The organism is Curtobacterium sp. VKM Ac-2861 (assembly GCF_013204965.1).
Lineage (GTDB): Bacteria > Actinomycetota > Actinomycetes > Actinomycetales > Microbacteriaceae > Curtobacterium.
The window spans coordinates 514,475-572,145 of record NZ_JABMLA010000003.1 but is presented as its reverse complement, the minus strand read 5'-3'; the positions used below and the strand labels follow the sequence as shown (position 1 = coordinate 572,145).

Here is a 57,671-nt window from a genome sequence, read left to right as displayed (position 1 = left end):
CGAACTCGTCGAGGTCGCCGCGCTCCCCGGCCCGGTACGCGCGACCGCCGAGCACCCACTGGTACGCCAGGACCGCAGCGAGGGCGATCGTCCCGATGCCGATCTTGACCGGCCACGGCCAGTCCTGGCGGGTGACGATGCCCTCGACCAGGCCGGACAGCAGCAACGTCAGGGTCAGGCCGACCGCGATCGTGATGAGGGCACGGCCGTCCTCGGCGAGGGCCTGCGCGCGGGTCCGGTGCGGCCCCGGAGCGACCCACGACCAGAAGATCATCAGGCCCGCCCCGCCGGCGAGGAAGACCGAGTACAGCTCGAGCTGGCCGTGCGGGGCGATGTAGAGGAAGAAGTCGGCGAGACGGCCCTGCGAGTGCATGATCGCCGCGGAGACCCCGAGCCCGACGGCGTTCTGCATGATCGAGAACGGCACGAAGACGCCCGTGATGCCGAACGCGACCATGGTGGCCGCGATGTAGGCGTTGTTCGTCCAGACCTGCGCCGTGAACGCGCCGAGACCGTGGTCGGAGTAGTAGTCGACGAAGTCCTGCGTGGCGTACTGGCGGAGCGCCTCCGGCGTGCCGAAGGTCGCCGTCGCCCCCGGTGTCGTCGTGATCCAGACGGCCACGATCGCGCCGATCGCGACGGTGGCCAGCGCCACCCAGATCGTCACCCAGCGGATCCGGTACAGCGCCGCGGGCAGCTGCCGGGTGAAGAACAGGGCGACCGCGGTGAGCGGGTCGACCGGGGTGCCGGTGAAGCGCAGGCGGGCGCGGTACAGGGTGAGGGACAGCCGGTCGCCGGTCGCGGTGCGGGGTGCGGCGCCGCGGATGCGGGCGAGGTCCGTCGCGGCGGCCTGGTAGCCGGAGACGAGCTGGTCGACGTCGGCACCGGTGGTGTGCCGGGCGCGCGCGAGGCGGTCGAGCTCCTGCCACCGGTCGCGGTGCACCTCGGCGTAGGCGTCCAGGTCCACGTGTTCCCCCTCGTGTCGGCCGACTTCCGACAGAATGATCCCATGTCGAAGCCCCGCACGCCGCGCGACCTCGCCGACGCCCGGTTCTCGCTCGCCCTGGACGAGACCGCCGACGAGCTCGTGGTCGGCGAGGCGGTCGCGCTCGACGTGCAGCCGGCCGGACTCGTCCTGCGGTTGGCGTCAGCGCTCCTCGACGGGGTGTGCCTGCTCGTCCTGTACCTGCTGCTCATGTTCGGGGTGTCCCGGCTGTGGCCGAGCGGCCTCGACGAGGCGTGGGGCGCCGCGCTGAGCATCGCCCTGTTCGTCGCCGTGCTCGTGCTGGTGCCGGCCGCCGTCGAGACGGTGACCCGGGGCCGCAGCGTCGGCCGGTACGCCGTCGGCACGCGGGTCGTCCGGGTCGACGGCGGTGCGATCGGGTTCCGGCACGCGTTCACCCGCGCGCTCGTCGGGCTGTTCGAGCTGTGGATGACGTTCGGGTCGGTGGCGCTGCTCGTGGCGTTGTTCGGCAGTCGTCCGCGGCGCCTCGGGGACCTGCTCGCCGGCACCGTCGTGCAGCACGAGCGGCTGCCGAAGCAGCGCGACCCCCAGGTGGTGCTGCCACCCGAGCTGACGGCCTGGGCCACGGTCGCGGACGTCTCGGCGCTGCCGCAGCGACTCGAGAACCGGCTCGGCGCGTTCTTCCGCGGGGCCGCCGTGATGCGCCCCGAACTCCGGGAGTCCGCCGCCCGCGCGCTGGCCGCGGACGTCGCACCCTTCGCCCACCCGGTGCCGCCGGTGCCCGCCGAGGTGTTCCTCGCCGGGGTCGTCGTGCTGCGCCGTGGGCGGGACGTGCAGGCGCTGCGCTCCCGCGTCGGGTTGCTCACCGAGGCGGGCGCGTCGGCGTCGGCGCGGCCCCCGGGCTTCCCGCGCTAGCGCGCTGCGCCCCGCCTCAGTACCGGTAGTGCTCGGGCTTGAAGGGACCCTCGACCGGCACGCCGATGTACGCCGCCTGCTCCGGGCGCAGCGTCGTCAACTCCACCCCGAGGGCGCCGAGGTGCAGTCGCGCGACCTTCTCGTCCAGGTGCTTCGGCAGCACGTAGACCCCGGTCGGGTACTCGTCACGACGGGTGTGCAGCTCGATCTGCGCCAGGACCTGGTTCGTGAACGAGTTGCTCATCACGAACGACGGGTGCCCGGTGGCGTTGCCGAGGTTCATCAGCCGCCCCTCGGAAAGCACCAGGATCGAGCGGCCGGTCGGCAGGCGCCACTCGTGCACCTGCGGCTTGATCTCGACCTTCTCCACACCCGGCAGGGACTCGAGCCCGGCCATGTCGATCTCGTTGTCGAAGTGGCCGACGTTGGCGACGATCGCCAGGTGCTTCAGCCCGAGCATCTCGTCGACGCCCACGACGCCGAGGTTGCCCGTGCACGTGATGACCATGTCGACGGTCTCGATGACATCGGCCAGACGGGCCACCTGGTAGCCGTCCATCGCGGCCTGCAGCGCGCAGATCGGGTCGACCTCGCTGACGATGACGCGGGCGCCCTGGCCGCGCAGTGCCTCCGCCGCACCCTTGCCGACGTCGCCGTAGCCGACCACGAACGCGACCTTGCCGCCCATCAGGACGTCGGTCGCACGGTTCAGGCCGTCGGGCAGGGAGTGGCGGATGCCGTACTTGTTGTCGAACTTCGACTTCGTCACGGAGTCGTTCACGTTGATCGCGGGGAACCGCAGCTGTCCGTTGCGCGACAGCTCGTACAGGCGGTGCACGCCCGTGGTGGTCTCCTCGGTGACGCCCTCGATCTCCGCGGCGATGCGGGTCCAGCGGTCGGAGGACGTCTCGAGCGACGCCGCGACGGTGTCGAGCACGATCTTCCACTCGGCACTCGCATCGGCACCGGCGACCGGCGCAGCACCAGCGGCTTCGGCGTCGGCTCCGGTGTGCACGAGCATGGTGGCGTCACCGCCGTCGTCCAGGATCAGGTTCGGACCGGCCCAGTCGGCTCCGACGGCAGCGGATTCGGCGGTCCAGTCGAAGATGCGGCTGGTGCACCACCAGTACTCCTCGAGCGTCTCGCCCTTCCACGCGAACACGGGGACGCCGGCTGGTGCGTCCGGCGTGCCGGTCGGCCCGACCGCGATCGCCGCGGCGGCTTCGTCCTGCGTGGAGAAGATGTTGCAGCTCGCCCACCGCACCTGCGCACCCAAGGCGACGAGCGTCTCGATCAGGACGGCCGTCTGCACCGTCATGTGCAGCGACCCGGCGATGCGCGCGCCGGCCAGCGGCTGCGACGCACCGAACTCCTCGCGCAGGGCCATCAGGCCCGGCATCTCGTTCTCGGCGAGGCGGATCTGGTGACGGCCCGCCTCGGCGAGCGAGAGGTCGGCGACGCGGTACGGTGCTGCGGTCTGGGCTTCGGTGGGCATGCCCATCAGTCTTCCATGCCGGGAGGCGCGGGTCCCCAGCCGACGTCGGTCACGTTCCACGGGCCTCCCGTCCAACACCGCTGGTGCGTCGCGGACGCGAGCCGTCAGTCGGTCTCGCGCTGCAGCGGCTCGCGCCGCACCACCTGCCAGCCGCGCGGGACGCGCAGGCCGGCCGCGTGCCGGGCGCAGAGGTCGTAGCCGTGCGGTTCGACCCGCGTGGAGAGCGGCCCGACGACGACCATGGAGTCCCCGTAGTCGTAGGTCAGGGTCGCCGAAGCGCTCGCGGCGCACGCGACCTTGCTGCAGATCCTCACGTCCATGTCGTCAGGGAGCCTAGCGGAGCGCGCACGAGCGACCGGAGCGACCGGGAGTGACGACGGCACGCGTACGATGTGGGGATGCGTCGCAAGCCCCGCCTCGTCACTCCGGTCGACCGCGGTCGAGGCCGCTCCCGGCACGGACGCGGCGGGCGGTCGAGCGTGACCGGTCCCGAGCTCGCACCGATCACCACCCGCGCCGAGGCCTTCGACCGCATCGTCGGCGACAGTGCCCACTACCTGATCGGGCTCTGGCCCGACGAGCTGTCGGGCGTGGTGTTCCAGGTGGCCGACATGCCGACCGACGCCACCCTGCCCGACGCGATGCCCCGCTGGCGCATCGACCGCGACGCCCGCAGGGTCACCGTGTTCCGGATCCCCGTCGAGCGGGTGAACCGCAGCCCCGAGAAGGACGACGCGGACCGGCGGATCATCATCGAGACGGCCGTGTTCCGCGCCGTCGGCGAGCTGATCGGCAAGGACCCGTGGGACCTGGCGCCGGACCGCTACCGCCACTGGTGACGACGCGGCACCCGGGGGCGCCACACCGACGTCACGGTCAGGGGTAGACGCGGACCGGCGTGGACACCTGGGTGGACGGTCGGACCGGGAAGCCGGCGATGCCGTCGTCCCCGCGGTAGGTCACGCCCACCACGACCCCTTCGGCGCCGGAGATCGAGAGCTGCTTCGCGGTCTGCACGGGCATCGTGGCGGTGGCACCCGACAGCACCGTGATGGTGCGCTTCTCGTCGCCGGAGCGGATCGTGATCGCACGGTCCTCACGCGTCGGGTTCACGAAGTTCATGCGGACGCCCTCCCCCGGTGCCACCGCAGTGATGATCTGGTCACCCAGCGGCTCGGCCGAGGCGAACCAGCCGAGGTCACTGTTGCCGTCGGCCGTCGGTGAGGTCGTGCGGGCACCGGCGACGACGGGTTGCGTCGACGTGACGGTGAACGAGTAGCGGCCGTCCGGGAAGTCGTCGAGCGCGACGTCGGTCACGACCCCGGGCTCGGCGGTGGCGTTCACGGTCGTGCCGCCGCCGTCCGCCGTGCTGATGCCGAGCGTGACGCGTGCCGACTCGGTACCGGGGACGAACAGCCGGACGACGGGCGCTGCGTCCGCCGTGTCGTCACCGCGCTGTGCCTCCTGCGCGCCGGCGAGCACGACGCCGGGGATGACCTGCGACCGCGAGGGAGCGGCGCCGCCGGAGACGATGTCGTAGCCACCGGGGGTCAGCGTGCGGACGACGGTCTCCTGCATGTGGGCGACGATCTGCCCGCCCGAGGACGACACGTGCACGACGGTGGATCCCTGGTCGGACACGAAGCCGGACAGCGGGACGACCTTCTGGGTGTTCGGGGCGACGACGATGCCGGTCGTGCCGGGGGCGCTGACCGTGCCGGTGCCGTCGTAGATCGCCAGGTCGACGGTCGCGTTCACGTCGGTCGGGTTCGACAGGGTGACGAGGCTGGTGCGCCCGGTCTCGGTCGAGCCGCCGACGAGCCAGGTCGACTGCGAGGGGTCGTCGCACGACGCCGCGCCGGCACCGACCAGGTCGCCGCTGGAGACGCTCTGGTAGCTGCTGCCCGCGACCTGCGGTGTCGTGTCGCCCGCGGGGGCGGTCAGCAGGCGGGGGTCGCTGCCGCCGGTGGACGACGGGTCGAGCGAGGTCCGCTCGACGGTCGAACCGGTCGTCGCCGTGGCCACGGTCGCCGACCCGACGGTGCTCGCCTGGGTGGCGTCGTTGCCGGAGTCGTCGGACAGCCGCAGGGCACTTCCGGCGCAGACGCGCTCGGCGTCGGCGGGCACCGGGGTGACGGTCCGGCCGGCCGGGCGACCCGGTTCGGCCGCGGTGCCGTAGGCGTGCGCGGCCGTGACGGCGCCGGCAGCGACGACGACGGCGACCGCGGTCGCGGTGCCGCGGACGACCCAGCGTCGGACGGAGCGGGTGGTGGTGCTCATTCGTCGCGCTCCTCGTCGAAGGTGGTCGCGGGTTCCTCGGCCTCGATGACGTTCGAGGTGGCGCGGCGACGGCGCGGGGCCGTCGGCACGGCGAGCAGGGCGGCCGCCCCGAACACCACGCCGAGCACGACCAGGTACAGGACGTGCGTGGCACGGGCGGCGGCGGACCCGGTGGTGGTCCGGTCGACGTCGCCCTCGTAGTGGAACAGCTGGCCGTTCGTGGTCTCACCGATGCTCGTGAAGAGCGCGTTCTGCCCGATCGCGCCCGCGGCACGGTCGTGCACGGTCTGCGCCTCGGGGTCGTCACCGGCGTCGTCGAGCAGGACGAAGCTGATGCCGAGTTCCTGCAGTGCCGGCCGGGGGTCGTAGCCGCTGCGGCTCGCCAGGTTGCCGGCGAGTGTCGTGAGCCGGGCGCCGGACTCGCTCAACCGCAGGGCGGTGGCGTCGAGGGTCGACTGGTCGTCGAGGGTGGCACCCTGGCCGCGTTCGAGCGCGACCGCGAGCGACCCGTCGTCCTGCGGCACCACGACGAGCGTGCCGACGTCGGGGTTCGCCTGCGCCTCGGCGTTCACGTACGCGCTGAGCACCCGGCCGGTGGTCGGCTGGATGGCGGCGTTGCCGAGGTAGAACGCGGCGAAGGCGGGGGCCACCGCGACACCGGCGAGCACCGTCGCGACGAGTCCCGTGACCGGGGCGGCCTTGGGCAGCACGTCGATCCCGATGCAGGCAGCGACCACGATCGCGAGCCAGTACACCGACAGCCCGCTGCCCGGCCACACGATGGTGGTGGTCGACCCGACGCCGGTGACGGTCACGTGGGTGGCGGCGAACGCGGTGCCGAACCCGAGCAGTGCGACGACGAGCGCCGAGCCGGCGACGGCCCAGCGGTGTCCGAGCATCGCGCCGATCGCCGCGGCGGCGATCGGGACGGCCAGGACGGCCATCACGATCGGCAGCCACGTGCCGACGGCTGCGAGTCCGGACGTGGCGGGCAGCCACCCGCTCCAGTCCGGCAGCGGCTGACCGATGGCCAGCTGCAGCGCGGACGGTGCGCGCGTGGCGGACGGGACGCCGGGGTCCGCGAAGACGGCGAGGACGTTGCCGCGCGCGACCTGGGCGAGGACGAGCGGCAGGAAGAGCACGGCGGTCGGCACCGGGATGAAGGCCCGACGGTGTGCACGGCGCCACCCGACGACGAGCGCGACGAGCCACCCGATCAGCAGGACCGGCAGCAACGACGGCGCCGAGGCCGCCACGACCGCGAACAGCAGCGAGGCACCAGAGGCCCAGGCCCACGAGCGGTGCGCCTCGAGCACGGCGACGAACAGCCACGGCAGCACCAGGTGCGCGATGACGGCGCCGAGGTGGCCCGTCGTGACCGCGCCGACGAGCGAGGGCGCGATGGCGTACAGCGCGGCACCGATCACCGGCACCCACTTGCGCGTGGTGACCTTGCGGACCGCGAACCAGGCGCCGAGGGCGGAGACCGGGAACGCGACGAGCATCACGAGCACGACGGACGTCGAGGGCGACCAGAACACGATCGACCCGAGGACCGCCAGCACGGCGGCGAACGGGTCGGACGGACCGGTGAACCCGGTGCCGAGCGAGTGCCAGCCGTACCCGACGTTCTGCCAGAGCTGCCCGACGCTCGTGCTGAGGGGCAGCAGGCCACCGCCGGTCAGCGCCGGTGAGCCGAGCAGGGGGTAGAGCGTGACGACGCTCAGGACGGCCGCGGCCAGCACGACCCAGATCCCGCCGTCGCCGAGGAACGACGCCCGCGCGATCGGGGCGTCCTCGACCCGGGCGAGTTCGACGTCGCGCGAGGTGGTGCGGTGCTCGTGCACCCGACGCCAGCTGACCCGGAGCGGTTCGACGGCGGCCCAACCGAGCTTCTTCGTGCGGGCGAGGTTCCTGCGCGCCCGACCGGTGCCTCCGGCGAAGGCCACCGCGAACGCCGCGGCGAGCTCGGGGACGACGGCCGCGGGGTGCTTGGCGACGAGGTGGCCGATCGCCCGGCCGAGTGCGAAGGGGACGAGGGTGAGCCAGTGCAGCCAGAGCAGTCCGCCCGGCGCGTAGGTCATCCGGCGGTGCAGCTGCGCCTGCCGGTGCATGCGGACACGGCGGGCCTCGGAGACGCGCTTGCGGCCGAACTCCTCGACCGGACCCGCGGTGGTGACCTTCGCCTCGGGGACCACGGCGACGCGGTGCCCGGCCAGGCGCACCCGGACGCAGAAGTCGAGGGCGGCGTCGACGTCGGGCAGCGCCGGGTCGAAGCCGGCGAGCTCGGTCCACACCGAGCGGCGCACGAGCATGCCACCGGCAGCGACGCCGAGCACGTCGGTGTGCCGGTCGTGCTGGCCCTGGTCGAGCTCGTCCTGCACGAGACCGATCGAGCGGCCGAAGCGCGTCATGCTCTCGCCGAACGCGCGGATGAGCGAGGGGTCGTCGTCGGCGACGAGCTTCGGGCCGGCCACGACCACGGACGGCGCGATCTCGACGGCGGAGAGCAGGTCGGCGAGCGCGGTCGGCGACGGCGCGTTGTCGTGCCCGAGCAGCCACAGCCACTCGTCGACGGGCTCGTCGACGACGGCGGGCGGGGCCTCGCGCTCTCCGCGGGCGACGGCCTCGCCGAAGGGGCGTCCGGCCGGCAGGCGCAGGAGTTCAGCGGAGCCGCCGAAGGACAGGCCCGCGGTGGAACCGTCGGTCGATCCGACGTCGACGACCACCAGGTTCTCGGGGTGGCGGGTCTGGGCCGCGAGTGCGTCCAGGGTCCGGTCGAGGTGGGCCGCTCCGTTGGCGGCGACGAGGATCGCGGTGACTCTGGGCTGCATGACGGGCGTCACTCTACGGTCTGGAGGCACGGCGTCCGCTGCGGACGGCGGCGCGCCGTGAACCTGCGCGGCCGAGCGGTCACGGCGCGCCAGCGCCGTGCGAGGTCGCGCCGAGGAGCCTGCGACGAGGATTCGGGACCGCACGGTGTGCGCCGGGCGCGCACCGTGCCTCCTGGACGGCTACGCGCGTTTGCGCAACTTGCGACGCTCGCGCTCGGACAGGCCGCCCCAGATACCGAAGCGTTCGTCGTTCTCCAGCGCGTACTCGAGGCACTGCGCCCGGACCTCGCACGACGTGCAGATCTTCTTCGCTTCGCGCGTGGAGCCGCCCTTCTCGGGGAAGAACGCCTCCGGGTCGGTCTGTGCGCACAACGAGTCGACCTGCCACGCGAGCGGGTTCTCCTCGTCGTCCGTCTCCGGCCGTCGAACACCCGGGACGCCGAGCGCCACGGGGTCGACGTGCCAGTCCTCCGGAACTCCGGCGTGGAAGTCGGAACCGTTCACCCTGATCACCCCTGACGTCTCGATAACGGGACCACAACGATTGAAGTCGTTGCCTGTAATTACAGCGGTGTCATTCGCCTGAGTCAAGTCGCGGATCATAGAAGGCACTGACCGCTTCGGCGTGTCATGTCCCCCGTCTGGGCGTGTCGCGCCCGGTCTGTCGGGGTTTCGGGGGACAACTGACACGTCCTCAGCCGCTACGAGGCGCTGCGGCGGGCCTCCCACGCACTCGTGACCATCTCGTCCAGGGTGTGGCGCATCGCCCAGTCGAGGTCGCGCGTGGCGGCCTCGCCGGTGGCCACGATGCGCGCCGGGTCGCCGGGGCGGCGGGGCGCGATCTCCGGGTCGAAGGCGATCCCGGTGCCCTTCGCCATGGCGTCCATGATCTGCCGGACGCTCACACCGTCGCCGCTGCCGAGGTTGTACGCCTGTTCGAGCGACTCCCCCGCCTCGAGCTTCTGCGCCGCGACGGCGTGCGAGTGCGCGAGGTCGGCGACGTGGATGTAGTCACGGACGCAGGTGCCGTCCTCGGTGGCGTAGTCGTCGCCGTTGATGCGCGGCGTGCGGCCGGCCAGCAGGGCGTCGAACACGAGCGGGAACAGGTTGTGCGGGCTGGCGTCGTACAGGTCGGGTTCGCCGGAGCCGACGACGTTGAAGTAGCGGAGCGAGGTCGTCGTGAAGCCCGCGGCGACCTCCATGTCCCGCAGCAGCCACTCGCCGATGAGCTTCGACTCGCCGTACGGGGACTCTGGTGCCTTCGGGGTCGACTCCACGACGACGTCGACGTCCGGGGTGCCGTACACCGCGGCGCTCGACGAGAAGACGGCCTTCGTGACGCCGTTCTCGGCCATCGCTCGGAGCAGCGTCGCCATGCCGGTGACGTTCTGCTCGTAGGTGTGCAGCGGACGCTCGACCGAGACGCCGGCGTACTTGAAGCCCGCGACGTGCACCACGCCGGTGACGTCGTGCTCGCGCAGGGTGCGGGCGACCAGCTCGCCGTCCAGGATCGTTCCCTCGACGAACGGCACGTCGTCCGGCACGAAGGCTCGGAAGCCGCTCGAGAGGTCGTCGAACGCGACCGTGTCGATGCCGGCCGAGCGCAGTGCTCGGACGACGTGGGACCCGATGTACCCGGCACCGCCGGTGACCAGCCAACTCATGGTCGCCACGCTAGCGGACGGACGGTGCACCCCGGTCGCGGTGTGCGGGACCGCGCCAGCCGGTGCGGCTCCGCGCTACCGGCCGGTCGCGATGAAGACCGTGGACGTCACGCCGTTCGACGAGTCGGCCTCGACCGTGACGTCGCCCTCGTCCGGTGTGATGAAGCAGGACTCGCCCTTGCGGAGCAACGTGGCGGACGTCGCGCCGACGAGCGTCACGACGCCCTCGGTGCAGATCGCGATCGACGGGCCGGCCAGCGGAGCCACCCCGCCGGTGCTCAGGCCGACCGGTCGCCCGTCGCCGTCGACCCGCAGCAGCGCGAACCCGACGCCCTCTGGTGCGAAGCGGTCCACGCCGGGGGCCAGGCGTTCGGGCTCGAGGACCGGTGCCGGGTAGGCCGTGAAGTCGAGCACGTGCAGGAGTTCGGGGACGTCGACGTGCTTCGGCGTCAGTCCCCCGCGCAGCACGTTGTCGGACGGTGCCATGAGCTCGATGCCGAGGCCGTCCAGGTAGGCGTGGATGTTGCCGGCGGGCAGGTACATCGCCTGTCCCGCGGTGAGCGTCACCCGGTGCATGAGCAGGGAGACGACGATGCCGGGGTCGCCCGGCCAGCTCGTCGCCAGGTCGCGCACCGTCGCCGTGTTCGGGGTGAGCAGGTCGTCGTCGAGGGCGACGGCGAGGTCGCTCGCGGCCTGCACGACGGCGAGCGCGGAGTCGTCGGCCGTCTCGAGCCACCGCACGGTGTCCTCGAGGCCGTGCTGCAAGTGCACCTCGAGCGGGCCGAGCCGACCGCTGCCGGCGTCGAGCACGCGGACCTCGGCCAGGGTCTCCTCGACCGGCCGGAAGCCGCTCAGGGCCTCGAACCGCTCGCTCAGCGCGACGACCAGCTCGGGCTTCGGGAACGGGTCCTTGTAGTTGCGCGCCGGGTCGTCGATCGCGATGCCCTCGCGCTCCTCGCGCGCGAAGCCGGCCTCGGCCTGCTCCGGCGTCGGGTGCGCCTGCAGCGACAGGGGCGCCGCCGCTGCGAGCACCTTCAGCAGGAACGGCAGGCCGGTGCGGTCGCCGCCCAGGGCGTCCTGCGGCTCGGTGGCGATCCAGTCGAGCAGTGTGTCGGCACCGCCGACCATCGCCGGGTTGACGACCACGCTCGGGCTGCCCGGGTGGGCGCCGAGCCAGAGCTCTGCCTGCGGGGCGCCGGTGACGGTGCGACCGAGGAGCTCCGGGATCGCGGTGACCGAGCCCCAGGCGTAGTCGCGGGGGGTGTTCGTGATGCCGAGGAACATGGGCGAGAGCCTACCGGCGGGACCCGGGGACTCCGGTGGCCCGCTGCCGCCGGTAGCCTGACGTCGTGACGAACACCTGGCCGCTGGCACGCGGGACCGTACCCGAGCGCGAGGCGTTCGCCTTCGGTGCGACCACGATCTTCGTGCTGTTCGCCGGGGACGCCGTCCCGAACACCCTCACCTGGGTCGGGGCGGGCGTCCTGTGGGCGCTCGTCGCCGCCTGGGGCATCACGATCCTGGTCCGGGCGAAGCCGCCGCTCGTGCGCTCCCCCTGGCCGCTCTGGGCCTTCCTGGGGTGGTGCCTGCTGTCCGTCGTCTGGTCGCACTGGCGGTTCGCCACGATCTCGAGCCTGACCGTGCAGGTGATCTGCGCCGCCGTGGCCTTCACGATCGCGTCCACCCTGACCTGGCGCCGGATCCTCGACGCCCTCAGCCTCGCGCTCCGCTGGGTGCTGCTGCTCTCGATCCTGTTCGAGGCCGTCGTCGCGGTGTTCGTGCGGCACCCCATCGCGCCGATCTGGACCGACTACGGCGACGCCGACATCCCGGACGCCTTCTACTTCTCACGCGCCGAGCTCTTCACCGGTGGCCGCATCCAGGGCCTGCCGGGCAACGCGAACCTGCTCGCGATGGTCGCGCTGCTCGTCGCGATCGTCGTCGTGCTGCAGCTCACCGAGGGCCGGATGCGTCGGCAGCGGGCCACCGGCTGGCTCGTGGTCGCCGTCCTCGGGTTCGTCCTGACCCGCTCCTCCACGGTCATCGCAGCCGCGCTGGTCGTCGCCGTCGTCGCCCTGGTCGCCGTGTGGATGCGCCGGGTCCCGACCGAGCGACGCACCCCGCGCTACCTGCTGCTCGCGGTCGGCGCGGTCGTCGTCGCCGGCGCGGCGTTCGTGCTGCGCGGTCCGGTCTCGGAGCTGCTCGGCAAGGGGTCGGACGCGACCGGCCGCGGCGAGATCTGGGCGAAGGTGCTCGGTCTGATCGACCAGCACGCCGTCGTCGGCTGGGGCTGGATCGGCTACTGGTGGCCCGGCATCCCCACCCTGGCCGACCTGGCGCACCGCAAGGGCGTCACGTACCTGCAGGCACACGACGCCTACCTCGACGTGTGGATGCAGACCGGCATCATCGGCCTCGTCCTGTTCCTGCTGTACGTCGTCACGACGCTGTCGCGCTCGTGGGCGTGCGCGACCCGGATCGGCTACGACGCCGCACTCCGTCCGCGCACGTTCGACCCGGTGTCGCTCCTGCCGCTGCTCGTCGTCGTCGCGCTGCTCGTGCAGTCCGTCGCGGAGTCGCGGCTGCTCTACCAGGGGAACTGGGTGCTCTTCGCGCTCATCGCCATCAAGACCCGGATCGTCCTGACCGGCGAGGAACCGACGTCGACCGGCGACGGCCCGCGCACCCCGCCCGCGAAGCGCGAGTTCCGCTGGGCCACCACGCGCTGATCGTCAGCGGCCCGCAGTCCGCGGTCCCGCGTCAGCGTCCCGCGTCAGCGGAACAGCCACGCGCACGCGACCGGTGACGACCACGGGTTCGACCGCACCCGCACGACCTCGAGCGTCGGGTCGGCGCGACACGCCTCGGCGGCCGCGGGCAGCTGCTCCGCCCACACCGGCCCGTCGCTGCGCCGGGTGTCCGCCGGCGCGACGTGCAGGACGGCCGACGCGACGACGGCGGCGACGACGCACCAGGCGGCCAGCGCCCCGACGAGGCGACCCGTGCCTCCCGTCCGCTGCGCGACACGCGACCACCGGTCGGTGTCCACCAGCGCGGCGGCGGCGACCACCGCGGCGCTGACGAGCAGCAGGCCGGACGCGGCTGCGTAGCGCTGCGGCGGGATCGCCGCCATGGCGGCCGTGGGGTTCGCCCACGGCTGCCCGGCACCGTCGTTCGCCAGCAGCGCCGCCCACCACACGGCACCGGACGCGACCGTCAGCGCGACGACCATCCACCGGGAGCGGGCCGGACCGACGACGACACCGGCGACCAGGACCAGGACCAGTGCGCTGACGGGCACCAGGACCGGCGCCCAGCCGTGCTCGACGATCGTGGTGACCACGACGCCGAGGTGCGGGTCCCACGCGCCGGCGACGGGCCGGAGCAGGAACCCGGCGAGCACGTCGCCGAACGCGGGAGCGCCGGGCGTCAGGTCGCGCGGATGCGTGAGCGTCGTGACGACCTGCACCACGGCCCCGGCGAGCGCCACGACCGTGACGGGCAGCGGGAGCAGGCGCGCGCGGCGAGACCCACCGTGCCCAGGACGACGCAGCGGCCACGCGAGCAGGAGCAGCGGCGTGAACAGGATCGTCTGCGGTTCCGTGAGGACCGCGAGTCCGGCGACGACGGCGAGCCCGACGGCTCCCCACCAGGTCCGGCTGCGGTGCGCGAAGACCCACGGCACCAGCACGAGCAGGTACCAGTGCAGGTTGGCGGCGTTCCCGCTGATCTCGTACGGCGCGAGCGGCAGCACGACGGGCACCGCGGCGAGCACGAGGCGGAACGGCCACGGTCGGACCACGTCGCGGGACAGGACGAAGACCAGCGCGCACACGGCTCCGACCACCAGGCAGGACGACAGCGAGACGACCTGGGCGTACCGCGCGGTCGGCAGTGCGTACCCGAGGTCGACCACCATCCGGGGCAGCAGGTGCACGTACCCGGCGTACGGGTGCAGCAGGGTGTCCACCGGACCGAGGGCGATGCGCTCCCGCAGGAAGACCCCGCCGTCCTCGGCCCAGACGGTGTTCCGGGGCACGGGGCCGAGCCGGTACCAGGCGAGCGCGGCGGCGGCGAAGCCGATGACGACCGCGACCAGCGGCAGGCCGGCGGCCCTCCGCAGGGGGTCCATTGCAGTGAAGCTAGGTCAGCATCGCGCATCGTCGATGACGCCACACCGCGGATCGTCGATACAGCCGTTCCGCGATGCGGGCGACTCGTCACAAGGTCGTACGCCAAGATGGACGCGTGACGGACGGCCGGGTGAGCAGACAGGTGCTCGGGCGCCGGTACCTCTCCGCCTGGATCGGCTTCTCGGCCGGTGGACGGTTCAGCCAGGCGCTCGCGACGGTCATCGTGCTGTTCGGGTTCGGGCAGCCGACCGTCCAGGCCCTCGTCGGCCGGTCGGGCACGTGGGCCGTGCTCGTGACGCTGTTCGTCCTCGCCGGGCTCAGTCTGCTCGGGCAGCGGTACCGGATCGAGTGGCACGGCGTGCTGCCCCTGTCGCTGCTGGCGTTCGTCGGGTACTGCGCGTTGAGCGTGCTCTGGAGCGAGTACTCGTGGGTCGCTCTGCGCGGGCTGGTGCAGACGGTGTGCTTCATCGGACTCGGCCTCTACCTGGCGCTCGGGCGGGACCTGGTGCAGGTGATCCGGGCGTCGGGTGACGCGTTCCGGATCCTGCTCGTCGTCGCCCTCGGCCTCGAGGTCCTGTCCGGACTGGTGCTAGACGTCCCGCTGCCGGCCTTCGGGATCCGCGGCGACATCGCCTACGGCGGCCCGATCCAGGGCATCGGCGGCACTCGCAACTTCATGGGGTTCATCGCCGCGATGGCCCTGGTCACCTTCGTCGTCGAGTTCCTCACCCGCTCGGTCACCATGTGGCGGGCGATCGGCTCCACTGCCCTCGCCGTCATCGCGCTGATGCTCGTGCAGTCCCCCATCACCGGCCTCGCGATGATCGCCCTCGCCGTCACCGCGCTGGCCCTCTGGTCGCTCCGGCACGCACGACCCGCCACCAGACCGGTGGTCAACGGCGTCCTCGGCGGCGCGGTCCTGCTCACCCTGGTGGTGGCCGTGTTCGCCCGGCACCGGCTGCTCGCCGAGATCGGTGCGGCCGGGGGCACGGCGACGCGCATCGACCTGTGGTCGCAGATCCGCGTCCTGACCGAGCGCTACCCGATCCAGGGCTGGGGGTGGGTCGGGACGTGGCCGACCGAGCCCGTCGTGCCGTACGTCACGCTCATCGACCCGTCCGGCGCGCGGTTCACGTCCGGCCTCAACGCGTTCGTCGACGCGTGGCTGCAGCTCGGGGTGGCCGGGACGATCATCCTGGGGATCGCCGCGCTGCTGGCGTTCGCTCGGGCATGGGTGACGGCGACGACGTTCCCCGGGGTGGCCTACGTGTGGCCGGCCGCGGTGCTGGTGCTGCTCGCGGTGACGAGCACGGCGGAGAGCTACCTGCTGCACGGTGCGGGTCTGATGTTCTTCGTGACGGTGCTCGTGATCGCGGCGCGGCGGCGCTCGTGGCGCCGGCACCTGCCGCGGGCGTAGGTGCCGCGGGGGCGCGCAGGCACGGCGTGTGACGCACTTCGTGAGCAGGAATGGTCGAGTCCGCCGCGGCGACCCGACCATTTCTGCTCACGAAGCGCCGGCCACCGCCGTCGTCATGCCTGCTCGTGCGCAGACCGCCGAGGTTCCACGACACGCCGCCCGTGTGTCGCCGAGGTTCCACGGAGCGGCGGTGGGAGCGCCGAGGTTCCGAGATCTCGGAACCTCGGGGGCGCACGCGGGGGCGCGGGCGTGCGGGCGGGCGCGGGCGGGGGGGGGGGGGGGCAGCGCGGGCGCGAGCGCTAGGGGCGCGTCGGACGACCCAGGCGGCGCTGCAGGCCCCACTGCGTGACGCGGAGCATCGCCTCGACGACGATGGACCGGCTCATCTTCGAGACCCCGTGCACGCGGTCACGGAACCGGATCGGCACCTCGACGATGCGGCCGCCCAGGGCGTCCACGCGCAGCGTCATGTCGACCTGGAAGCAGTACCCCTTCGAGTCGATCGAGCCGAGGTCCATCCGCGCGATCGCGTCGGAACGGTAGACGCGGTACCCGGCCGTGATGTCCCGCACGTGGATCCCGAGCACGAACCGCGCGTACGTGTTCGCGCCGCGGCTCAGGGCCTGACGACGGAGCGGCCAGTCGACGACCGACCCACCGGGCACCCAGCGCGACCCGATCGCGAGCAGCACGTCGTCCGACGCGGTGACCGCGTCGATGAGGGCCGGCAGCCGATCGGCCGGGTGCGAGCCGTCGGCGTCCATCTCGACCAGCAGCGGGTACCCGCGCTCCAGGCCCCACCGGAACCCGGCGACGTAGGCCGTGCCGAGCCCGAGCTTGCCCGACCGCTGCAGCAGGTGCACCCGGTCGTCGTCGGCCGCGATGGACCGCACGATGTCGCCGGTGTGGTCCGGGCTGCCGTCGTCGACGACGAGCAGGTGGGCACCGGGCGACGCCGTCAGGATCGCGTCGGCGATGGCTCGGATGTTCTCGGCCTCGTCGTACGTCGGGACGATGACGAGGGCCGTGGTCTCGGCTGGGTTCACCGGTTGCCGAGGCGTCGCTTGATCTTCCCCGCGACGCTGCGCGGGCCCTCGGTGCGGAAGTAGTGCACCGCGCGCCCGACGTCGTAGCGGACGCCTGAGAGCTTCTTGCGGTCCGGCACGCGCACGCGCATCGTGTGGGGCGCGAGCTTCGTGCTGGTGTCGCGCACCGACTTGTCCGCCGCGCGGATCGGGTTCCGGCAGAACTCGACGAGCGGCGCCAGGACGTTCTCCCACGTGAACTGCTCGCGCACGCGGTCGACGTTGGCGATGAACTGGGCGCGGGCCTTCTTGTCGAAGAGCGCGGTCTCGAGCGCCGTGGCCAGGCCGTCGACGTCCTGTTCGTGCACTGCGACGCCGAGCTGCTGCTCGGCGACCAGGTCACCGAAGGAGTCGCCGGCCGTCGTGACGATCGGCAGGCGCGCCCACAGGTAGTCGAGGATGCGGGTACGGAACGAGAACGTGGTCTCGAGGTGCTCGTAGTGCGTCGAGACGCCGGCGTCGGCCTCGAGCAGGTAGGCGCCGCGCTCCTCGTACGGGATCCACGAGTCGTTGAAGAACACGTGCTTCCCGGTCAGACCGAGGGCGTCGGCCTCGGCGCGGACCTTCGCGACGATGTCCATCTCGGGCACGTCGGGGTTCGGGTGCTGCACGCCCATGAAGAAGAGCTTCACCGACGGGCGACGGGCGGCGAGCTGGGCGATCGAGCGGACCAGGGTGATCGGGTCGAACCAGTCGTAGATGCCACCGCCCCAGACGACGAGCTTGTCGTTCTTGCCGATGCCCGGCACCACGCCCTTGACCCGCGGCTGGTCGTGCACCGGCGGGGTCGAGGACAGCCCGAACGGCACGACACCGATGAGCGAGCGGAGGTCGGCGTCGCGCGAGTACGTGCGGGCGTTCACCCGGCCGGAACCGGCGAGCTGGCCGAGCCAGAACATGCGCTGGCGCTCCGAGGCGCAGATGAAGTAGTCGCCGAGCTCGAGCTGGTGGTTGAGCGTGTCTGAGGCGTCGAGGATCTGACGGTTCCACTGGTCGACGTCGTCGCTGCGGCCCTGCTCGAGCTGTTCGAGGTGCAGCGGGTCGTACACGTCGACGACCAGGATCTTGCTCGTCGACTCGAGCACCGGGAACAGCCGGAGCGCGTGGCCCTGCACGATGATGACGTCGGCCCAGCCCTCGTGCTCGACCATCTGGCGGGGGTGGCGGTGCGGCACGGTGACGACCTCGTACGACGGGTCGATCTGCGACGAGCGGGTCAGGCTGACCACGCGCACGTCGTGCTCGGACGCGAGCTGCTTGGCCATCTGGGTGGCGCGGATCGCGGGACCGGCCATCTTCGCGCCGATCGAGTCGCCCGTGATGATGAGGATGCGACGACGGGTGCCGACTTCGAGCACACCGAGGGAGTGCACGATCTTGTCGTAGCCGGCCAGGTAGTTCTCGATCGGGTACGCGGGCTCGTCGCGGTTGCCGAACAGGCGCAGGAGCTCGCGGTCGCTGCGGACACGCGTGGCCTGGATCGCGCGGCGCGACTCGGTCATCGACGGCAGCTGCTCGACGAACTGGTCGACGCCGTAGATGCCGGCCATGCTCGTCTTCGGCACCGGGATGGTGGGGACGCTGTCGTCGCCGGGGTTCCGCAGATCGAGCTCCGTGGAGTCGAGCTCCCCGCGGCCCACGGCTCGGCGGACGGCGAGCGCCAGCGAGCCGGGCAGGGCGGCGGCGAGCTGCTCGTCGCCGAGGTTCTTGTACAGCGTGAAGAGGGCGTTCCGCTCGAGCAGGTAGGTCTCGCGGAAGTCGCCGAACTTGTTCATCGACGCGTGGTGCTTGTGGAACGCGACCGACTTCGGCTGGTACCGGAAGCGCCAGCCGAGCAGGTTGAGCCGCCAGCCGAGGTCGACGTCCTCGTAGAACATGAAGTAGCGGTCGTCGAAGCCGTCGAGCTGCTCGAAGAGCTCGGCGCGGATGAACATCGCGGCGCCGGTGCCGAACAGGACGTCGGTCTCGCTCTCCCAGCGGCCGGTGTCCGGCGACCCGGCGAAGGGCTTGTAGCCCATGCCGTACCAGGTCATCGCGGCCTCGGTGAAGTCGATGTTGACGCCCTCCCAGTCGAGGACCTTCGACGCCACGGCACCGATGTCGGCGCCGGACGCGAACGTGGCCATCGCCTCGCGCACCCACCCGGTGTCGGGACGGGCGTCGTTGTTGAGGAACGCGACGACCTCGCCGGAGGACTTCTCGACGCCGAGGTTGCACCCGCCGGTGAAGCCGAGGTTGGCGCCCGCGTCGATCAGGGTGAAGTCGAGGTCGGAGGCCTGCAGCCGGCCGAGGTGCTCCGGACCGGAGCCGTTCTCGACGACGATCACCTCGAGCTTGTCCTGCGGCCAGTCCTGCTTGCGGAGTTCCGCGATGCTCGTCAGGGTGTCGTCCGTGCCCTTGTAGTTCACGAGGATGACGGACACGACTCCCGGCTTGCGCTCTGTCACGCGAGTTCCTCCAGCAGCTGCCGCGCACGGCGCGGATCGGTGGCTCGGCCCACGGGGTGCCGCGAGCCGATGACACCCTACAAGGCGCGCCCCGCCACTCCCCTGTGGCCGTCGCCGATTCGTGCAGAATGGGCCGCGTGACTGCCGCAGTGATCCCGAACACTCCCCTGTCCTCGCCCCTCGCACCGGAGTACGCGGCCATCGCGGCCGGTGCGCACGCCGAGGGCCCGCGCGGCACCGTCCGGTTCGCCGTCTCGACCGCCGACCCGACCGAGGGCAAGGGCGACCTGTTCGTCGCACTCGGGCTCGCACGGGCGCTCCGTGCCGAGGGCTGGGGCGTCGCGATGTGGCCGCTCGAGCGCTGGGGGGAAGCGGTCCCCGCCGACACCGCCGTCGTGGTCAGCATGATCGAGTCGTTCGTCCCCGGGTACGTCCCCGCCGGCACCGCCCTGGTCGCGTGGGTGCGGAACTGGACCGCGAAGTGGGCGGCCCTGCCCTACCTCGGTGAGTTCGACGCGGTGTGGACGTCGTCCGGCATCGCCCGCGACGCCGTCGCCGCGCAGTACGACGGTCCGGTCGAGGTCGTCCCGATCGGTGTCGACCTGGACCTCTTCACCGACGAACGCCCGCGCGGGGCCGGCACGACCACGCCCGCCACGGCGTCCGAACGCACGGACCGTGCCGTCACGACCGTCAACTTCTGGGGCGTGCGCCGCCGCGTGCAGGACGTGCTCGCCGAGGTCGCCCCGGCCGAGCCGGTCGTGTGGTTCGCCGCGAACGTCGACCACGTCGAGGCCACGGCCGGCGTCGAGCTCCGGCCCGCGGTGTCCTACTTCGCGCTGCCCGAGGTGTACCGCGCCGCCGGCTTCGTCGTCGACGACGTGATCGCTCCGGCTGCCGAGTACGGCACCCTGAACTCGCGCCTGTACGAGGCACTCGCGTCCGGGGCGCTGCCGGTGACGGACTGCGCGCTCGGCCTGGACGAGCTCGGCCTGTCCGACGTGCCGGTCTTCGACGACGCCGCGTCGCTCGAGCGGGTGCTCGCGATGCCCCGCGCCGAGCGCACGGCCCTGACGGCCCGACTCCGTGCCGTGGTCGTCGAGCGGCACTCGTTCCGTGCGCGCGCCGAGCAGGTCGGCCCGGTCCTGGACGCGGCCGTGGCGATCGCCTCGGGTCGGTCCGGCGAGCGGAACGCGTTCCTGCGCTGGGCGACCGCGCAGCGCGAGGTCCTGCGGCAGGCCGAGCACGACCGTGACGTCCACCTGTCCGGGGTGCAGGACATCAACCGGCGGCTCGTCGCGTCGGAGCAGCAGGTCGGCGCGTACGACACCGCCCGTCGCCAGGCCGAGGCGGAGCGCGACCAGATCGCGGCGCGGTTCGCGGGCCTCACCCGCTCCCCCGAGTACCGGCTGCTGCACGGCGTGGGCCTGATGGCCCGGCGCGTGCGCCGCTGACGTCGGGCCAGCTCCGACGTCGGGCCAGCTCCGACGTCGAGCGCGCTCACTTCGTGAGCAGGAATGGTCGGGTCCGTCCACCGGACCCGACCATTCCTGCTCACGATCCGCCGCCGTGGGCGCGACCACAGGACAGACGGGAGGCCCGTGGCGGATCCGCCACGGGCCTCCCGTCCGTCTCGGCGACCGTCTACTGCACGGTCACCGTCTTCGTCCCGAAGCTCTTGTACGTCCCGCTCGGCAGGTCCTGGTAGTAGACCCGCACGGTGTGCGTGCCGGGCTGCAGCCCGGTGAGCACCCGCGACAGCCCGACGTCCGAACCCCAGTTCGGGTAGTTCTTCTGCACGTCGGTGCGGGTCGCGTTCACCGTGCCGGGGGTGATCGCGACGCCGTCCAGGTGCATCTTGTACTTGACCGGGTCCCACACGTCGGGGTCGATCGCCCAGCCCTTGACGGTGATGGTCCCCTTGCCGCCGGTGACGGAGTCGAACGACCCCTTCACCGCGCCGGTGTTGCCGGTCTTGCCCGTCGCGGGCGGGTCGATGACCGTGAAGGACTTCGTGCCGAAGCTCTTGTACGTGCCGCTCGGCAGGTCCTGGAAGTACACGCGGACGGTGTGCGTGCCCGCGCTCAGACCGGTGAGCTGCACGGACAGGCCGACGTCGGAGCCCCAGCCCGGGTGGACCGCCTCGACGTCGGTGCGCTTGGCGTTCACCACGCCCGGGTCGATCGCGACGCCGTCCAGGTGCATCTTGTACTTGACCGGGTCCCACACGTCGGGGTCGATCGCCCAGCCCTTGACCGTCGCGCTGTAGACGCCGCCGGTGACCGACTCGTACGAGCCCGTCACCGCGCCGGTCTTGCCGGTCTTGCCGGTGGTGCCGGACGACGGGGCCGTGGCCGACGTCACCTTCACGGTCTTCGTGCCGAAGCTCTTGTAGGTGCCGCTCGGCAGGTCCTGGAAGTAGACCCGCACGGTGTGGTTGCCGGCGCTCAGCCCGGTCAGGCGGAGTGCCAGGCCGACGTCGGAACCCCAGGACGGGTGCTTCGCCTCGACGTCGGTGCGGGTGGCGTTCGCGGTGCCGCTGTTCGTGCTGACGCCGTCGACGTGGACCTTGTACTTGACGGGGTCCCAGACGTCCGGGTCGATCGCCCACGCGCGCACCGTGGCCGTGCCGGCGCCGCCGGTGACGGACTCGTACGTCCCGCGGAGCGCTCCGGTCTTGCCGGTCTTGCCGGTGGTGGGGGCGCTGACGGTGACGGACTTCGACGCGACCTTGACGTAGTCGGTGCCGGGCTTGTCCTGCGTGTACAGCGCCACGGTGCGGGTCCCCGGCGTGATGCCGCCGATCGTCTTCGAGAACCCGAGGGTGCTGCCGACGCCCTTGTAGACCTTGGCGACGTCGGTGCGGGTGCGGTCGGTGGTGCCGGTCGCCTTGCTGACGCCGTCGACCAGGATCTTCCACGGGGCGGGCTTCGCCGAGTCGGGGTCGAGCGCCCAGCCGGTCGCGGTGATCGTGCCGGCGCTGCCGGTGACGGTGTCGAGTGCACCCTTCGGGGCTGCGCTCACGACCGTGCGGGTGTAGCAGCCGAGCAGCGTGTTGCTGCCCTTGCCCTGGTTGATGGCGTAGGTGCACACCGAGTGCTTGCCGACGCTCAGCCCGGTCAGCTCGGTCGAGAACCCGTGCTTGAGGTTGTTCGCGCCGAGGGTGGCGGACAGGTCGGGCCGGTTCACGTTCGCGGTGACGGTCTTCGCCCCGGCGCCGTCGACGTAGAACGCGACGCGGAGCGCGCTCGTGGTGTCCGGGTCGACGGCCCAGCCGCTGACCGTGATCGACGACGTCGAGCTCGGCGTGACCGCGTCGACGTTGCCGTACGGGTTGCCGCCGCCGGTCGCCGAGCCGAACCAGTCGGTGTACATGCGCCAGAAGTTGCGGTTGCCGTACGCCGAGCAGCCGTCGCCGGTGCCGTAGAGGTTCGACATCGCGGCGGTGTTCGGGGTGTACGGGGTGTAGATGTACAGCCCTGCGGTCGCCTGGTTCTGGATGTAGACGGACTTGCGGCCGCAGGCCGCGTTCGGGTTGAGGAGGATCGAGTTGGTCCGACCCGCCTGGTACGCCCACGAGGTCGGCGACGACTGGTAGCGCTTGAACTGGAGCGCGGCGGCGTAGACCTGCTGACCGAAGCCGAAGTACGCCGGGTCGCACGGGGCGGTGTCGGGGCACGCGAAGCCGGTGGCGTGCAGGTACATGTAGGACGTCGGCGAGGACGTCGTGACGATGCCCTGCTCCTTCTGCAGGAGCACGAGGAGCACCTTCTGGCTGATGCCGCACGCGGCGCCGACCTGGGCGATCATCGTCGCGGCGGACTTGGTGCCGCCGGCGATGGCGCTGCACCGGCCGGAGACGGCGCCGATCGCGCTCATCTTCTGCGAGAAGTCCTTCAGGCAAGCGGGTCCGCTCGACGACTTCCGGCAGTTCGGGGCGACGCTCGTCAGGAACGACTGCACGGACGCGGCGTTCATCGCCGAGCCGTTGTAGAAGTTGGCGTCGCTGATGATGTTGCCCGGGTCGAAGTCGCCGGCGACGGCGGCCGAGGCGGACTCGGTCGTGGTCTGCTCGGACAGGATCGTGCCGAAGGTCAGCCCGCTGACGGCGACGGCGAGTGCCGCGACGATCGCGAGGGAGGTCCGGAAGGGTCGGCGACGGCGCCCGTCCGACTCGGTCTGGATGGAACGCATCACGGCACCTCCGCCGGCATCGGGTCGGACGTCGTCGACGCGGAGCCGACGGCGTAGGTCAGGGTGACGGACCAGGTGCCGCTGGGGACCTGGGCCGCGGGGAACGCGACCTGCGCGCAGTTGACCGAGGAAGCGCTCGCCTGCGCCGCGCTCGTGGCGGTGCGCGTGACGCTCCCCTTCTTCGCGGTGAACGTGCAGGTCCCGCTGGTGTCGGTGGTGCCGGAGACGAGTCCGCCGGCCTGCAGCGACTTCGAAGCCGTGTCCCAGCCGCTGTAGGTGACGACGGCGGTCGCCGGGAAGTCCGACGGGTCGGTGTCCGGCTCGTTGGTCGAGCCGCTCCCCGGGAAGGCACCGGGGGTGTCGTCGTCCGAGGCGGTGGGGTCGTCGGTGGCCTCGGACGCGGGCGACGACGCGGTGCCGGTGGGCTCCGTGGTCGCCGGGTCGTCGGCGGTCGGGGTCGGACTCGCGGTACGGGTCGCTGACGCGGACGGCGACGGGGTGGCGTCGTCGCCACCACCGGAACAACCGGCCAAGAGAACACTGAGGGCACCGACCACCGCGAACGCAGCGATCGGCCTGGATGCGAGGAGCATGCTGACGGGCCGTCCTGTGGATGTTGACAAGGGTCCGGGTTGCGACAACGGTAACCCCAAAGTGAAGGTTGAGGGTTGGATCGGTCCGGAATCACCCCCGCTCGGGGTGCACGACGGCCGTCGCCCATCCCTGCCGCGCGGGCCCGGTGAGTATGCTGTTCCGGTCCTGCCCCCACGAACGAAGAGACGTATGGTCGATCAAGCCCGCATGGCGGCGCTCGCGAAGGAACCCCTCGTCGTGATCGGCGCTCCGACGAGCGCCTTCCGCGGAACCTGGCGAGAGCTGCGCGACGTCTTCCGGCAGCGCGAGATGCTCGGGATGCTCATCCGACGCGACCTGAAGGCGCGGTACAAGGACTCGGCGCTCGGGTTCGTGTGGACGCTGGTGCGCCCCCTGACCCAGCTGCTCATCTACTACTTCGTCATCGGCAAGGTCCTCGGCGCCGCCAACGGCATCGACAACTTCGCGATCTACGTCTTCACCGGCCTGACCGCCTACACGCTCTTCAGCGAGATCGTCGCCGGCTCGACCGGCTCGATCGTCGGCAACTCCGGGCTGATCAAGAAGGTCTACGTCCCGCGCGAGGTCTTCCCGCTCGCCAGCGTCGGCGCGGCCCTGGTGAACTTCACCATCCAGTTCGCGATCCTGCTCGCCGCGACCGTGGTCATCGGCGTCTTCCCGTTCCACGAGGGGCTCGTCTACCTGATCCCGTCGCTCGCGGTGATCCTCGTCTACGGCGCGGCCATCGGCCTGGTGCTGTCCGCGCTCAACGTGTACCTGCGCGACGTGCAGTTCGTCATCGACGTCGGCCTGATGGTCCTCCTCTGGGCCTCGCCGATCGTGTACTCGTACTCGCGGGTGGTCGCCACCGTGAACACCGACTGGCTCATCACCGCCTACACGAACAACCCCCTGACGCTGGCCGTGCTCGGCATGCAGAACGCCATCTGGCTGCACGACCCGGCCGACGTCACGTACCCGGACCACCTGATGCTGCGCCTCGGCATCGCGTTCGTCATCGGTGTCCTCTGCCTCCTCGGCGCGCAGCGGGTGTTCTCCCGTCTGCAGGGCAACTTCGCGCAGGAGCTGTAGACCATGGCCATCAGCACCCCCGTCGCCCCGACGCCCACCGAGGGCACCACCGAGCGCCCGGACGTGATCGTCATCGACCACGTCCGCAAGCGCTTCACGGTCCGCAAGGACAACACGCTGCGCGAGCGCATCGTCACGCTCGGTCGTGCCGGCCGGAAGCACCGACAGGACTTCTGGGCCCTCGACGACGTCACCGTGTCGATCCAGGCCGGCTCCACGGTCGGCCTCATCGGCCAGAACGGCTCCGGCAAGTCGACCCTGCTCAAGGCCATCGGCGGCATCATCCAGCCGACGTCCGGCACGGTGTCCCGCCGCGGTCGCCTCGCCGCGCTGCTCGAGCTCGGTGCCGGCTTCCACCCCGACCTGTCCGGGCGCGAGAACGTCTACCTCAACGCGTCGCTGCTCGGGCTGAGCCGCAAGCAGACCGACGAGAAGTTCGACGACATCCTGGCGTTCTCGGGGATCGGCGACTTCATCGACACCCAGGTGAAGTTCTACTCATCCGGCATGTACGTGCGACTCGCCTTCGCCGTCGCCGTGCACACCGACCCCGACGTCCTGCTCGTCGACGAGGTGCTGGCCGTCGGCGACGAGGCGTTCCAGCGCAAGTGCCTCGACCGCATCCGCACCTTCCAAGAGGCGGGCAAGACGATCATCATCGTCACGCACTCGCTCAGCCAGGTGCAGGAGATGTGCGACCGGGTGGTGCTGCTCAACAAGGGCAAGGTGCTGCACGACGGCGATCCCGTCCAGGCCGTGAGCATGTTCCGCGAGGTCCTCGAGGAACGCCGCCAGGGCGAGCTCAGCACCGACGTCGCCGTCGGCCGCGGCAAGGTCCTCGGCGCGAGCGTGCACGTCGACGGCAAGGAGCCCCGCGCCGAGGTCATGCCCGGCGACGACCTCGTCGTGGACATGGAGTTCGAGCACCTGGACGGCATCGCCGACTGGGAGGCCGCGGTACAGATCAACAACGCCGGCGGCCAGGTCGTGTACGGCACCACCACCGGCATCATGGGCCTCGAACTGCAGCCGCTGCACGGACGCCGGAAGCTCCGCCTGCGGATCGCCGACACCGCGTTCGGCACCGGCAAGTACTTCATCAACGTGTCGATGATGGACTCCGCCGGCCGCCACCTGCACGACATGCCGGAGTGCGACTCGTTCGAGGTGCCCGGGTTCGAGAACGCCGTGGGCACGGTCTACGCGCAGCCCTCGATCGAGGAGCTGGACTGAGCCCGACCGACGACGGCACCGACGTCCGGACCCCGGGCGTCCCGCGCACCGCGGTCGTCGTCGTCAACTGGGAACGCGCCGACCTGACGACCGCGGCCGTCCGCGCCGTGCTCGCCGAGGGCGCGGCCGACCAGGTGGTCGTCGTCGACAACGGCTCGTCGGACGACTCCGTCGCCGTCCTCCGCCGCGAACTGCCCGACGTCGACGTGGTCTCGCGGGAGCGCAACGGCGGGTTCGCGGCCGGCGCGAACACCGGCATCCGGCACGCGGACGCCGACGTCGTCGTGCTGCTCAACAACGACGCGGTCCCCGCGCCGGGCTTCGTCGCGGCGCTCCGCGACCACCTGGCGCAGGCGCGGCCCGAGGTCGCGGCCGTGACGGGCCGCATCGTGCTCGCCGGACGCTGGACGGGCCTCCCGGTCGGCGCGACGCCCGCACCCGGCCAGCGCGTGCTGCAGGGCCACGACGGCCGTCTGTGGACGCCGTCGCCCGACGGCGACGTGCGCCTCAACTCGACCGGCGTGCGCGTCGACCGCGACGGCAACGGCATGGACCGCGACTGGTTCGCGCCCGTCGACCGGGTCGCGGACGTCGACGTCTTCGGGTTCTCCGGTGGGGCCTCCGCCCTGCGGCGGAGCGCGCTCGACGACGTCGGCCTGCTCGACGAGTCGCTCTTCATGTACTACGAGGACACCGAACTCGCGTGGCGACTCCGCCGACGCGGCTGGCGCGTGGAACACGCGGCCGACGCCGTCGTCGAGCACGACCACTCGGCGTCGTCCGGGGTGCAGAGCGACCTGTTCCTCTTCCGCAACGCGCGCAACCGGATGGTCGTCGCGCTCTGGCACGCGCCGTGGGGCACCGTCCTGCGGGCGAGCGCCCGGACCCTCTTCCGCGGCCTGCGCGGACTGCTCACTGCTCCCACCCGACGGGAGGCCCGGCTCGTCCTGGCAGCGTTCGCGGACGTCGTCGGGGCGCTCCCGTCGCACCTCGCGCGGCGGCTCCGCGAGTCGCGGCGCGCGTCCGTCCCGCGCCGCAGCGTGGACCCGGGCGCATGAGCGCGGAGGGCTATCCTGGTCACTCCCCTGCTCGCTCCCCCGCCGACGGTCCCGACCGTGGCGCCCCCGTTCGGAAGGACCCTCGCGTGCCGCAGCTCACCGTCCTCGTCGACGGGACCGCGGTACCGCGTGCACTCGGCGGTGTGGGCCGCTACGTCGAGGGGGTCGTGTCGCACCTGACCGACCCGGCGCTCGACGTCCACCTGGTGGTCCGACCCGTGCACGCTCCGCACTTCGCCGCCGTCGCGCCGCGCGCGACCGTGCACACCGCGCCGGGCTGGACCGACTCGGTGCCGCTCCGGTTCCTCTGGGAGCAGACCGGGCTGCCGGCGCTCGGCCGTCGGCTCGGCGCGCAGGTGCTGCACTCCCCGCACTACACGTTCCCGTTCGCGTGGCGCGGCGGATCCGTCGTCACCCTGCACGACGCCACGTTCTTCTCGAACCCCGAGTGGCACTCCCGCCTGAAGCGGACGTTCTTCACCTGGTGGAGCCGCCGGTCCCTGCGCTCCCGCCCGGTCGTCATCGTGCCGAGCGCGGCCACCGCGACCGAGGCCGCACGGGTCGTGACCGGCATCCGCGCCGACGTCCGGGTCGCACCGCTCGGCGTCGACCGTGCCGTGTTCCACGAGCCGTCCACCGCCGAGGTCGAGGACGCCCGGATCGCCGCGACGCTGCCCGAGGGTGCGCCGTGGATCGCGTTCCTCGGCACGATCGAACCGCGGAAGAACGTCACCGCGCTGCTCGACGCCTACGCCGCGGTGCGTTCCGCGCGCGCGGACGCCGGCTCGGACGGTGGCTCGGCTGGTGGCTCCGACGTCCCGTGGCTGGTGCTCTCCGGGGCCCGCGGCTGGGACGAGTCCGCGATCGCCCGGCTCGACGCGCTGCAGCCGGACGACCACGTGATCGAGGCCGGCTACCTGCCCCTCGAGGACCTGGCGGGCTACCTCGGCGGCGCGGAGTTCGTCGTCTACCCGTCGCTCGGCGAGGGCTTCGGGCTGCCGGTGGTCGAGGCGATGGCCTCCGGCGCCTGCGTCCTGACCACCCGGCGGCTGTCACTGCCCGAGGTCGGCGGTGACGCAGCGGTGTACACCGAGCCGTCCGCCTCCGCACTGGCGTCCGCGATGACGCGGCTGCTCGACGACCCGTCGCTCGTCGCGTCGCACCGGGCGGCCGCGCTGGCCCGGGCCGCCTCGTTCACGTGGGAGGCCACGGCAGCCGTGCACGTCGAGGCCTACTCGGCCGTGGCCCGGGACGCTCGGGCCGGGGGTACCCGGTGATCCGCGTCGCCGTGCTGACGGTCACCTACAACACCGGCGAGACCATCCGGCCGTTCCTGGCGAGCGTCGCGGCGGCGTCCTCGGAGCCGGTCGCCGTCGTGATCGCCGACAACGGCTCCGCCGACATCGACGCACTGCGGGCGATCGGTGAGTCCTACGGTGCCGTCGTGGTGTCCTCCGGGGGCAACCGCGGCTACGGCGGAGGCATCGACGCCGCACTGAGCGCCCTCGACGACGTCCTGCCCGACGTCCGCCCCGAGTTCCTGCTCGTCACGAACCCCGACGTCGTGCTCGCACCCGGCTCGATCGACGAACTCGTCCGCGCCGCCGACCGGCTGCCGTCCGGCGGGTCGTTCGGGCCGCGGATCCTCGACGAGCAGGGCGAGACGTACCCGTCCGCGCGCCAGCTGCCGTCGCTCCGGACCGGGCTCGGCCACGCGGCGTTCTCGCGGTTCTGGCCCGCCAACCCGTGGAGCCAGCGGTACTGGTCCACCACGCAGGTCGTCGAGCGCGAGGCCGGCTGGCTGTCCGGCGCGTGCTTCCTCATCCGGACGTCGGTGTTCCGCGAACTCGGCGGGTTCGACGAGTCGTACTTCATGTACTTCGAGGACGTCGACCTGGGCCAGCGCGTCGGTCGCTCCGGTCGCGCGAACGTGTACGTGCCGACGGCCGTGGTCACCCACACCGGGGCGCACTCGACGTCGTCCAACCGGCGCCGGATGGAGATCGAGCACCACCGCAGCGCGTACCGGTTCCTGTCGCGGAAGTACCGGGCGTGGTGGCTCTGGCCGCTGCGGGTCGCCCTGCACGCGGGCCTCTCCGCCCGCGCCCGCTGGGTCACACGCAAATAGCCCGGTCGGGGGCCTGCAGGGCCGTGCGCGACCCCACTAGGCTCAGCGTCGTGCACCGCGACCCGGAACCCTGGCTCGGCTGCGGCCCGATCGACGCCGCCCGCCGCTACTGGACGGGGGCGTTCACGTTCCGCCGTGCCCGTGCGAGCCGGGCCGAGTTCTGGTGGGCACGCGCCGTCGACGTGCTCGTGGTCTGGCTCGTCGTGACGTTCGTGCCGATGGCCACCGGGATCCCGGACGCCGACGACTCGATGTCGACCTTCCAGAACACCCCCGGGTTCCTCGGGATCGGGCAGTCCGTCTTGAGCCTCAACGGCAGCCCCGACGGCTGGCACGTCGTCGCCCAGGGGCCGCCGTCGCAGTGGGTGCTGTTCGTGTGGTGCGTGCTGACCGTCATCCCGAACCTGGCACTCGGCGCGCGACGACTCCGCGACATCGGGTCGCCGGCGTGGATCGCGCTGTTCGGCGGCTTCCCGATCCTGGACCTGTTCCTGCTGCTCGGTGCCCTGCGCCGCAGTTGGCGCCCGACGCTCCCGTCGGGCCAGGACCCGGAGCCGTCCGGCGCCGAACTCCCCGTCGCCCACCGCGCCGCCTGACCCGGTTCAGAGCCTCTCCGCACAACCAAAGCGCGTTCGCGCCGTGGCATGCCGCGGTTCGGATGCACTTTGGTTGTGCGCCGGGCAGTGCGGGCGGCGGGACCGGCAAGCGGAGGCGGAGCGGGGATCAGGCGCGGAGGCGGGCGCGTTCGGTTCGGGCGGCGGCCAGCAGCACGGCGGCTCGGGCGTCGAAGGAGTGCTCCGCGGCGATGCGCGACGCGGCCGCCGCCCGCTCGGCAGCGGACGGCCACACTCGTGCCGGGTCCAGGAGCGCGGCGAGCTCGTCACGGGAACGCGCCACCGCGAGCGTCGGGACGTCGAGCACCTCGGTCAGCCCGGCGACCTCGTCGGTGACGACGACTCCCCCGGACGCCAACACGTCGAACACCCGGTTCGACACGAAGCCACCGGCCGCCATGTCCGCCCAGTGGTCGTTGAGCACCACGCGCGCCGAGGCGTAGGCCGTGGCGACCTCAGCCCGGCTCAGCGACGGTTCGCCGAGCGCTGCGTCGGGGACCACGCCCTGCCACCCCGGGCCGTGCACGCGCAGGTCGGCTCCGAGCGCCACGGCATCGGCGACCACCGGGCGCGCGGCGCCGCGGGTCGAGCCGACGAACACCACCCGGTCGGCATCGGGGCTCGTCGTCGCCCGCGCGCCCGGGTGGAACACCGCGGGGTCGGTCGCCTGCAGCAGCGTGCGGACCGGGATCCCCGACCGCGCTGCTGCCGCAGCAGCCCAGACCGGCCCGGCGGCGAAGGCCGCGTCGAACGACCGGAGCTCGGTGTCGGAGACGTCGTCGGGATGACTGATCACCCAGAGGAGGTTCACCGACGCGGGGTTCGGCGGCACCCGGTCGAGGCCGCGGATCACGAGCGTCACGTCGTCCGAGGCATCGTCGTCCCGCACGTGGGCGTCACGGCGGTCGATCCGGACGCGCTGCCCGAGCCGCTCGAGTGCCCCGGCCAGCTCGGCGGCGAAGTGCACGTCGCCCCAGCCGTCACCCTCGGGCCCGGCGGGAGCGGCGATCTTCAGCGACCAGGTGAGCGGGTCGGTGGCGCTGCTGGTCGTCCGGCGGACCGGTGTCACCGGTCGCGCTCCCCACGGCGGCAGCGGCGGCCCGGCCACGACGTCACGTGTCGCTGGCCCACGGTCCCGCCATGCGCTGAACGCGTCGACGGTCGCGGCGTCGACCGTGCGGCCGGCCTCGACCGAGCGGGTCGCCGCACCGACGACGCGCACCGGTCCGCCGTGGACATCGGCGACGGCGCGGGTCCAGGCAGTCAGGGTCATGCGTTCGTCCGGGAGGCACGGTGCCGGCACCAGCGCCGCCCCCGGCATCGAGAGCACTGGTTGGTCCGCCGCGAACACGGCGTCGGCGTCCTCGGCGGCGCCTCCGGGAACGGCGTCGTCGGACCAGGGCAGCGCCCCGGGACGGAGGAGCCGGGCGCCGGAGCGGAGTGCGCCGTCCGGCAGGCGGACCCGTGCCTGTGCCACCGCGTCGGCCGCGGCGAGTGCCCGGAGGCCGGCAGCGTCGATCGTCACCGAGGTGTCGACGAGCACGAGGACCCGTCCGACCCCGGCGGCGAGGCCGGCGTTGATCGCGGACCCCAGGCCGTCGACCGGCACGGTGCGCACCCACGGCAGGCGACGACCGAACGGACCGCGCGGCGAGGCGTCGGCGACGTAGCTCACGGCGCGGACGTCAGTGCCGCGGCCGAAGGCCTCGCGGGCGACGGCGACGAGGCGCGTGACCTCGGCGTGCCGGTCCGACCGGGTCGTGACGAGGACCGTGACGTCCTGGTCCAGGTGCGGCAGGGGGTCGTCGAAGCCGGCCACGCGGACGACGTCAGTCGTCGCTGCGGGCGTGGGACGGGCCTCCCGGTCGGGGTGGTCGGCAGCCGTCGTGTCGCGACGACGGCGACCGAACCACCCAGAACCGGACGCCACGGGCGGTGCTAGGCGCCGAGGAGCCGCTGGAGGTAGACGCCATAGCCACCCTTGACGAGCGGCGCGGCGAGCTCGGCGAGCTGCGCGTCGTCGATCCAGCCGTTGCGCCAGGCGATCTCCTCGATGCACCCGATCTTGAAGCCCTGGCGGTCCTCGATGACCTTGACGTACTCGGACGCCTGCATCATCGACTCGAACGTGCCGGTGTCGAGCCACGCGGTGCCACGGTCGAGGACCTGGACGCCGAGTTCACCGGCCTCGAGGTAGCGCTCGTTGACCGTCGAGATCTCGAGCTCGCCACGGGCGCTCGGCTCGATCGTCTTCGCGATCTCGATGACCTTGTTGTCGTAGAAGTACAGGCCGGGGACGGCGTAGTTCGACTTCGGCTCGGCCGGCTTCTCCTCGATGGAGACGGCGGTGAAGTCGTCGTCGAACTCCACGACGCCGTACGCCTTCGGGTCGGCCACGTGGTACGCGAAGATCGTCGCGCCGTCGACCTCGGTGTTCTTCCGCAGGTTCGTGCCGAGGCCGGTGCCGTGGAAGATGTTGTCGCCGAGGACGAGTGCGACGCTGTCGTCGCCGATGAAGTCCTCGCCGATGACGAAGGCCTGAGCGAGCCCGTCCGGGGACGGCTGCACGGCGTACTGGATCTCCATGCCGAAGGCGGAGCCGTCGCCGAGCAGGGCCTTGAACTGCTCGTTGTACTCCGGCGTCGTGATGACGAGCACTTCGCGGATGCCGGCCATCATCAGGGTCGACAGGGGGTAGTAGACCATCGGCTTGTCGTAGATCGGCATGAGCTGCTTGCTGATGCCCTTGGTGATCGGCCAGAGGCGCGTGCCGGATCCACCGGCGAGGATGATGCCCTTCATCGGGATCGCTTCCTTACTTCGTTACTTCGTCGTGCGGAGGGACTCGGTGTAGGCCACGCACTCCTCGTACGTCGGCAGCAGACCCGCGGCGGCCGCCTGCTCGAGCGTCGGGGCGCTCGTGTCCTTCTCGGAGAGCACCGGCTCACCGATGCCGTCCGGCAGTTCGAGCCCGACGGTCGGGTCGAGGATCGTGATCCCCTTCTCGCGCTCGGGGTCGTAGTGCGCGCTGACCAGGTAGTTCACCGTGGAGTGGTCCTCGAGCGCGACGATCGCGTGGCCGAGGCCCTCGGACAGGTACACGGCCTTGCGGTCGACGTCGTCGATGCGGACCGAGTCCCACTGCCCGAACGTCGGCGAACCGACGCGGATGTCGACGATGTAGTCGATGAAGGCGCCTCGGACGGCGGTGACGTACTTCGCCTGGCTCGGTGCGACGAGGGCGTAGTGGATGCCCCGCGCGACGCCGGCCGACGAGATCGACATGTTCACCTGGCGGAGGTCCAGCGGATGACCGACCGTCTCTTCGAGGACGTCGGCCCGGTACGCCTCGAGGAATGCTCCTCGTGCGTCGCCGTGCTGGACGGGCGTGAACTCCCACGCGCCGGGGATCTTCAGTTCGCGGATCTGCACCGGGGAAGCCTAGCAAGGTGGCGCATCGCATAGGCTGTCCTGGTTCTGTGCCCCGCGCCCCGCGCGCTGCGACTCCCGAAACGAGACCAAGCGAGCCCGTGAAGCTATTCGTCCAGATCCCCTGCCTCAACGAGGAGAACACCCTCGCCAGCGTCATCGACTCGATCCCGCGTGAGATCGACGGCATCGACGAGATCGAGATCCTGGTCATCAACGACGGCAGCACCGACCGCACCGTCGAGGTCGCCAAGGAACACGGCGTCAAGCACTTCGTGCACCACACGACCAACATGGGGCTCGCCCGGTCGTTCCGCGACGGCGTCGACTACGCCCTGCTGCACGGTGCCGACATCGTCGTCAACACCGACGGCGACAACCAGTACCCGCAGGCGCAGATCGCCGAGCTCGTCCAGCCGATCCTGCGCAAGGAAGCCGAGATCGTCATCGGCGACCGGCAGACCCGCACGATCGAGCACTTCTCCGGCTTCAAGAAGCTCATGCAGCGCTTCGGGTCGTGGGTCGCCAGCCGCGCCGCCGGGCTCGACCTGCCCGACGCCGCGAGCGGGTTCCGCGCGTACTCGAAGTACTCGCTGATCCGCCTGAACATCGTCACGCGCTTCAGCTACTGCATGGAGACCATCGTGCAGGCCGGCTACAAGCGCCTGGCGATCGCGTCCGTGCCGATCACGACGAACCCGAAGACCCGCGAGTCCCGGCTGTTCAGCAACATCTTCCAGCACATGTTCGAGTCCGGCTCCGCGATCGCCCGGGTCTACCTGATGTACCGGCCGATGGCGCTCTTCGCCTGGGTCAGCGTGATCCTGGGCGGCCTCGGGCTCTGGCCGCTCGTCCGCTACCTGGTGCTGCTCGCGATGCAGACCCCCGGCAACCACCTGCAGTCGATCATCCTGGGTGTGGTGCTGCTCATCACGGCGCTGCTCTCCATCGTGATCGGCGTCGTCGCTGACCTCACCCGCCTCAACCGCACGCTGGCCGAGGAGCAGCTCGACCTGCAGAAACTGCAGCGGTATGGCGACTGACACGGCCCCGGCCGTGTCGGGCACCGTCGCCCGCCCACGGGTCGGCCGTGCCGAGCGCGTCGTCGTCATCGCCCTGACGGTCGCGTTCGCCGCCGTCCTGGCGGTCTGGGCGATCGTGACGACCACGTACAAGGCGCCGGACGAGCCGACGCACGTCGACGCCGTCCTGCACCTGGCGATCGGTGACGCCTGGCCGGAGCCGGGCGCGATGCACTACCTCAACGCCACGCACGACACGCAGATCAGCAACCTGCGACAGCCGGCGTCCGACAACGCGACGTGGGGCGAGCTGCTGCGGGAGTTCCCCGGCGTGCACCCGACGAGCATCGACCAGATGTCGCAGCACCCGCCCACGTACTACGCGCTGGCCGCCGGGGTGCTCCACCTGGTGCACTTCGAGGACCTGCGGTGGGACCACGCCGTGATGGCCCTGCGGCTGTTCGACGCCCTGCTCGTGCTGCCCCTGCCGTTCCTGGCGTGGGCCACGGTGCGTCGGCTGACCCGCTCGCCCCGGGCTGCCGTGGTCGGCGGGGCGGCGATCCTGGCCGTCCCCGAGGTCGCGTCGATCGGTACCTCGGTGACGAACGACGCCCTGATGCTGCCCCTCGCGGGTGCGCTGGTGTACTTCGTCGTCCGGCTGCTCACGGGCGACCAGCGGGTGCGGACCACGGTGTGGATCGGCCTGCTGCTCGGCGCGATGCTGCTGACCAAGGGAACTGCCCTGCCCGCCGTCCCCTTCGTCGGGATCGCGGTGATGGCGGCGGGCTGCACCCGCGCGACCGTCTGGCGGAACGTCCTGCGCACCACCTGGACGCTGGGGATCGCCGGCGTCGTCGGTGGGTGGTGGTGGCTTCGGAACATCCTCGTGTACCACGCGATCCAGCCCGACGGCATGGCCTACGCCCGTCCGTCGATGCCGTTCCCGGACGACACCGCCGCCAGCCCGGAGGTCTTCCTGCGCGACTACTGGAACGGCGTGACCCGCACGTTCTGGGGCAGCGTCGGCGGCCTGACGCAGTTCCAGTTCGCCCAGTTCCTGATCGACGGCCTGACCATCGTGTCGATCGCCGGCATCGTCATCTGGGCGTTCCGCCGCGGCCCGTCGCTGCGACCCGCGATCGTCCTGGCGTCGTACCCCGTCATCCTGATCGCCCTGCACATGCAGAGCGGGTGGGGCGGCTACGTGCGGAACACGATCGTCGCCGGCACCCAGGGCCGCTACTACTACCCCACCCTCATCGCCCTCATCGCCCTGAGCGCCCTGGCCTGGCGGCGCGTGACCGTCACCGCGGCCGGCGCCACACGACTGGCCGTCGGCATGTCCGTCGCGGCGACGGCCATCGCCCTCTACGGCGTCGTCTACGCGCTCCGGGCGTTCGGCCGTGACGCCGCGTTCTGGATCGACGAGTTCTCGATCGTCAAGTTCGACCAGTACGGCATGCTCGCTGCCGGCGGGAACTTCACGCTGGCCACCGTGGCAGCGGTCGCGCTGATCGCCACGGCGGTCCTGCTGGTGCGTTTCGTGCGCCGGACGGCGGTGACGGCGTGACCGCCCGCCGCGAGTGGGTCGTGCTCGGCACGATCACCGTCGCGTGGCTGGGCCTGCTGCTCGGCTTCGCCCTGCTCACCCCGGCGTTCGGCGCCCCCGACGAGCCCGCGCACGTCGACGCCGCGTTCCGGCTGGCGCTCGGCCTCGGGTGGCCGCACGGCGGCGAGATGCACTACCTCGCCGCCATCCGGCAGATCGTGGAGCACCCGGTGCCCGCCGTCGACCGCCCCACGGTCGACGCGCTCCTGGCAGCTGTCCCCGGCGACTCCCCCGCGATCGACCCGATGTCGCAGAACCCGCCGACGTACTGGCTCGTCGCCGCGGGCATCCTGCGCCTGATCCGCTTCGGGGCGCACGACTGGGCCACCTCGGTGCTCGTCCTGCGCCTGTTCGACGTCGTGCTCGTGACCGCGCTGCCGGTGCTCGTGTGGGCGACCGTCCGCCGGGTGACGCGGTCGCCGCGGACCGCCCTGGTCGCACCGCTGCTGCTCTTCGCGGTGCCGCAGCTCGCGCAGGTCGGCGCCGGCGTGACGTCGTGGGCACCGATGATCCTGCTCGGCGCCGTGCTCGTGTGGCTGAGCGTGCGGGTGCTCACCGGTGACCGGTCGTGGTGGACCACGGCCGGGTTGGCCGTGGCGGTGACCGGGCTGGCGGCGATCAGCGCGCTCGGTCTGCTGGCGGTGCCGTTCGTCGTGCTCGTGTTCGCGCTGGCCCGCGACGAGCGCGACGAGCGCGGCGAGCGCGACCGCGACCGCGACCAGCGCACCGCACGTCCGTGGCGCCGGTCGGCCCTGCGCGCCGGCGTGGTCGTCGTCGCTGCCGCCGCCGTGTCCGGCTGGTGGTGGGTCCGCACGCTGCTCGTCAGCGGGACCCTGCTGCCGGACGCCCTGCGCGGCGTGACCGCGGTGCAGCCGTACCCGTCGGGCGGCGCGAACCCCGGCGCGTTCGCCGGTCGGCAGTGGGACGGCCTGACCGCCTCGTTCTTCGGGGACTTCGGCGCGAACCAGTGGCCGCTGCCGCCCATGGTCGTCGACGCCCTGGCGATCGTCGGTCTCGTCGCCCTCGGCTGGTCGTACGCGCGTCGCGGCGCCGGACGCCGGGTGATGACCATCGCCCTGGTCTGGCCGGTGCTCGTCGTCGTCGCGACCCTGGCCTACAACTGGCGGAACTACCTCGGCACGCACCAGGGCAACGGGCTGCAGGGCCGGTTCCTGTTCATGGCCGTCGTCGCCCTCGTGCTGTCGCAGGCCGTGGCGTGGCGTGCCCTGGTCGTCCGTCCGGAACTGCGCCGCCGGCTCGCCCGGATCGCCGCCGTCGGCTCGTTCGCCATCGCCCTGTACGGCATCGGTATCGCGTACCGCGGCGCGTGGGAGAACGTCCAGTTCCGGGTCACCCCCGGCGGCCTGTCGGCGATGGCCGGTGGCTCGCTCGCCGGGCCGGTCCCGATCGCGCTGGCCGGCGCACTGTTCCTCGCCGCCGCCGTCGCAGCCGCCGTGTTCGTCTGGCGCGCGGCCGCCGTGCCGAGCGCCACGCCCGCCGTGCCGAGCACCACGGCCGCCGTGCCGAGCACCACGACCACCCCCGTCACCGGGCTCCCGCTAGAATCGCCGCCGACCCACGAACCGACCGTCAGGAAAGAGAACTCGTGAAGATCCTCGTCACCGGAGGAGCCGGCTTCATCGGCTCGAACTTCGTCCGCCGCACCCTGGAGGACGCGTACCCCGGCCTCGAGGGCGCCGAGGTCGTCGTCTACGACGCGCTGACCTACTCCGGCAACGAAGCGAACCTCGCACCGGTCGCCGACTCCCCCCGCTACACCTTCGTGCACGGCGACATCCGTGACGCCGCGAAGCTCGACGAGGTCGTCCCGACGGTCGACGCGATCGTGCACTTCGCCGCCGAGTCCCACGTCGACCGCTCGGTCCGCGACTCCGGCATCTTCGTCGAGACGAACGTCGTCGGCACCCAGCGCCTGCTCGACGCAGCGCTCCGCCACGGCACCGAGCGCTTCGTGCACGTCTCCACCGACGAGGTCTACGGCTCCATCAGCGAGGGCTCGTGGGACGAGGAACGACCGCTCGAGCCGAACTCCCCGTACTCGGCGTCGAAGGCCGGCAGCGACCTGCTCGCCCGCAGCTACCACCGCACCCACGGGCTGAACCTCTCGATCACGCGCTGCTCGAACAACTACGGGCCGTACCACTTCCCCGAGAAGGTCATCCCGCTCTTCGTCACGAACCTCATCGACGACGTGCACGTCCCGCTGTACGGCGAGGGCAACAACATCCGCGACTGGCTGCACGTCGACGACCACACCCGCGGCATCGCGATGGTCCTGACCCGTGGCCGCGCCGGCGAGATCTACAACATCGGTGGCGGCACCGAGCTCACCAACAAGGACCTCACGCAGCTGCTCCTCGACGCCACCGGCAAGGACTGGTCGTACGTCGACCGCGTCGCCGACCGTCTCGGCCACGACCTGCGCTACTCGGTCGACATCTCGAAGATCCAGGCCGAGCTCGGCTACGAGCCGCAGGTCCCCTTCGAGCAGGGCCTGGCCGACGTCGTGCAGTGGTACCGCGACAACCGTTCGTGGTGGGAGCCGCTCAAGGAGCGCGCAGCGATCGCATGACCAGGTACCTCATCACCGGCGCCGCCGGCATGCTCGGCCGTGACCTCCAGGCCGCGCTCGCCGGCCGCGACGTCACGGCACTCTCGCGCGCCGAGCTCGACATCACCGACCCGGCCGCGGTGGACGCCGCCGTCGCCGGACACGACGTCGTGATCAACTCCGCCGCGTACACGAAGGTCGACGACGCAGAAGACCACGAGGACGACGCCTTCGCCGTCAACGCGACCGGTCCGAAGCTCCTGGCCGAGGCCGCGGTCCGCCACGGCGCGAAGCTCGTCACGGTGTCGACGGACTACGTCTTCGACGGCAACGGCACCGCCCCGTACGCCGAGGACGCCCCGACCGACCCGATCAACGCCTACGGCCGCACCAAGGCCGCGGGCGAGGCGTTCGTGCGCGAGATCGCCCCGGACACGTCGTACGTCGTCCGGACCGCCTGGATCTACGGCGCGCACGGACCGAACTTCGCCGCGACGATGCTCCGGCTGGCCGGCTCGCACGACACCGTGAGCGTCGTCACCGACCAGGTCGGTCAGCCGACGTGGACCGGCGACCTCGCCGCGCGGATCGTCGAGCTCGTCGACGGCGACGCCCCCGCGGGCGTCTACCACGGCACCAACGCCGGGCAGGGGTCGTGGTTCGACTTCACCCGCGCCATCTACACCGAGCTCGGGCTCGACCCCGAGCGCGTCCTGCCGACCGACAGCGCCGCGTTCGTCCGGCCGGCGCCGCGCCCGGCGTACAGCGTGCTCGGCCACGACGGCTGGTCGCGCGCCGGCCTGGCGCCGATGCGCGACTGGCGCGAGGCGCTGCGCGCCGCGGTGGCCGCAGGAGCGTTGACGAAGTAGGCACGGCAGTCGACCGGGAGGCCCGGATCACGTCCGCCGCGTCGCGAACGTGATCCGGGCCTCCCGTCCCGGTCTCCTGCCGCGGCTTCCAGGGGGCGGCCCACCTGCCCTGGTAGGGTCGGGCAGCCGGGCGCCGGGCCGGTCCTCGGCCCCATCACCACGACGAGGAGAGCAGCACCATGACCACCCTCCACGTCCTCGTCGACCAGGTCGTCGCACCCGTTCCGGGTGGCATCGGGCGGTACGCCGAAGAGCTCGCCCGGCACCTCGTGGCGAACGCGCCGAGCGGCTGCGACGTCGCCGGGGTCGTGTCCGCGGTCAGCTCCGACGAGATGGCCCACCTGCGCACACTGCTGCCCGGTCTGTCCGACCTGCAGCGTCTGCCGCTGGCCCGTCGTGAACTCTCGCTCGCGTGGCAGGGCGGCTTCGTCGGTGGCATCGCGAAGGGCATGGTGCACGCGCCGAGCGTCCTCGCTCCCCTGGTCAAGCACGACCGGTTCCAGGACCCGGGCCGGCAGACCGTCGTCACCGTGCACGACACCGTGCCGTGGACGAACCCCGAGACCCTGACGCCCCGCGGCGTCCACTTCCACAAGGCGATGGTGAAGCGCGCGTGGAAGCACGCCGACGCCGTCGTCGTCCCCACCCACGCGGTCGCGAGCGCACTGAACGAGATCCACCGGTTCGACGACCGACTGCGCGTCATCGGCGGAGCTCCGAGCGGTCGGCTGCGGCTGCCCGTCGACGCCGACCTGCGCGCCGAGCGTCTCGGACTGCCGGACCGCTACGTGCTGGCCGTCGGCACGCTCGAACCACGCAAGGCGCTCGGGTCCCTGATCGAGGCGCTCGCGCACCCCGACGCTCCCGCCGACATCCCGCTCGTGATCTCCGGCCCGGACGGCTGGGGCGACGTCGACGTGTACGGCACCGCCGAGCGCGCCGGGCTCGCCCGCGACCGGGTGAAGGTGCTCGGGCGGATCGACGACGCCGACCTCGCCGTGGTCTACGACCGGGCGACCGTGTTCGTGTTCCCGAGCTTCGCCGAGGGCTTCGGCCTGCCCGTGATCGAGGCGATGAGCTTCGGCACCCCGGTCATCCACTCCGACGACCCCGCGGTGGCCGAGGTCGCGTCCGACGCCGGGGTGACCGTCGCCCGGAACCCGCGGGACTCCTACCCGGAGCGGATCGCGCAGGCGGTCTACCAGGTCGTCAACGACCCGTTGCTCGCGGGGCAGCTCGCCGTCGCCGGGCCGGACCGTGCCCGGATGTACGACTGGAGCGACTCCGCCGCCGAGACCTGGCAGCTGCACGCCGACCTCTGAGCCGGCGCGGGCGTCACGTCACTTGTCGGAGGTGTACGTCACTTCTTGTACGTGTACGTGCTGACCCAGTCGATGTACAGGTGGCCGGTGGCGCCCCAGTTGCCGACCTGGAACATGTACCGGTGCGCGGTCTTCGGCACGTGCTTCGTGATCGTCTTGATCACCTTGCCGTCGAGGCGGTAGCGCACGGACTTCCCCGGGATCCACTCGATCGAGTACGTGTGCCACGAGCGCCACGAGACGCCGGTGCTCAGGCTCGTCGCGTTGACCTCCTGGCCGGGGGTCATCGAGTGGTGGTGCAGCATCGGCTGCTGCTCGAAGTTCGCCTCGGGGTAGTCGATCTCGCCGTCCGACCACTTGTCGGACGACGGCCAGAGCATGAACGCGGCGCCGTTCCCGTTGCCGCCGGTCGCCTTGGCACGGACGATGAACTTGCCGCCCTTGTGCCCCCATGCACCCGACGGGGTGCCGAAGGTGCCGGCAGCGCCGTGCTTGCCGTCCAGCTTGACGTCCATGTACCCGTTGTGCGAGCTGATCTGGGCGCCCGAGTAGTACATGCCCCCGGTGCCGTCCGGGTAGGGCTGCCACGACTTCGCGTAGGTCTTGGCGAACTTCCCCTTGGCCGCCGCCGCCGTGCTGAAGTTCTCGCGGAAGGTCTGCTTGAAGTTCCCGACGTTGCCGATCGGTGCCGAGCTGGCGGACGCTGCGGTTCCCGTGCCGAGCGGTCCTGCGACGAGTGCGGCACTGAGGAGCACGACGGTGAGTGCGGCCCGCTTGGTTGCACGTTTCTGCATGAGCTGTCACTCCCTGACGTGACGGTTCGCACCCGTTCCCGTGGGTGCCGGGCGGCCGGATCTCGACCACCCGCCGTTCACCGTAGTTGCGAAATGCAGCCCGCGCGCGGGGTTGACAGAACCGCTTTATCCCCAGTACGCGGGGGTTGCAGAACGTTCCGTCTACGTCGAAGAAGTGCTGATCAGCGCCCTGTTGCGTCCCCCGTTCTGGGGCTGCCAGCGACTCGTGGGCTCCGGCAGGCGGTGGTGTTCAGACCCGCGTGCGACGGCGGCGTGACGACACGACGGCGGTGACGACCGCGGCGAGGACAGCGACGACCGCGACCACCGCTGCGACCTCGGCCACGTGCAACGCCAGGAGCCACGAGTCGAACTGTGACTTCGTCGCGACGACGTGCTCGTCCGTGCCTCGGATCCACCAGGACACCGGGTTCATCGGGCCCGCACCGCGTGCGGCGACGGCGCACACCACGGCTGCGACGACCGCGACACCGACCAGGACGAGGGCGGCGGTGTGGCGACGGAGACGAGCGGGCATGGCGGTACCGTAGCGCGCATGACCCGATCCGAGGAATGCGGCCGACCGATCACCGGCGAGGTCGTCCGGACAGCGACGCGGACGCTCGACCGTGCCTGCGCCGACCGGACGAACGCGATCGCGTACGGCGTCCTGAACGGCGGGAACCCGTTCGACGGTCCCGGGGCCACCCGCGCGGAACGCTCGAGGGAGTCGCGCAGGCGCGCGGAACGCTAGAGGGAGTCGCGCAGGCGCGCGGCCTTCTCCTCGACCAGTCGCTCGAGGCCGTCGGCGTACTCGGTCAGACGAGCCGCGACCGCGGGCTCCGAGGTGCCGATGATCCGCGCAGCGAGGAGTCCGGCGTTCGCGGCACCGTTGATCGCCATCGTCGCCACCGGGATGCCGGCCGGCATCTGCACGATCGACAGCAGCGAGTCGAGGCCGTCGAGGCGTGCGAGCTGCACCGGGACACCGATGACGGGCAGCGTCGTCATCGAGGCCACCATGCCCGGCAGGTGCGCGGCGCCACCGGCACCGGCGATCACGACGCGGATGCCGCGCTCGGCGGCGCCGCGGGCGAACCGGGTCATCTTGTCGGGCGTGCGGTGCGCCGACACGACGTCCGCCTCGAACGGGATGCCGAGCTCGGCCAGGATGTCGGCCGCAGCGCGCATCGTCGGCCAGTCGGAGTCCGACCCCATGATGATCGAGACGAGCGGCTGGACGGGTGCGTCGGTGTCGGTCACGCGACGAGCCTAGCCGAGCAGCACGCGGCGCCAGGCGTCGTCGTCGCGGCCGATCGTGCGCTCCCCCGTGACCCACCGGACCGCCCGTTCGTCGGCCGTCCCGCGCTCGACGGCGGCGCGCACCGCACCACGCCAGGCCCCGACGTCGTCCGGCACCGCGACGGCCCCGTGGGCCCGTGCCACGGCGTAGGAGGGCCGGTCCGAGACCACTGCGGGCAGTCCGAGTGCGGTGTACTCGAGGAACTTCAGGTCGCTCTTCGCGCGGTTGAACTCCTCGTCACGCAGGGGCGCGACACCGGCACGCCAGCGCTCCCGGTGCGCCACGAGCCAGCGGGAGAACGCCGGGTAGTGGCCGTCCGGCACCTCGACGCGGCGGAACCAGTCGGCGCCGCCCTCGTCGGTCACACCGATGACCTCGAGCCGGATCGGCGTGCCGTCGGTGGTCGTCAGGTCGGTGAAGACGTCGCGCAGGAGTTCGAGGTCGGCGGCGTGGGTGAGCGTGCCCATGTACAGCACCCGGTGCTCTGCTCCGGGACGATCGTCGTCGTCCGCGGTCGCGCCGGCGGTCCACAGCCCCGGGTCGAGGGCGTTCGGCACGACCGTGACGTCGCGGGCGACCGGGTGCACGACCTCGGCCAGCTCCGGTGTGCTCACGACGACGGTGTCGGCACCGCGGACCAGTGCGTCGATCGAGGCGAGGCGGTCCGGGTCGTACTCGGCGCGGGCGAGGCGCTGGCGGCCGGACTCGGTGAAGAAGTCGTCGTCGACCTCGCCGACGACGCGGACGCCGCGGGCCGCAGCCGCCGCGAGGAAGGGCTGCACGGCGTCGCGCGGCAGGATGTCGCGCTGCACCAGGACGGCGGTGTACGACGTCGTGTCGGTCCCGTCGACGAACGCGACGGGGTCGACCTGGCGGACCTCGGCCGTGCCGCTGGCCGCCAGGTGCTCGGTGCGCCGGACGACGCGCACGTGGGCGGATGCGGGGTGGGCACCGTCACCGCCCGCGACGACGTAGCCGAGGACCGGCAGCGGAGCGGGCACGGGGGGCGTCCCGGCGACGACCCGGCGGAGTCGACGAGCGGCCCGGCGGACGAGATCACGCGGCATGTGCCCATCCTCTCGCACCGGGCGACCTGGCTCGCACGCAGCGCCGCACCTCGCACGGTGCGGGGTTGCCAGCGGAACGGGCCCGAGCGGTCAGCGCCGCGCCACCGTCACCGTCCGGCAGGGGCTCGACTTCCGGTCCTTCCCGGTGCCGGTGTTCCGAGCGACCGCGCAGACGGTCCGCTTGCCGGCCTTGAGCGCGACGGTGCCGGCGAACCCGTGCTTCGTGCCCGAGCCCCACGTCCGGTCGACGTCGGCGCGCACGCGTCCCGCCGACAACGACGTCACCCGTCTGCCGTCGACCGTGATCGCGACCGTGCTGGCGGAGGACACGGCGTCACCGTCGAAGGCCCAGCCACGGACGCTGACGCCGCCCTTCTTCCCCGTCACCGACTCGAGCGCGACGTAGGGGTCGTGCCGGAAGGCGCGGACGGTGGCGCACCCGAGCGTGGTGTCCGACCCGGCACCGATGTTCAGCGCGGTCACGCAGACCCGGCGAGCGCCGGCGGCAGTCGGGACGACGGCCTCGAAGCCGTGGGTCGCCCCGACGCCCGCGGCGGCGTCGACGTCGGCGCGGCGGAGTCCGGCGGTCATGGCTCCAGCGGCGACGCCGTCGACGGTGGCACGGACCCGGACGGGCTGCGTGGGGTCGTCCTCGTCGAAGGCCCAGCCCCGGACCCGGACGCCGCCACCGGTGCCGGCGACGACCTCGAGCGAACCCTGCGGCGCGAGGTCGGCCGCGGGGACCCCGAGCCGGGCGTTCGCGACGAGGGCCTGGGCGTAGGAGGACCACCACTTGCCCGCGGCGGGGGCGCCGTTGCAGGTGCCGTCGCTCGCGCCCGGGGTCTTCACCCACAGCAGGGCGTCGAGCGCGGTGCCGTCGGTGGCGACCCGGGGCGAGGTGCCGAGTCCGGCGCCAGGACCGTTGCACCAGGTCCCCCGCCAGCCCTGCCCGTTCCGCGAGGTGTCGATCACGTAGTGCGATCCCCCGGTAGCACCGGAGACCTTCTGCGCGTAGGCCTGTTCCTGCGCGGTCGGGTAGTAGTTCGCGACGTTCGTGAAGAACCCGCGGGCCCGCTGCACGCCGGCGCTGTTCAGCCGTCCGGCCATCGTCGCGGGCGGCACCCAGTTCGAGTTGCCGGCGTCGAGGTAGGCGGGCACCCCGGCGGCGGTGAGCCCGGCGACGGTGCGGGACAGGATCCGGTAGCGCTGCTCGTCGAGCGTGGTGCTGCACTTCGCGTTGCTGAGCATCGCGAGGGAGTCCGGCTCGACGATCACGGCGGCGCGGTGTCCGGCGAGTGCCGCGGTGACCTGGTCGACCCAGGCGTCGTAGGAGGCCTCGGAGAACCCGCCGGCGGAGTACCCGCCGCAGTCCCGGTCCGGGATCGCGTACAGCACGAACACCGGGGTGGTGCCGGACTGCTCGGCCCCCGAGACCGCCGTGCTGATCGTCTTGGTCAGCTGGGTCCCCTGCGTCCACTCGCCGAGCCACGTCGCGACGGGGTACCGGGCGATGGTCGACGCCGCGGCGGCACCAGCGGGGTCCGAGGCGGCGAGCGCGGTGGCCGCCTTCGCTGCTTCGCTCGTGGGCGACCGGTACGGACCGGCACCGTACAGCGACGCAGCCGATGTGGAGCGGATGGTCGTGGCGGACGTCGCGGCGGTGGCGCTCGACCCGAACGCGACGGGCAGCAGCCCGCCGACGAGGGCGGTGAGTGCGACGGCGGCGCCGCAGACGGCGACACGGCGCGGACGGCGGCGCATGGACACTCCCCTGGACGATCGGACCCCTGACCCGTCCATGGCACCATGCGCCCGCAGTGGCGGCCAGCCGCCAGTGCGGGTGGCACCCGAGCGGGTGTCGGCAACAGTGCCGACACCCGATCGTCAGTCGTCGAAGTGCGCCGCGGCCGCGCGTGCCCGGTAGACGACGTCGTCGACGTCCTCACCGATCACGGTGACGTGCCCGATCTTCCGACCCGGCCGGGGGGCCTTGCCGTAGAAGTGGTACTTCGCCTCGGGGAACGCCTCGAGCGCGGCCGGGTACCGGGCGGCGAGGTCGCCGTCGGCCGGTCCGCCGAGCACGTTGATCATCACGGCGGCGGGGGCGAACGACCCGGTGGCACCGAGCGGCAGGTCGAGGACGGCACGCAGGTGCTGCTCGAACTGGCTCGTCGTCGCACCGTCGATGGTCCAGTGACCGGTGTTGTGCGGTCGCATCGCGAGTTCGTTGATGAGGATGCGCTCGTCGGCGGTCTGGAACAGTTCGACGGCCAGGACCCCGGTGACCCCGAGCTCCTCGGCGATCCGGACCGCGATCGACTCCGTCACGTCGGCGATGCGTCCGGCGCTGTCGGGCGCGGGGGCGATGACCTCGGCGCAGACACCGTCGCGCTGCACGGTCTCGACCAGCGGCCACGCGACCACCTGGCCGGAGGGGCGGCGGGCCACGGACTGCGCGAGCTCGCGGGTGAACGGGACGAGCTCTTCGGCGAGCAGCGCCTGCCCACCGCCGGCCTCGGCGACGGCGATGAACCAGTCGTCGACGTCCGACGGGTCGGACACGACCCGCACGCCCTTGCCGTCGTAGCCACCGCGGGGCGTCTTCACGACCGCGCGGCCGCCGTGCTCGTCGAGGAAGGCCCGGAGCTCGTCGGGGTCGTGCACCGCGGCCCAGTCCGGCACCGGCAGGCCGAGCTCGGAGAGCTTCGTGCGCATCGTGATCTTGTCCTGGGCGACGGCCAGCGGTCCGGGTCCGGGGCGGACGGCCACGCCGGCGTCGACCAGGGCACGCAGGACGTCCTGGGGCACGTGCTCGTGGTCGAACGTCACCACGTCGACGTCGCGGGCGAACGCCAGCACCGTCGAGACGTCGTGGTAGTCACCCTCGGCCGTGGCGGCGATGGCGGCCGACATGCCCGGCCCCTCGGCGAGGACCCGGATGTCGATCCCCAGCTCGACGGCCGCCGGCACCATCATCCGTGCCAGCTGTCCCCCACCGATGACCCCGACGCGCAACGCCATGCTGTGTGATCCTTCCGGCGTTCGCACCATCCGGGGTGAACGCGTTGTCTACAATCGCTGTTCGGGTCGCGTTGAGCACGGCCCGCGACAACTCTACGGATCCTGGAGGGCACGTGCGGCGCCTCATTGCCCAACTGGCACGCTTCGGCGTGGTCGGTGCCGTCGGCTTCGTCGTGGACACCACGGTGTTCAACGTGCTGCGCATCACCGTCCTGAACCCCGACGAGGTGCACTCCGGGCCGTTCTGGGCGAAGGTCATCTCGACCGTCATCGCCATCTTCGTCAACTGGATGGGCAACCGGTACTGGACGTTCCGCGAGCAGCGCCGTGCCGTCGCCACCCGCGAGGGCATCGAGTTCGTCGTCGTCTCGCTCGGCGGCATGGTCATCGCGCTCGCGTGCCTCGGGGTGTCCCACTACGTGATGGGACTGACGTCGGTATTCGCCGACAACGTCGCGAACATCGTCGGCCTGGTGCTCGGCACGGTGTTCCGCTTCTGGCTCTACAAGGTGTGGGTGTACCACCCCGAGCGGACCGGCTCCGAGCCCGCGGCCGCGGACGTCTCACCCGAGGGGCGCGCCCTAGACTCGACCGGGTGACGGCCCACGAGACCACCACCAGCACCACCGCACCACCCCGCACCGCCCGCTGGGAGCGTGTGGCGATCGCCGTCGTCACGGCGACCTTCGGTCTGTGGCTCGTCGCCTGGGCGCTGATCGTCCCGGTCTTCGAGGCCCCGGACGAGACGGCGCACATCGACGCCGCCGTGCACGTCGCGCTCGGTGACGCCTGGGCCGCCCCGGGCGACCTGTACGTCACCAACGCGGTGCAGGCCGCGAAGGTCGAGCAGGCGACGAAGCCGTCCAGCGAGTGGTCGACCGTCAGCGAGCTGCTGCAGAACGCCCCCGGGCCGTCGTCGACCGTCAACCAGATGACCCAGCACCCGCCGACCGCCTACCTCGCCGGTGCCGCCGTGCTCCGTGCCGTGGACTTCGGTGACCTGCGGTGGGACCGGGCGTTCACCGCGCTGCGGCTCGCCGACGTCCTCGCCGTCACCGCACTGCCGCTGCTGGCGTGGGCGTCCGTCCGCCGGGTGACCCGGTCGCCGCGGGCCGCGCTCGTCGGTGGGCTCGCCGTGTTCGCGACGCCCGAGCTCGCGTCCATCGGTTCCTCGTTCTCGAACGACGCCCCCGTCCTGCTCGTCGCCGGGATCGTCGTGTGGCTCGCCACACGGCTGCTCACCGGTGACACCCGGTGGCGCACCACCATCGCGCTCGCGGTGGTGCTCGGCGCCCTGGTCTGGATCAAGGGCACCGGGCTGCCCGCCGTGCCGTTCGTGGCGGTGGTCGTGCTCTTCGCCGGCGCCGGGGTGCTGTCGCTGCGGCAACGGGTGGTCCGCACCGTGGTGACGATGGCCGTGTCCGGTGGCATCGGGGCGTGGTGGTGGGTGCACAACTGGTTCGCCTACGGCCGGATCCAGCCGAACGGCTACACGGCGATGCGTCCGCCGAAGGACTTCCCGCCCGGCGAGCACCCGACGCTCGGGCACTTCCTCGACGTCAGCTGGGGCACGCTCGCGCGCACGTTCTGGGGCAGCTTCGGCGGTCGCGCACAGGTCAGCATGGGCGACCTGCTCACGGCCGTCCTGACGGTCATCGCGCTCGTCGTGCTCGTCGGCTGGGCGTTCCGGCGCGGCCCCGACCTGCGGGTGGCCCTGTGCCTGGCGGTGTTCCCCGCGCTGCTCATCGGCATCCAGAACCGGACGAGCGCGCACTCGTACCTCACCACCACCGAGGTCGCTGCGACCCAGGGGCGCTACTACTTCCCCGCGATCGTCTGCCTGATCGTGCTGAGCGCCCTGGCCTGGCGTCGCCTGGTGCCCGCCGGACGCGCACGCTCGTGGGTCGCGGTGGCGCTGGCCGTCCTGCTGCCCGCCGTGGGCGTGTACGGGTTCGCGGTGGCGTCGGCGTGGTTCTGGAACGCCGCCCTGTTCCCGGTGACGGGGCGCGGGCTGCTCCGCTACACGGAGATCGGGCCGGTGCCGCCCGCAGTGCTCGTGGCCGTGGTCGCGCTGGTGGCCGTCGGCCTGGTCGCGTCGGTCGTCCAGGTCGCCCGCGCCGACCGTCGGGTGGACGCCCCCGCGTCCTGACCACACGTCGGGCGTGCGGCTGACGGGGTGGACGCCCCACCAGACGGACGGGAGGCCCGGTGCCAGCTGGCACCGGGCCTCCCGTCCGTCGTCACGCGCGTCGCGTGCCCCCGGATGGTGAGCAGGAATGGTCGGGTCGCGCACCGCGGACCCGACCATTCCTGCTCACGAAGTGCGCGTCAGGCGGCGGGGGCGCTGCCCTCGACGGCCGACGGGTCGTCGGTCGGACGACCACGGCGGAACCAGGTCGGCGCTGCGGCGCAGAGCAGGAACAGGCCGTCGACCGCCAGGCTCCACACGCGGGTGACGACGACCACGACCAGGGCGATCCCCGGCGGCATGACGAGGGTGAGGAGCAGGGCCTGCACGCCCTCGCGGACGCCGAGGCCGCCGGGGGCGAACACGGCCAGCATGCTGATCGCCGAGGCCATGCTCGCGGCACCGATGACGAACGCCGCGTCGCTGAGCTTGAGCGACGGGTACACGCCGAGGGTGATGAAGTAGTACGCGGTGCCCGACAGGATCGCACCGGCGACGTACAGACCGGCGCCGCCGAGGACGGTGCCGAGGTTCGGGCGGACGTCGGCCTCGAGCGGCTTGCGACGCAGGATCTTCAGCGCGATGCCGATCAGGAACACGAAGACCCGCGGGATCAGGCAGACGACGCAGGCGACGAACGCCGCGATCATCAGCGCGATGAGCCACGGGCTGAGCGCGTGCGTGCGGGGGTCGATGAGCAGCAGGACGAGCGCCAGGGCGAGGGTGGCGGCGATCTGCAGCGCGCCCTCGAGCAGGCCGCTGACGCCGAGCCGGGCCTTCGAGACGCCGTGCTTCGAGGCGAAGTAGACCTTGCCGATGATCCAGGTCGCGGCCCCCGGGATGTAGCGGCCCATCCAGGACTTCGCGTACACGTAGGTCAGCGTGACGCCGCTGCCCTTCAGGCCGGTCGCACCGAGCCGCCGCAGCAGGTAGAACCAGATGCCGACGCCCCAGTAGCGGAAGCCCAGGCTGATCACGGTCGCCAGGATCACCCAGCCCCACTGCCAGTCCAGCCCGGCGAGCTGTCCCCAGTCGACGCTCCGCACGTACAGCACGAGGAAGACCGCGAGCAGCACGTAGAAGACGATGGGGATCGCCTTGCCGAGGAACCGTCGCCAGGTCGGCGGACGCTTCCCCTCGGGCGCGGGGGTGTCGCTGGTGGTTCCTGACAAACGTGGTCTCCTGCCGGGCTTCGGGACCAGGTCATCGTAGACGCTGGTGTGGCGCGCTCCCTGGAGCGGCGGCTACTTGGCGAACTTCACGATCTGGACGCGGCAGGGGATCTCGGGATCGGTGGACCGGTCGGCGCTGCACGAGATCGTCGCGTTGTACGTGCCGACGAGCTTCCCGGCCATCGAGTAGTCGCGTACCGGCGCGTTGGCGGGGTCGAACTGCACGAAGTACTGCACGCCCTCGTCGATGAACAGCTTGCGCATCGCGTCCGAGTGGTACGTGTAGCCCTGACCTGAACGACCGTACACACGCGTGTCGGTCAGGAAGGCCAACGAGGACAGCGACCGGTAGTTCGAGCCGATGACGGTGGCGTCCTCGGGCAGGGCTCCGCTCGCCCGGATCTGGTCGGCGAGCCGCACGATCTCGGGGACGTCGGTCGGGCCGGTGACACGGAGCGCCTCGGTGCGGTTCACCGACGGGTAGAAGGGTGCCGGCGACCCGATCCAGTTCTGCGTGAACGACGCCACGGGGACGACGGCGATCGCGACGCACGCCACGATCGTCCGGACCACGCCGCGTCGTCGGACCAACCGCCAGACGGCCGGCAGCATGAGCGCGCCGATCATCGCCGTCAGGTAGAACAGCGGCCAGTAGTAGCGCGCGTTCCCGCCACCGCTCGACGACGACGTGATCATGCCGTAGCCGACGAAGTAGACCAGGGTCGTCGCCGCGACGATGCAGGTGAACGCGTACCGGCGGAACCGGACCACGCCGATCACCAGGGCGGCGGCGAAGAGCAGGGCGATCGGTGCCGCGAACGGCGCGAACGTGCTGATCTTCTGCAGGTAGTACGGCAGCGCGAGCATGCGCTCGTGCAGGTAGTAGCCGGCGCGGGCAGCGATGCCGGAGTCCTTGGTGACCTTCGGCGCGGTGTCCTCGGTGGTCGACTCGGTCGTCGGCGGCACCACGGACGGGTCCGGGTTCTCCATCGGGCCCTGCTTGTAGACCGACGGGGTGAAGTCCTCGTTCGGGGAGAACGCGTGCGAGTTCGGCGGCACGGGCAGGAACGGCCAGTCGGTCGCACGCCCGCCGTCGTCGAACTTCGAGCCGATGTTCACCGAGAGCGACGAGCCCAGGGTCGGCGACCCGTACTTCATGGTCAGGGCACCGACCCACGGTGCGATGACGACGGCGAAGACCACGATCGTGGCCACGGGCGACGTCCACCAGTGCAGCACCGGCTCACGACGGCGTCGTGCGGACCAGACCCGGAGCAGCAGCCACAGGATCACCGCGCCGACCGCCACCGGCAGCAGGAAGAGCTTCACGAAGTACCCGATGGCCGCGACCGCGCCGAGCACCCCGCCGGAGACCAACCGGGCCCGCGTCGACCCGTGCAACGCCTGGTCGGCCCACCGGAGTGCCCACAGGTAGCCGACGACCCACGCGACGACGAGCAGGTCGGGGGTCTGCACCGACACCGCGCTCATCAGTGCCGGGATCGCGGTGACCATGAAGAGGACAGCCGGCACGATGCGGTGGTTCTGCGACCACACCAGCCAGCCACCGACGCCGAGCACGACGGCGACCGCGAAGCAGTTCACGACCGCGAAGGCCGTCTGCATGCCGAGGCCGGCCGCGATGAACGGCGCCATCATCCAGGACACCATCGGCGACCAGTAGGCGTTGATCGCGTCGGGCAGCCAGCCGTTCGCGTACTCGCGGGCGATGCCCATGTAGGAGATGCCGTCGACGTTCGTCACGCCGAGGCGGTTGTGGTACGCCACGGCGGCGCTGAGCGCGACGCCCACGACGACGAGCACCGCCAGGATGACCGGCGCGACGACGTGCTTGTACCGCCTCGGAACCGCCCCCGAACGCCGGTGGACGGGCTCGTGGGTGATCTGCGTTGCGGCTGCGCTCGTCGAGGTCACGTGCTTCATCATGACATCCGAACCGAAACACCAGGCACAGGGTGCCTGATCGCGGCGCCGGGTCGGCGTGTGGGAGACTGCCTGCGACCCCGCTCCGACCACCACGAGGACGATCGTTGGCCACCGAAACCCGCGCCGCAGTACCCGCAGCCGACTCCGCTGCCCCCGCGCCCCGCGCCGGCGGCCGACTCGAGTTCCCCTACCTGGACGGACTCCGGGGGTTGGCCGCACTCGCGGTGGTCTTCTACCACGCGTACCTCTTCACCGGGACGACCGGCACCGGCCCGACCGAGCTGCCCTGGCTGCGCCCGATCATCGGCTGGGGCTACCTCGGCGTCCCGCTCTTCATCGTGCTGTCCGGCTACGTGCTCATGCTGCCGGTGCTGACCCGGTTCGACCGCTACCGTCTGCCCGGCGGGTTCTGGAAGTTCGTCTGGCGTCGCGCCCGACGCATCATCCCGCCGTACTGGGCGTCGCTCGTGCTGTTCGCCCTGCTGATCCTGTTCGTCCCCGTGCTCGGTCAGCCCGGCGGGACGCAGTGGGACACGAAGCTGCCGATGGGCTGGGGCACGTTCCTGACGCACTTCTTCCTGGTGCACGACTTCTTCCCGCAGTACATCGGCAAGATCAACGGCCCGATGTGGACGGTCGCGGTCGAGTGGCAGATCTACTTCCTGATGCCGCTCCTGATCCTGCCGCTGTGGCGGGTCTTCGGCGGGTGGGCGACGGCGTCGAGCCTGGTCCTGATCGGCATGTGGATGGGTGCCGAGAGCCGTTACTCGTTCATGCACCCGTGGTTCGTCGGCCTGTTCGTGGTGGGGATGCTCGCCGCCGAACTGACCGTGAAGGCCCGCGACGAGCACCTGTCCGGCATGGTCCGCGAGCGCTCGAAGCTCGGCGGCCCGCGGTGGGCGAGCGGCGCGTTCGTCGGTGCCATGGCCCTCGGGACCCTGCTCGTGTTCTTCCGCAACCGCGACTACTGGCAGCACCAGACCTGGCCGTCCGAGGTCGTCACCGGCATCCTCGCGGGCATCCTGCTCACCTGGATGGGACGCCAGGCGGTCACCGGCAACCACACCTGGCTCGCGCGCTTCTTCGCGTGGAAGCCGTTCGTGCTCGCCGGTCTCGTGTCGTACTCGATCTACCTGTTCCACAGCCCGCTGCTGGGCCTCGGCAACCTGCTGCTCCTGCCCCTCGGCCTGTACCCGAAGTACCAGTTCCTGATGATGGTGTTCGTCGTGATCCCGGTCGTGATCGGCATCTGCATCGGCTTCTGGTGGCTCGTCGAGCGCAACTTCATGAACCGCCGGCAGAAGCACGCCACGGCCGAGGTCTCGCACCGCGGCCGCCTGCCCGAGGTCGAGAGCGACGGCGCGGCCACCGACGCGAGCAGCCGCACCGCGCGCTGACGCACCCGCGGCGTGCCGCAGCACGTCCTGCGCGTGGCGGACAGCACGGTCGCTCGCCAGGTAGCATCGCTCGGACCGCGGCGTGGGTGATCAGGGGCCCACGGCATCTCGACAGGGAAGACGAGACCACATGCGCGCACCGATCACCAAGATCCTCGGACTCGGCACCGCTGCCGCCGTCGCCGGGGCCATCACCTTCGGCAGCGGGACGGCGGTCGCCGAGACCGCCCCGGCCACGCCGGCACCGACTGCGACGACGACAGCGGCGGCGACCCCAGCCCCCACTGCATCCGATGCACCCGCGGCTGCCGCTGCACCCGCTGCCGAGCAGCTCTCCATCGCCGAGATGGACCGCACCGGGAACCACACCATGGGGGCCGGCATCGCCGCCCACGCCGGAGAGTCACACGTCACGGTCTCCGCGCCGGACAGCGCCGCCGGTGGCGTGAGTGCCCAGTCGCTGAGCACCTCCTCCGCCGCCACCGCGTCCGGCCCACCACCGGGACGCGTCCAGGGGTTCGACATCAGCGCGTGGCAGCCGAGCGTCAACTTCCTGCAGGCGTACCGCAACGGCGCCCGGTTCGCCTACGTCAAGGCGACCGAGGGCACCTCGTACGTCAGTTCGACCTACAAGCAGCAGTACGCCACCGCCAAGCAGCGGAACCTGTACCGCGGCGGCTACGTGTACGCGCAGCCGAGCCAGGCGAGCGGCGCCGCGACGGCGAACTACTTCTTCGCGCACGGCGGGCAGTGGAGCAAGGACGGCAAGACCCTGCCGCCCCTGCTCGACATCGAGTACGGCAGCGCGGCCCAGGGCACCTGCTACGGCAAGACCTGGGGCCAGATGCGCAGCTGGATCAAGGACTTCTCGAACACCGTGTACAAGAAGATCCACCGCTACCCCGCGATCTACACGACCACCGACTGGTGGAAGCGCTGCACGAACAACAGCAACCAGTTCTCGAAGAACCCGCTGTTCGTCGCGATCTACCCCGTGAAGAACTTCACCACGCCGGGCACGCTCGGGCGCAGCTGGTCGAAGTGGACCTTCTGGCAGTGGGCGTCCAGCGGGGTGCTCCCGGGTGACCAGGACGTCTACCGGAACGACATCACGTACCTGAAGCGCTTCGCGGCCAAGACCGAGTGACGCGCGTCACGCCCTGAGCGGGTGCGGATGACGGACGGGAGGCCCGTGGCGGTGTCGCCACGGGCGTCCCGTCCGCCGCACGGTGCGGACTCCGACACCCGGTGCGCCGTTGCACGCCCGGTGCCGACACACAACCGCGCACCAAGCGGGCAAGCCAGCACCGGACGACGACGCACGCACGGTGCGCAGCCCACGCACCACGCGCCGGCGAGCTTCGCCCGGACGGACGGGAGGCCCGTGGCGGTGTCGCCACGGGCCTCCCGTCCGTCATCGGCTCACGATCGCGAGCCGCGCATGTCAGCGGACGTCGCGGGTCGCCTCGGCGAAGTCGGCGTCGAGCGCGGTCGCCATCCGGGCCACGCCCTCGGCGAGCTGCGCGCGGACCGCGTCGCGGTCGGCGTCGAGCCGCTCCAGCTGCGCCGTCACGTCGTCGACGAACGTCGGCTCGAGTGCTGCTTCGATCGGCTTCGAGAACTCCTGCTGGCCCATCTGCTCGAAGAACAGCCGGCCCTTGTCGACGTAGTAGAGCACCGCGGCGGGGACGCCGGCGATGGTCGCGACGATGGCGGAGTGCAGACGGCTCGCCAGGAACAGGCGGCTGCGGGACATCAGGCCCGCGTACTCGGACGGCGAGAACTCGTCGGCCTCGACCACGTGCGTGCGGTCAGCGTGCCGCATGAGGGCGATGACCTCGCGGGCGAAGGCGGCGTCGCCCTCCGACGCCTCCATGTGCATCGGGTAGAACACGACGTCGGCGTCCCAGCGGTCGATGACGCGGTCGGCCAGGTCGGCGACGGCCTGGCGGTAGGTGACGAGCTTGTCGCTGTCGACGCCGGTCTGCCGGAAGCGCTTCGGCAGGAAGCGGAACGGGATCCAGCCGCTGCGCTTGTAGTGGAACCAGCGGCGGACGCCGAAACCGATCGAGCCCTCGAGGCGCTCGGCGGTCAGTCCGGTGGTGCGCTCGAGCCGTTCGAGCACGTCGGCGTCGGGCGTGGTGACGGTCCCGACGACGGCCGGGTCGAACGACGACACGATCGGCGTGCGGACGCCCCACGCCAGGAGCTTCTCGCGGGACTCGTCGTCGCGGACGGCGAACGAGCGGCACAGGTCGACGGTGGCGCGGATCAGGCGCTTGCTGACGCCGGCGGTGGTCGGACCGATGCCCTGGAAGGCTCCGATCAGGTTCTTGTTCACCGCGCGGACGAGCAGCATCTTGCCGAACCAGTACACGAGGCCGAGCTTGTTCGTGTAGTCCTTGAGGATCTCGCCGCCGCCCCACAGGACGACGTCGGCGCTGCGCGCGGCACGCAGCAGGGCGAACAGGTCGCCGATGCCGGTGCTGTACGGCGAGACCGGCAGGAACCGGATCCCGAACCAGGCGGCGTCCCGCTCGGGGTACTGCGACAGGGAGACGATCTCGGCGTCCGGCCACCGCCTGCGGACCAGCTCGACGTTGCCGGCGAGGATCGCCCGGTCCCCGCGGTTGTGGGGCGAATCGCTATTGTGGATCAGAACGCGCACGGGTGGAGAGCCTACCGGACCGTCCCCCGCGACCCCCGGAAAGGCACGATGTCCCGCCCCACCCCCTCCGCCCGCCCCCGCCTGCTCGTCCTCGGCTCGACGTTCCCGGCCCGTCCGGACGACGGCGTGCCGGCGTTCGTGCTCGACCTCGCGCACCAAGAGGCCCTCGAGTTCGACACGATGGTGCTCACGCCGCGGGTCCCGGGCGGTGCCACCACCGAACGCATCGGCGACGTCGGCGTCCGGCGGTTCCCGTACTTCCCGAAGGCGTTCGAGGACCTGGCCGACGGCGCGATCCTCGACAACCTCAAGGAACGCCGGTCGCGCATCGTGCAGGTGCCGGCCCTGGTGCTCGCGCAGTGGTTCGCGATCCGCCGCGTGGTCCGCTCCGCGAAGCCCGACGTCATCCACGCGCACTGGGCGATCCCGCAGGCGCTCGTCGCGACGCTCGCGGCCCCGGGCGTCCCCATCGTCGTCACGACGCACGGCGGGGACATCTACGCCCTCCGCGCCGCTCCCCTGGTCCGCCTGAAGCGCTGGGTGTTCGGCCGCTCGGCGCACGTCACCACCGTGAACTCCGAGATGCGCGAGCGGCTGACCGAGTGGGGCGTGCCCGAGGCCCGGTCGACCGTGATCCCGATGGGCGTCGACCTGGGCCCGGCCCGTGACACCCGCGCCCGCGTCCCCGCCCAGGAGCACCACGTCGTGGCGGTCGGCCGGCTCGTCGAGAAGAAGGGCTTCGGCAACCTGATCGAGGCGCTGCGAGGACTCGGCGAGGACGTGCCGTGGCGACTCACCGTCGTCGGCGACGGCCCCTACCGGGCACAGCTCGAGCAGCAGGCCGCCGGACTGCCCGTGACGTTCCTGGGCCAGCGCGGGCGCACCGAGGTGCTCGAGACCCTGGCTGCGGCCACCGTCGTGGCGGTGCCGTCGATCCCCGCGGCGAACGGCGACCAAGAGGGACTGCCCGTCACCCTGCTCGAGGCCGCTGCCGTCGGTGCCGCGATCGTCGCGAGCGACCTGCCCGGCATCCGCGACGTCGTGCAGGACGACGTGTCCGGGGTCCTCGTGCCCCCCGGTGACGTCCCCGCGCTCCGGACAGCGCTGCAACGTGTGCTCACCGACGACGCCGCACGGGCGCGCT

48 protein-coding genes (2 of these 48 running past the window's edge) are annotated in these 57,671 nt (G+C 71.8%); 23 read left to right on the top strand and 25 right to left on the bottom strand.

What is annotated here, in order from left to right:
* A protein-coding gene (locus HQQ88_RS10715) for a stage II sporulation protein M (protein WP_111085975.1) crosses the window boundary here: on the bottom strand, positions 1-967 show its 5' portion. The gene continues 32 nt to the left of window position 1, outside the view; the window shows 967 of its 999 coding nt (coding positions 1-967); its start codon is at positions 965-967; the stop codon falls past the left edge of the window.
* Between the two features lie 42 nt (positions 968-1,009).
* On the opposite strand from HQQ88_RS10715, the gene HQQ88_RS10710 reads away from it, so the two are divergent.
* Positions 1,010-1,879 carry an RDD family protein gene (locus HQQ88_RS10710; RefSeq protein ID WP_131845595.1) on the top strand — a complete coding sequence of 290 codons (870 nt, stop codon included), beginning with the start codon at positions 1,010-1,012 and terminating at the stop codon, positions 1,877-1,879.
* 16 nt (positions 1,880-1,895) lie between these two features.
* Here the strand turns inward: HQQ88_RS10710 and ahcY are convergent, their stop codons facing one another.
* The gene (gene ahcY, locus HQQ88_RS10705; RefSeq protein WP_173169415.1) at positions 1,896-3,374 is read right to left on the bottom strand and encodes an adenosylhomocysteinase; all 1,479 of its coding nucleotides are present in this window, start codon (positions 3,372-3,374) and stop codon (positions 1,896-1,898) included.
* A 104-nt stretch (positions 3,375-3,478) separates the two neighbouring features.
* Entirely contained in the window at positions 3,479-3,694 is a 216-nt protein-coding gene (locus HQQ88_RS10700) for a DUF3499 family protein (RefSeq protein ID WP_111085977.1), read from the bottom strand.
* Between the two features lie 78 nt (positions 3,695-3,772).
* Between HQQ88_RS10700 and HQQ88_RS10695 the strand changes: the two genes are divergently transcribed.
* Positions 3,773-4,213, top strand: a complete 441-nt coding sequence (locus tag HQQ88_RS10695) for a metallopeptidase family protein (protein WP_173169414.1) — start codon at positions 3,773-3,775, stop codon at positions 4,211-4,213.
* Positions 4,214-4,250: 37 nt separating this feature from the next.
* Here the strand turns inward: HQQ88_RS10695 and HQQ88_RS10690 are convergent, their stop codons facing one another.
* The 5 genes from HQQ88_RS10690 to manA all read right to left on the bottom strand — a co-directional run bounded on the left by HQQ88_RS10690 (position 4,251) and on the right by manA (position 11,436).
* Entirely contained in the window at positions 4,251-5,654 is a 1,404-nt protein-coding gene (locus tag HQQ88_RS10690; RefSeq protein WP_173169413.1) for a DUF5719 family protein, read from the bottom strand.
* Positions 5,651-8,488, bottom strand: coding sequence for a glycosyltransferase family 2 protein (locus tag HQQ88_RS10685; protein WP_173169412.1), 2,838 nt, complete (start codon positions 8,486-8,488; stop codon positions 5,651-5,653). Before HQQ88_RS10685 ends, HQQ88_RS10690 begins: the two co-directional genes overlap by 4 nt.
* A 180-nt stretch (positions 8,489-8,668) precedes the next feature.
* On the bottom strand, positions 8,669-8,992 hold the full coding sequence (locus HQQ88_RS19915) for a WhiB family transcriptional regulator (RefSeq protein ID WP_111085981.1): 324 nt from the start codon (positions 8,990-8,992) through the stop codon (positions 8,669-8,671).
* Between the two features lie 197 nt (positions 8,993-9,189).
* Positions 9,190-10,152: a UDP-glucose 4-epimerase GalE gene (galE, locus tag HQQ88_RS10675; RefSeq protein WP_123292353.1), complete on the bottom strand. Its 963-nt coding sequence runs from the start codon at positions 10,150-10,152 to the stop codon at positions 9,190-9,192.
* Positions 10,153-10,227: 75 nt separating this feature from the next.
* Complete coding sequence (manA, locus tag HQQ88_RS10670) at positions 10,228-11,436, bottom strand: mannose-6-phosphate isomerase, class I (protein ID WP_173169411.1); 1,209 nt, start codon at positions 11,434-11,436, stop codon at positions 10,228-10,230.
* 65 nt (positions 11,437-11,501) lie between these two features.
* Here manA and HQQ88_RS20155 point away from each other — a divergent pair, with 65 nt between their 5' ends.
* Positions 11,502-12,881, top strand: a complete 1,380-nt coding sequence (locus HQQ88_RS20155; RefSeq protein WP_173169410.1) for an O-antigen ligase family protein — start codon at positions 11,502-11,504, stop codon at positions 12,879-12,881.
* A 44-nt stretch (positions 12,882-12,925) separates the two neighbouring features.
* Here the strand turns inward: HQQ88_RS20155 and HQQ88_RS10660 are convergent, their stop codons facing one another.
* Positions 12,926-14,284, bottom strand: coding sequence for a hypothetical protein (locus HQQ88_RS10660; protein ID WP_173169409.1), 1,359 nt, complete (start codon positions 14,282-14,284; stop codon positions 12,926-12,928).
* Positions 14,285-14,415: 131 nt separating this feature from the next.
* On the opposite strand from HQQ88_RS10660, the gene HQQ88_RS10655 reads away from it, so the two are divergent.
* Positions 14,416-15,702, top strand: coding sequence for an O-antigen ligase family protein (locus HQQ88_RS10655; protein ID WP_173169408.1), 1,287 nt, complete (start codon positions 14,416-14,418; stop codon positions 15,700-15,702).
* Positions 15,703-16,001: 299 nt separating this feature from the next.
* Here the strand turns inward: HQQ88_RS10655 and HQQ88_RS10650 are convergent, their stop codons facing one another.
* Both HQQ88_RS10650 and HQQ88_RS10645 read right to left on the bottom strand, forming a co-directional pair.
* Positions 16,002-16,748, bottom strand: coding sequence for a polyprenol monophosphomannose synthase (locus HQQ88_RS10650; protein WP_173169407.1), 747 nt, complete (start codon positions 16,746-16,748; stop codon positions 16,002-16,004).
* Positions 16,745-19,234 carry a glycosyltransferase gene (locus HQQ88_RS10645; RefSeq protein ID WP_173169406.1) on the bottom strand — a complete coding sequence of 830 codons (2,490 nt, stop codon included), beginning with the start codon at positions 19,232-19,234 and terminating at the stop codon, positions 16,745-16,747. The genes HQQ88_RS10650 and HQQ88_RS10645 overlap by 4 nt, the downstream gene beginning before the upstream one ends.
* Positions 19,235-19,371: 137 nt before the next feature.
* Here HQQ88_RS10645 and HQQ88_RS10640 point away from each other — a divergent pair, with 137 nt between their 5' ends.
* The gene (locus tag HQQ88_RS10640; RefSeq protein WP_173169405.1) at positions 19,372-20,688 is read left to right on the top strand and encodes a glycosyltransferase; all 1,317 of its coding nucleotides are present in this window, start codon (positions 19,372-19,374) and stop codon (positions 20,686-20,688) included.
* Between the two features lie 190 nt (positions 20,689-20,878).
* Here HQQ88_RS10640 and HQQ88_RS10635 read toward each other — a convergent pair whose 3' ends face one another.
* Together HQQ88_RS10635 and HQQ88_RS10630 are read right to left on the bottom strand one after the other, a co-directional pair.
* Entirely contained in the window at positions 20,879-23,428 is a 2,550-nt protein-coding gene (locus HQQ88_RS10635; protein ID WP_173169404.1) for a hypothetical protein, read from the bottom strand.
* The gene (locus HQQ88_RS10630; RefSeq protein WP_133938911.1) at positions 23,428-24,021 is read right to left on the bottom strand and encodes a hypothetical protein; all 594 of its coding nucleotides are present in this window, start codon (positions 24,019-24,021) and stop codon (positions 23,428-23,430) included. Before HQQ88_RS10630 ends, HQQ88_RS10635 begins: the two co-directional genes overlap by 1 nt.
* A 190-nt stretch (positions 24,022-24,211) precedes the next feature.
* Here HQQ88_RS10630 and HQQ88_RS10625 point away from each other — a divergent pair, with 190 nt between their 5' ends.
* The 6 genes from HQQ88_RS10625 to HQQ88_RS10600 all read left to right on the top strand — a co-directional run bounded on the left by HQQ88_RS10625 (position 24,212) and on the right by HQQ88_RS10600 (position 30,129).
* The gene (locus HQQ88_RS10625) at positions 24,212-25,114 is read left to right on the top strand and encodes an ABC transporter permease (protein WP_123292227.1); all 903 of its coding nucleotides are present in this window, start codon (positions 24,212-24,214) and stop codon (positions 25,112-25,114) included.
* 3 nt (positions 25,115-25,117) lie between these two features.
* Positions 25,118-26,347: an ABC transporter ATP-binding protein gene (locus tag HQQ88_RS10620; RefSeq protein WP_173169403.1), complete on the top strand. Its 1,230-nt coding sequence runs from the start codon at positions 25,118-25,120 to the stop codon at positions 26,345-26,347.
* Entirely contained in the window at positions 26,266-27,405 is a 1,140-nt protein-coding gene (locus tag HQQ88_RS10615) for a glycosyltransferase family 2 protein (protein ID WP_216834473.1), read from the top strand. The genes HQQ88_RS10620 and HQQ88_RS10615 overlap by 82 nt, the downstream gene beginning before the upstream one ends.
* 86 nt (positions 27,406-27,491) lie before the next feature.
* A complete protein-coding gene (locus HQQ88_RS10610) occupies positions 27,492-28,682 on the top strand; it encodes a glycosyltransferase family 1 protein (RefSeq protein WP_216834471.1) in 1,191 nt (396 codons plus the stop codon).
* On the top strand, positions 28,679-29,533 hold the full coding sequence (locus tag HQQ88_RS10605; RefSeq protein ID WP_123292223.1) for a glycosyltransferase family 2 protein: 855 nt from the start codon (positions 28,679-28,681) through the stop codon (positions 29,531-29,533). The genes HQQ88_RS10610 and HQQ88_RS10605 overlap by 4 nt, the downstream gene beginning before the upstream one ends.
* Positions 29,534-29,583: 50 nt before the next feature.
* Positions 29,584-30,129, top strand: a complete 546-nt coding sequence (locus tag HQQ88_RS10600) for a DUF805 domain-containing protein (RefSeq protein ID WP_173169401.1) — start codon at positions 29,584-29,586, stop codon at positions 30,127-30,129.
* Positions 30,130-30,256: 127 nt separating this feature from the next.
* Here the strand turns inward: HQQ88_RS10600 and HQQ88_RS20150 are convergent, their stop codons facing one another.
* From HQQ88_RS20150 to HQQ88_RS10585, 3 genes are read right to left on the bottom strand one after another with little or no spacing between them, the layout of a single operon-like run.
* On the bottom strand, positions 30,257-32,077 hold the full coding sequence (locus HQQ88_RS20150) for a glycosyltransferase (protein WP_173169400.1): 1,821 nt from the start codon (positions 32,075-32,077) through the stop codon (positions 30,257-30,259).
* Between the two features lie 8 nt (positions 32,078-32,085).
* The gene (gene rfbA / locus HQQ88_RS10590) at positions 32,086-32,949 is read right to left on the bottom strand and encodes a glucose-1-phosphate thymidylyltransferase RfbA (protein ID WP_111085998.1); all 864 of its coding nucleotides are present in this window, start codon (positions 32,947-32,949) and stop codon (positions 32,086-32,088) included.
* A 21-nt stretch (positions 32,950-32,970) separates the two neighbouring features.
* Positions 32,971-33,579 carry a dTDP-4-dehydrorhamnose 3,5-epimerase gene (locus tag HQQ88_RS10585; RefSeq protein ID WP_173169399.1) on the bottom strand — a complete coding sequence of 203 codons (609 nt, stop codon included), beginning with the start codon at positions 33,577-33,579 and terminating at the stop codon, positions 32,971-32,973.
* Positions 33,580-33,677: 98 nt separating this feature from the next.
* Here HQQ88_RS10585 and HQQ88_RS10580 point away from each other — a divergent pair, with 98 nt between their 5' ends.
* From HQQ88_RS10580 to HQQ88_RS10555, 6 genes are all read left to right on the top strand, one after another.
* Positions 33,678-34,619: a glycosyltransferase family 2 protein gene (locus HQQ88_RS10580; protein WP_111086000.1), complete on the top strand. Its 942-nt coding sequence runs from the start codon at positions 33,678-33,680 to the stop codon at positions 34,617-34,619.
* Complete coding sequence (locus HQQ88_RS10575; protein ID WP_131881425.1) at positions 34,609-36,168, top strand: glycosyltransferase family 39 protein; 1,560 nt, start codon at positions 34,609-34,611, stop codon at positions 36,166-36,168. Before HQQ88_RS10580 ends, HQQ88_RS10575 begins: the two co-directional genes overlap by 11 nt.
* Complete coding sequence (locus HQQ88_RS10570; protein WP_173169398.1) at positions 36,165-37,817, top strand: glycosyltransferase family 39 protein; 1,653 nt, start codon at positions 36,165-36,167, stop codon at positions 37,815-37,817. Before HQQ88_RS10575 ends, HQQ88_RS10570 begins: the two co-directional genes overlap by 4 nt.
* Positions 37,814-38,800 carry a dTDP-glucose 4,6-dehydratase gene (gene rfbB / locus HQQ88_RS10565; RefSeq protein ID WP_173169397.1) on the top strand — a complete coding sequence of 329 codons (987 nt, stop codon included), beginning with the start codon at positions 37,814-37,816 and terminating at the stop codon, positions 38,798-38,800. The genes HQQ88_RS10570 and rfbB overlap by 4 nt, the downstream gene beginning before the upstream one ends.
* Positions 38,797-39,648 carry a dTDP-4-dehydrorhamnose reductase gene (gene rfbD, locus HQQ88_RS10560; protein WP_123938711.1) on the top strand — a complete coding sequence of 284 codons (852 nt, stop codon included), beginning with the start codon at positions 38,797-38,799 and terminating at the stop codon, positions 39,646-39,648. Before rfbB ends, rfbD begins: the two co-directional genes overlap by 4 nt.
* Positions 39,649-39,827: 179 nt before the next feature.
* Positions 39,828-40,970 (top strand): glycosyltransferase family 1 protein, encoded by a 1,143-nt coding sequence (locus tag HQQ88_RS10555; RefSeq protein WP_123292216.1) that lies wholly within the window; start codon positions 39,828-39,830, stop codon positions 40,968-40,970.
* 38 nt (positions 40,971-41,008) lie between these two features.
* On the opposite strand, the gene HQQ88_RS10550 is transcribed toward HQQ88_RS10555, so the two are convergent.
* Positions 41,009-41,764 (bottom strand): glycoside hydrolase family 16 protein, encoded by a 756-nt coding sequence (locus HQQ88_RS10550; protein ID WP_173169396.1) that lies wholly within the window; start codon positions 41,762-41,764, stop codon positions 41,009-41,011.
* Between the two features lie 250 nt (positions 41,765-42,014).
* Positions 42,015-42,302 carry a hypothetical protein gene (locus HQQ88_RS10545; protein WP_173169395.1) on the bottom strand — a complete coding sequence of 96 codons (288 nt, stop codon included), beginning with the start codon at positions 42,300-42,302 and terminating at the stop codon, positions 42,015-42,017.
* Positions 42,303-42,320: 18 nt separating this feature from the next.
* On the opposite strand from HQQ88_RS10545, the gene HQQ88_RS10540 reads away from it, so the two are divergent.
* The gene (locus tag HQQ88_RS10540) at positions 42,321-42,518 is read left to right on the top strand and encodes a hypothetical protein (protein ID WP_173169394.1); all 198 of its coding nucleotides are present in this window, start codon (positions 42,321-42,323) and stop codon (positions 42,516-42,518) included.
* Here HQQ88_RS10540 and purE read toward each other — a convergent pair.
* The 4 genes from purE to HQQ88_RS10520 form a co-directional block, all read right to left on the bottom strand.
* Positions 42,515-43,027: a 5-(carboxyamino)imidazole ribonucleotide mutase gene (purE, locus tag HQQ88_RS10535; protein ID WP_111086008.1), complete on the bottom strand. Its 513-nt coding sequence runs from the start codon at positions 43,025-43,027 to the stop codon at positions 42,515-42,517. The two genes, HQQ88_RS10540 and purE, sit on opposite strands and share 4 nt — an antisense overlap.
* A gap of 9 nt (positions 43,028-43,036) precedes the next feature.
* On the bottom strand, positions 43,037-44,134 hold the full coding sequence (locus HQQ88_RS10530; protein WP_173169393.1) for a hypothetical protein: 1,098 nt from the start codon (positions 44,132-44,134) through the stop codon (positions 43,037-43,039).
* A 90-nt stretch (positions 44,135-44,224) separates the two neighbouring features.
* Positions 44,225-45,895 carry a glycoside hydrolase family 6 protein gene (locus HQQ88_RS10525; RefSeq protein WP_173169392.1) on the bottom strand — a complete coding sequence of 557 codons (1,671 nt, stop codon included), beginning with the start codon at positions 45,893-45,895 and terminating at the stop codon, positions 44,225-44,227.
* A gap of 123 nt (positions 45,896-46,018) precedes the next feature.
* Positions 46,019-47,155 carry a 5-(carboxyamino)imidazole ribonucleotide synthase gene (locus HQQ88_RS10520; RefSeq protein ID WP_173169391.1) on the bottom strand — a complete coding sequence of 379 codons (1,137 nt, stop codon included), beginning with the start codon at positions 47,153-47,155 and terminating at the stop codon, positions 46,019-46,021.
* Between the two features lie 113 nt (positions 47,156-47,268).
* On the opposite strand from HQQ88_RS10520, the gene HQQ88_RS10515 reads away from it, so the two are divergent.
* Positions 47,269-47,754 (top strand): GtrA family protein, encoded by a 486-nt coding sequence (locus HQQ88_RS10515; protein WP_133938391.1) that lies wholly within the window; start codon positions 47,269-47,271, stop codon positions 47,752-47,754.
* Positions 47,751-49,304 carry a DUF2142 domain-containing protein gene (locus HQQ88_RS10510; protein ID WP_131922412.1) on the top strand — a complete coding sequence of 518 codons (1,554 nt, stop codon included), beginning with the start codon at positions 47,751-47,753 and terminating at the stop codon, positions 49,302-49,304. Before HQQ88_RS10515 ends, HQQ88_RS10510 begins: the two co-directional genes overlap by 4 nt.
* 179 nt (positions 49,305-49,483) lie before the next feature.
* Here the strand turns inward: HQQ88_RS10510 and HQQ88_RS10505 are convergent, their stop codons facing one another.
* Positions 49,484-50,515 carry a lysylphosphatidylglycerol synthase domain-containing protein gene (locus tag HQQ88_RS10505; protein ID WP_165901173.1) on the bottom strand — a complete coding sequence of 344 codons (1,032 nt, stop codon included), beginning with the start codon at positions 50,513-50,515 and terminating at the stop codon, positions 49,484-49,486.
* A gap of 72 nt (positions 50,516-50,587) precedes the next feature.
* Complete coding sequence (locus HQQ88_RS10500; RefSeq protein WP_173169390.1) at positions 50,588-52,459, bottom strand: hypothetical protein; 1,872 nt, start codon at positions 52,457-52,459, stop codon at positions 50,588-50,590.
* Between the two features lie 107 nt (positions 52,460-52,566).
* Here HQQ88_RS10500 and HQQ88_RS10495 point away from each other — a divergent pair, with 107 nt between their 5' ends.
* Positions 52,567-53,859, top strand: coding sequence for an acyltransferase (locus HQQ88_RS10495; RefSeq protein ID WP_173169389.1), 1,293 nt, complete (start codon positions 52,567-52,569; stop codon positions 53,857-53,859).
* A gap of 130 nt (positions 53,860-53,989) precedes the next feature.
* Positions 53,990-55,006: a GH25 family lysozyme gene (locus HQQ88_RS10490; protein WP_216834467.1), complete on the top strand. Its 1,017-nt coding sequence runs from the start codon at positions 53,990-53,992 to the stop codon at positions 55,004-55,006.
* Positions 55,007-55,303: 297 nt separating this feature from the next.
* Here HQQ88_RS10490 and HQQ88_RS10485 read toward each other — a convergent pair whose 3' ends face one another.
* The gene (locus HQQ88_RS10485; protein ID WP_165901171.1) at positions 55,304-56,527 is read right to left on the bottom strand and encodes a polysaccharide pyruvyl transferase family protein; all 1,224 of its coding nucleotides are present in this window, start codon (positions 56,525-56,527) and stop codon (positions 55,304-55,306) included.
* A 48-nt stretch (positions 56,528-56,575) separates the two neighbouring features.
* Here HQQ88_RS10485 and HQQ88_RS10480 point away from each other — a divergent pair, with 48 nt between their 5' ends.
* Positions 56,576-57,671, top strand: the 5' portion of a protein-coding gene (locus HQQ88_RS10480) for a glycosyltransferase (protein ID WP_131881405.1). Its footprint extends 92 nt past the window's final position; 1,096 of the gene's 1,188 nt are visible here — the first part of the coding sequence; the start codon lies at positions 56,576-56,578; its stop codon lies beyond the right edge, outside the window.

What these genes read in the sequence shown, in the direction of transcription:
- HQQ88_RS10625 (WP_123292227.1), top strand. Translation starts at nt 24,212, where the DNA reads ATGGTCGATCAAGCCCGCATGGCGGCGCTCGCGAAGGAACCCCTCGTC.
- HQQ88_RS10630 (WP_133938911.1), bottom strand. Translation starts at nt 24,021, where the DNA reads ATGCTCCTCGCATCCAGGCCGATCGCTGCGTTCGCGGTGGTCGGTGCC.
- HQQ88_RS10520 (WP_173169391.1), bottom strand. Translation starts at nt 47,155, where the DNA reads ATGGCGTTGCGCGTCGGGGTCATCGGTGGGGGACAGCTGGCACGGATG.
- HQQ88_RS10555 (WP_123292216.1), top strand. Translation starts at nt 39,828, where the DNA reads ATGACCACCCTCCACGTCCTCGTCGACCAGGTCGTCGCACCCGTTCCG.
- HQQ88_RS10525 (WP_173169392.1), bottom strand. Translation starts at nt 45,895, where the DNA reads ATGCGCCGCCGTCCGCGCCGTGTCGCCGTCTGCGGCGCCGCCGTCGCA.
- HQQ88_RS10710 (WP_131845595.1), top strand. Translation starts at nt 1,010, where the DNA reads ATGTCGAAGCCCCGCACGCCGCGCGACCTCGCCGACGCCCGGTTCTCG.
- rfbA (WP_111085998.1), bottom strand. Translation starts at nt 32,949, where the DNA reads ATGAAGGGCATCATCCTCGCCGGTGGATCCGGCACGCGCCTCTGGCCG.
- ahcY (WP_173169415.1), bottom strand. Translation starts at nt 3,374, where the DNA reads ATGCCCACCGAAGCCCAGACCGCAGCACCGTACCGCGTCGCCGACCTC.
- HQQ88_RS10500 (WP_173169390.1), bottom strand. Translation starts at nt 52,459, where the DNA reads ATGAAGCACGTGACCTCGACGAGCGCAGCCGCAACGCAGATCACCCAC.
- galE (WP_123292353.1), bottom strand. Translation starts at nt 10,152, where the DNA reads ATGAGTTGGCTGGTCACCGGCGGTGCCGGGTACATCGGGTCCCACGTC.
- rfbD (WP_123938711.1), top strand. Translation starts at nt 38,797, where the DNA reads ATGACCAGGTACCTCATCACCGGCGCCGCCGGCATGCTCGGCCGTGAC.
- HQQ88_RS10690 (WP_173169413.1), bottom strand. Translation starts at nt 5,654, where the DNA reads ATGAGCACCACCACCCGCTCCGTCCGACGCTGGGTCGTCCGCGGCACC.
- HQQ88_RS10700 (WP_111085977.1), bottom strand. Translation starts at nt 3,694, where the DNA reads ATGGACGTGAGGATCTGCAGCAAGGTCGCGTGCGCCGCGAGCGCTTCG.
- HQQ88_RS10540 (WP_173169394.1), top strand. Translation starts at nt 42,321, where the DNA reads ATGACCCGATCCGAGGAATGCGGCCGACCGATCACCGGCGAGGTCGTC.
- HQQ88_RS10685 (WP_173169412.1), bottom strand. Translation starts at nt 8,488, where the DNA reads ATGCAGCCCAGAGTCACCGCGATCCTCGTCGCCGCCAACGGAGCGGCC.
- HQQ88_RS10695 (WP_173169414.1), top strand. Translation starts at nt 3,773, where the DNA reads ATGCGTCGCAAGCCCCGCCTCGTCACTCCGGTCGACCGCGGTCGAGGC.
- manA (WP_173169411.1), bottom strand. Translation starts at nt 11,436, where the DNA reads ATGTTCCTCGGCATCACGAACACCCCCCGCGACTACGCCTGGGGCTCG.
- HQQ88_RS10620 (WP_173169403.1), top strand. Translation starts at nt 25,118, where the DNA reads ATGGCCATCAGCACCCCCGTCGCCCCGACGCCCACCGAGGGCACCACC.
- HQQ88_RS10635 (WP_173169404.1), bottom strand. Translation starts at nt 23,428, where the DNA reads ATGCGTTCCATCCAGACCGAGTCGGACGGGCGCCGTCGCCGACCCTTC.
- HQQ88_RS10490 (WP_216834467.1), top strand. Translation starts at nt 53,990, where the DNA reads ATGCGCGCACCGATCACCAAGATCCTCGGACTCGGCACCGCTGCCGCC.
- HQQ88_RS10545 (WP_173169395.1), bottom strand. Translation starts at nt 42,302, where the DNA reads ATGCCCGCTCGTCTCCGTCGCCACACCGCCGCCCTCGTCCTGGTCGGT.
- HQQ88_RS10530 (WP_173169393.1), bottom strand. Translation starts at nt 44,134, where the DNA reads ATGCCGCGTGATCTCGTCCGCCGGGCCGCTCGTCGACTCCGCCGGGTC.
- HQQ88_RS10550 (WP_173169396.1), bottom strand. Translation starts at nt 41,764, where the DNA reads ATGCAGAAACGTGCAACCAAGCGGGCCGCACTCACCGTCGTGCTCCTC.
- HQQ88_RS10575 (WP_131881425.1), top strand. Translation starts at nt 34,609, where the DNA reads ATGGCGACTGACACGGCCCCGGCCGTGTCGGGCACCGTCGCCCGCCCA.
- HQQ88_RS10660 (WP_173169409.1), bottom strand. Translation starts at nt 14,284, where the DNA reads ATGGACCCCCTGCGGAGGGCCGCCGGCCTGCCGCTGGTCGCGGTCGTC.